Annotated in this window: 48 protein-coding genes and 1 pseudogene (1 of these 49 running past the window's edge); 16 read left to right on the top strand and 33 right to left on the bottom strand. The window is 61.9% G+C overall.

Annotated elements, in window-relative coordinates; all coding sequences use genetic code 11:
• Both lptG and lptF read right to left on the bottom strand, forming a co-directional pair.
• Positions 1–319, bottom strand: the 5' portion of a protein-coding gene (lptG, locus tag ACB028_RS12710; protein ID WP_371144446.1) for an LPS export ABC transporter permease LptG. The gene continues 752 nt to the left of window position 1, outside the view; 319 of the gene's 1,071 nt are visible here — the first part of the coding sequence; its start codon is at positions 317–319; its stop codon lies beyond the left edge, outside the window.
• Positions 320–460: 141 nt separating this feature from the next.
• A complete protein-coding gene (gene lptF / locus ACB028_RS12705; protein WP_042025011.1) occupies positions 461–1,573 on the bottom strand; it encodes an LPS export ABC transporter permease LptF in 1,113 nt (370 codons plus the stop codon).
• 172 nt (positions 1,574–1,745) lie between these two features.
• Between lptF and pepA the strand changes: the two genes are divergently transcribed.
• The 4 genes from pepA (at position 1,746) to ACB028_RS12685 (ending at position 7,519) form a co-directional block, all read left to right on the top strand.
• Complete coding sequence (gene pepA / locus ACB028_RS12700; protein ID WP_026455991.1) at positions 1,746–3,254, top strand: leucyl aminopeptidase; 1,509 nt, start codon at positions 1,746–1,748, stop codon at positions 3,252–3,254.
• Between the two features lie 174 nt (positions 3,255–3,428).
• Positions 3,429–3,884: a DNA polymerase III subunit chi gene (locus ACB028_RS12695; RefSeq protein WP_371144445.1), complete on the top strand. Its 456-nt coding sequence runs from the start codon at positions 3,429–3,431 to the stop codon at positions 3,882–3,884.
• 65 nt (positions 3,885–3,949) lie between these two features.
• Positions 3,950–6,814, top strand: coding sequence for a valine--tRNA ligase (locus ACB028_RS12690; RefSeq protein WP_371144444.1), 2,865 nt, complete (start codon positions 3,950–3,952; stop codon positions 6,812–6,814).
• Between the two features lie 117 nt (positions 6,815–6,931).
• Positions 6,932–7,519 (top strand): superinfection exclusion B family protein, encoded by a 588-nt coding sequence (locus ACB028_RS12685; protein ID WP_026455989.1) that lies wholly within the window; start codon positions 6,932–6,934, stop codon positions 7,517–7,519.
• Between the two features lie 74 nt (positions 7,520–7,593).
• Here ACB028_RS12685 and ACB028_RS12680 read toward each other — a convergent pair whose 3' ends face one another.
• Positions 7,594–8,457, bottom strand: a complete 864-nt coding sequence (locus tag ACB028_RS12680) for a GyrI-like domain-containing protein (protein WP_371144443.1) — start codon at positions 8,455–8,457, stop codon at positions 7,594–7,596.
• Complete coding sequence (locus tag ACB028_RS12675) at positions 8,458–8,949, bottom strand: GNAT family N-acetyltransferase (protein ID WP_026455987.1); 492 nt, start codon at positions 8,947–8,949, stop codon at positions 8,458–8,460.
• Positions 8,950–9,110: 161 nt separating this feature from the next.
• Here ACB028_RS12675 and ACB028_RS12670 point away from each other — a divergent pair, with 161 nt between their 5' ends.
• Entirely contained in the window at positions 9,111–10,556 is a 1,446-nt protein-coding gene (locus ACB028_RS12670; protein ID WP_223379471.1) for a catalase, read from the top strand.
• Between the two features lie 294 nt (positions 10,557–10,850).
• Here ACB028_RS12670 and ACB028_RS12665 read toward each other — a convergent pair whose 3' ends face one another.
• Positions 10,851–11,168 (bottom strand): DUF1496 domain-containing protein, encoded by a 318-nt coding sequence (locus ACB028_RS12665; RefSeq protein ID WP_201980670.1) that lies wholly within the window; start codon positions 11,166–11,168, stop codon positions 10,851–10,853.
• Positions 11,169–11,390: 222 nt separating this feature from the next.
• Between ACB028_RS12665 and ACB028_RS12660 the strand changes: the two genes are divergently transcribed.
• Both ACB028_RS12660 and ACB028_RS12655 read left to right on the top strand, forming a co-directional pair.
• Entirely contained in the window at positions 11,391–12,533 is a 1,143-nt protein-coding gene (locus ACB028_RS12660; RefSeq protein WP_371144442.1) for a hypothetical protein, read from the top strand.
• A gap of 149 nt (positions 12,534–12,682) precedes the next feature.
• Complete coding sequence (locus tag ACB028_RS12655) at positions 12,683–13,459, top strand: substrate-binding periplasmic protein (RefSeq protein ID WP_371144441.1); 777 nt, start codon at positions 12,683–12,685, stop codon at positions 13,457–13,459.
• A 9-nt stretch (positions 13,460–13,468) separates the two neighbouring features.
• Here ACB028_RS12655 and ACB028_RS12650 read toward each other — a convergent pair whose 3' ends face one another.
• Positions 13,469–14,302: a LuxR C-terminal-related transcriptional regulator gene (locus ACB028_RS12650; RefSeq protein WP_371144440.1), complete on the bottom strand. Its 834-nt coding sequence runs from the start codon at positions 14,300–14,302 to the stop codon at positions 13,469–13,471.
• Between the two features lie 150 nt (positions 14,303–14,452).
• On the opposite strand from ACB028_RS12650, the gene tyrS reads away from it, so the two are divergent.
• Positions 14,453–15,721: a tyrosine--tRNA ligase gene (gene tyrS, locus ACB028_RS12645; protein ID WP_342017481.1), complete on the top strand. Its 1,269-nt coding sequence runs from the start codon at positions 14,453–14,455 to the stop codon at positions 15,719–15,721.
• 51 nt (positions 15,722–15,772) lie between these two features.
• Here tyrS and ACB028_RS12640 read toward each other — a convergent pair whose 3' ends face one another.
• The 4 genes from ACB028_RS12640 to sgrR form a co-directional block, all read right to left on the bottom strand.
• Positions 15,773–16,486, bottom strand: coding sequence for a hypothetical protein (locus tag ACB028_RS12640; RefSeq protein WP_223379475.1), 714 nt, complete (start codon positions 16,484–16,486; stop codon positions 15,773–15,775).
• A gap of 32 nt (positions 16,487–16,518) precedes the next feature.
• Positions 16,519–16,914: a thioesterase family protein gene (locus ACB028_RS12635; RefSeq protein ID WP_026457237.1), complete on the bottom strand. Its 396-nt coding sequence runs from the start codon at positions 16,912–16,914 to the stop codon at positions 16,519–16,521.
• Between the two features lie 190 nt (positions 16,915–17,104).
• Positions 17,105–19,282 carry a catalase/peroxidase HPI gene (gene katG, locus ACB028_RS12630; protein ID WP_371144439.1) on the bottom strand — a complete coding sequence of 726 codons (2,178 nt, stop codon included), beginning with the start codon at positions 19,280–19,282 and terminating at the stop codon, positions 17,105–17,107.
• A 147-nt stretch (positions 19,283–19,429) separates the two neighbouring features.
• Positions 19,430–21,142: an HTH-type transcriptional regulator SgrR gene (gene sgrR / locus ACB028_RS12625; protein ID WP_371144438.1), complete on the bottom strand. Its 1,713-nt coding sequence runs from the start codon at positions 21,140–21,142 to the stop codon at positions 19,430–19,432.
• 100 nt (positions 21,143–21,242) lie between these two features.
• Between sgrR and ACB028_RS12620 the strand changes: the two genes are divergently transcribed.
• Positions 21,243–21,419: a hypothetical protein gene (locus tag ACB028_RS12620; protein ID WP_156130297.1), complete on the top strand. Its 177-nt coding sequence runs from the start codon at positions 21,243–21,245 to the stop codon at positions 21,417–21,419.
• Positions 21,420–21,526: 107 nt separating this feature from the next.
• Positions 21,527–22,795, top strand: a complete 1,269-nt coding sequence (locus ACB028_RS12615) for an O-acetylhomoserine aminocarboxypropyltransferase/cysteine synthase family protein (RefSeq protein ID WP_371144437.1) — start codon at positions 21,527–21,529, stop codon at positions 22,793–22,795.
• Between the two features lie 80 nt (positions 22,796–22,875).
• Here ACB028_RS12615 and ACB028_RS12610 read toward each other — a convergent pair whose 3' ends face one another.
• Together ACB028_RS12610 and ACB028_RS12605 are read right to left on the bottom strand one after the other, a co-directional pair.
• Complete coding sequence (locus ACB028_RS12610; RefSeq protein ID WP_371144436.1) at positions 22,876–23,778, bottom strand: DMT family transporter; 903 nt, start codon at positions 23,776–23,778, stop codon at positions 22,876–22,878.
• Between the two features lie 92 nt (positions 23,779–23,870).
• Positions 23,871–24,290 carry a DUF2214 family protein gene (locus ACB028_RS12605; RefSeq protein WP_371144435.1) on the bottom strand — a complete coding sequence of 140 codons (420 nt, stop codon included), beginning with the start codon at positions 24,288–24,290 and terminating at the stop codon, positions 23,871–23,873.
• Positions 24,291–24,373: 83 nt separating this feature from the next.
• On the opposite strand from ACB028_RS12605, the gene ACB028_RS12600 reads away from it, so the two are divergent.
• Positions 24,374–25,975: a diguanylate cyclase gene (locus ACB028_RS12600; RefSeq protein WP_371144434.1), complete on the top strand. Its 1,602-nt coding sequence runs from the start codon at positions 24,374–24,376 to the stop codon at positions 25,973–25,975.
• 120 nt (positions 25,976–26,095) lie between these two features.
• On the opposite strand, the gene ACB028_RS12595 is transcribed toward ACB028_RS12600, so the two are convergent.
• Genes ACB028_RS12595 through ACB028_RS12570 form a run of 6 tightly spaced genes read right to left on the bottom strand, consistent with a single transcriptional unit; the run spans position 26,096 to position 31,361 of the window.
• Positions 26,096–26,749, bottom strand: a complete 654-nt coding sequence (locus ACB028_RS12595; RefSeq protein ID WP_371144433.1) for an HAD family hydrolase — start codon at positions 26,747–26,749, stop codon at positions 26,096–26,098.
• 39 nt (positions 26,750–26,788) lie between these two features.
• Positions 26,789–27,796, bottom strand: a complete 1,008-nt coding sequence (locus tag ACB028_RS12590; RefSeq protein ID WP_371144432.1) for an ABC transporter ATP-binding protein — start codon at positions 27,794–27,796, stop codon at positions 26,789–26,791.
• Positions 27,797–27,802: 6 nt separating this feature from the next.
• Positions 27,803–28,579, bottom strand: a complete 777-nt coding sequence (locus ACB028_RS12585) for an ABC transporter permease (RefSeq protein ID WP_371144431.1) — start codon at positions 28,577–28,579, stop codon at positions 27,803–27,805.
• Positions 28,572–29,471: an ABC transporter permease gene (locus tag ACB028_RS12580; RefSeq protein ID WP_371144430.1), complete on the bottom strand. Its 900-nt coding sequence runs from the start codon at positions 29,469–29,471 to the stop codon at positions 28,572–28,574. The genes ACB028_RS12585 and ACB028_RS12580 overlap by 8 nt, the downstream gene beginning before the upstream one ends.
• On the bottom strand, positions 29,471–30,304 hold the full coding sequence (locus ACB028_RS12575) for an alkaline phosphatase family protein (protein ID WP_017787902.1): 834 nt from the start codon (positions 30,302–30,304) through the stop codon (positions 29,471–29,473). Before ACB028_RS12575 ends, ACB028_RS12580 begins: the two co-directional genes overlap by 1 nt.
• 10 nt (positions 30,305–30,314) lie before the next feature.
• Positions 30,315–31,361: an ABC transporter substrate-binding protein gene (locus ACB028_RS12570; RefSeq protein WP_005306158.1), complete on the bottom strand. Its 1,047-nt coding sequence runs from the start codon at positions 31,359–31,361 to the stop codon at positions 30,315–30,317.
• A gap of 197 nt (positions 31,362–31,558) precedes the next feature.
• Between ACB028_RS12570 and ACB028_RS12565 the strand changes: the two genes are divergently transcribed.
• Positions 31,559–32,371, top strand: a complete 813-nt coding sequence (locus ACB028_RS12565) for a UTRA domain-containing protein (protein WP_371144429.1) — start codon at positions 31,559–31,561, stop codon at positions 32,369–32,371.
• 226 nt (positions 32,372–32,597) lie between these two features.
• Here ACB028_RS12565 and ACB028_RS12560 read toward each other — a convergent pair whose 3' ends face one another.
• The 5 genes from ACB028_RS12560 to ACB028_RS12540 all read right to left on the bottom strand — a co-directional run bounded on the left by ACB028_RS12560 (position 32,598) and on the right by ACB028_RS12540 (position 38,086).
• Complete coding sequence (locus ACB028_RS12560; protein WP_026457035.1) at positions 32,598–33,362, bottom strand: helix-turn-helix transcriptional regulator; 765 nt, start codon at positions 33,360–33,362, stop codon at positions 32,598–32,600.
• A 238-nt stretch (positions 33,363–33,600) separates the two neighbouring features.
• Entirely contained in the window at positions 33,601–33,795 is a 195-nt protein-coding gene (locus ACB028_RS12555; protein ID WP_354688596.1) for a hypothetical protein, read from the bottom strand.
• A gap of 47 nt (positions 33,796–33,842) precedes the next feature.
• A complete protein-coding gene (dcuC, locus tag ACB028_RS12550; protein WP_026457034.1) occupies positions 33,843–35,213 on the bottom strand; it encodes a C4-dicarboxylate transporter DcuC in 1,371 nt (456 codons plus the stop codon).
• Positions 35,214–36,042: 829 nt separating this feature from the next.
• Positions 36,043–37,041, bottom strand: a complete 999-nt coding sequence (locus ACB028_RS12545) for a diguanylate cyclase domain-containing protein (RefSeq protein ID WP_042024979.1) — start codon at positions 37,039–37,041, stop codon at positions 36,043–36,045.
• Positions 37,042–37,219: 178 nt separating this feature from the next.
• Positions 37,220–38,086, bottom strand: a complete 867-nt coding sequence (locus ACB028_RS12540) for an AraC family transcriptional regulator (RefSeq protein ID WP_371144428.1) — start codon at positions 38,084–38,086, stop codon at positions 37,220–37,222.
• Positions 38,087–38,161: 75 nt separating this feature from the next.
• On the opposite strand from ACB028_RS12540, the pseudogene ACB028_RS12535 reads away from it, so the two are divergent.
• Positions 38,162–38,559 (top strand): annotated as a pseudogene (locus tag ACB028_RS12535) (VOC family protein).
• 652 nt (positions 38,560–39,211) lie between these two features.
• Here ACB028_RS12535 and ACB028_RS12530 read toward each other — a convergent pair.
• The 8 genes from ACB028_RS12530 to ACB028_RS12495 all read right to left on the bottom strand — a co-directional run bounded on the left by ACB028_RS12530 (position 39,212) and on the right by ACB028_RS12495 (position 51,234).
• On the bottom strand, positions 39,212–39,979 hold the full coding sequence (locus tag ACB028_RS12530) for a tetratricopeptide repeat protein (RefSeq protein ID WP_223379486.1): 768 nt from the start codon (positions 39,977–39,979) through the stop codon (positions 39,212–39,214).
• Between the two features lie 12 nt (positions 39,980–39,991).
• Entirely contained in the window at positions 39,992–40,330 is a 339-nt protein-coding gene (locus tag ACB028_RS12525) for a septation protein IspZ (RefSeq protein WP_371144514.1), read from the bottom strand.
• A 172-nt stretch (positions 40,331–40,502) separates the two neighbouring features.
• Positions 40,503–42,542 (bottom strand): exodeoxyribonuclease V subunit alpha, encoded by a 2,040-nt coding sequence (gene recD / locus ACB028_RS12520; protein ID WP_371144427.1) that lies wholly within the window; start codon positions 42,540–42,542, stop codon positions 40,503–40,505.
• The gene (recB, locus tag ACB028_RS12515) at positions 42,539–46,144 is read right to left on the bottom strand and encodes an exodeoxyribonuclease V subunit beta (protein WP_371144426.1); all 3,606 of its coding nucleotides are present in this window, start codon (positions 46,142–46,144) and stop codon (positions 42,539–42,541) included. Before recB ends, recD begins: the two co-directional genes overlap by 4 nt.
• Positions 46,145–46,146: 2 nt before the next feature.
• The gene (gene recC, locus ACB028_RS12510) at positions 46,147–49,521 is read right to left on the bottom strand and encodes an exodeoxyribonuclease V subunit gamma (protein ID WP_371144425.1); all 3,375 of its coding nucleotides are present in this window, start codon (positions 49,519–49,521) and stop codon (positions 46,147–46,149) included.
• A gap of 232 nt (positions 49,522–49,753) precedes the next feature.
• Positions 49,754–50,146: a DoxX family protein gene (locus tag ACB028_RS12505; protein ID WP_371144424.1), complete on the bottom strand. Its 393-nt coding sequence runs from the start codon at positions 50,144–50,146 to the stop codon at positions 49,754–49,756.
• A 39-nt stretch (positions 50,147–50,185) separates the two neighbouring features.
• A complete protein-coding gene (locus ACB028_RS12500) occupies positions 50,186–50,872 on the bottom strand; it encodes a pirin family protein (RefSeq protein WP_371144423.1) in 687 nt (228 codons plus the stop codon).
• Positions 50,873–50,901: 29 nt separating this feature from the next.
• A complete protein-coding gene (locus ACB028_RS12495; protein ID WP_371144422.1) occupies positions 50,902–51,234 on the bottom strand; it encodes a hypothetical protein in 333 nt (110 codons plus the stop codon).
• Between the two features lie 253 nt (positions 51,235–51,487).
• Between ACB028_RS12495 and ACB028_RS12490 the strand changes: the two genes are divergently transcribed.
• The gene (locus tag ACB028_RS12490) at positions 51,488–52,396 is read left to right on the top strand and encodes a LysR family transcriptional regulator (RefSeq protein WP_042070989.1); all 909 of its coding nucleotides are present in this window, start codon (positions 51,488–51,490) and stop codon (positions 52,394–52,396) included.
• A 76-nt stretch (positions 52,397–52,472) separates the two neighbouring features.
• Here ACB028_RS12490 and ACB028_RS12485 read toward each other — a convergent pair whose 3' ends face one another.
• Positions 52,473–52,823: a hypothetical protein gene (locus tag ACB028_RS12485; RefSeq protein ID WP_201980767.1), complete on the bottom strand. Its 351-nt coding sequence runs from the start codon at positions 52,821–52,823 to the stop codon at positions 52,473–52,475.
• A 199-nt stretch (positions 52,824–53,022) separates the two neighbouring features.
• Between ACB028_RS12485 and ACB028_RS12480 the strand changes: the two genes are divergently transcribed.
• Entirely contained in the window at positions 53,023–53,745 is a 723-nt protein-coding gene (locus tag ACB028_RS12480; RefSeq protein ID WP_223379491.1) for a response regulator, read from the top strand.
• Between the two features lie 4 nt (positions 53,746–53,749).
• On the top strand, positions 53,750–55,138 hold the full coding sequence (locus ACB028_RS12475; protein WP_042070991.1) for an ATP-binding protein: 1,389 nt from the start codon (positions 53,750–53,752) through the stop codon (positions 55,136–55,138).
• An 80-nt stretch (positions 55,139–55,218) separates the two neighbouring features.
• On the opposite strand, the gene ACB028_RS12470 is transcribed toward ACB028_RS12475, so the two are convergent.
• Positions 55,219–57,171, bottom strand: a complete 1,953-nt coding sequence (locus ACB028_RS12470; RefSeq protein ID WP_371144421.1) for a ligand-gated channel protein — start codon at positions 57,169–57,171, stop codon at positions 55,219–55,221.
• Between the last annotated feature and the right edge of the window lie 500 nt (positions 57,172–57,671).

The following is a 57,671-nucleotide window of genomic DNA, read 5'->3' as shown; positions in this document are numbered from 1 at the left end:
TCTTGAGCGCCGCCATAACGATGCTGATCTTGGAGCGACCCGCCGCCTGCATCACCACCAGCTCGGAGCTGGTAGCGAGCTGGCCCAGACCAATCAGACCGCCCAGCAGGGCCGCCAGCGGGAAGAAGAGCACGGCCTCTTTCGGCATGGAGAGCAGCACAAAATAGAGCGCATTGACCATGTCGTAGTTGCCGTCCCCAACCGACTTGAGCTGCTCCACATACTTGATGAGCGCAGCCAGGCCGACCAGGGTCACTTCGCACAGCAGGATCGACATGAAAATGATCCGGCCGATATATCTGTCGAGAATGCCAAACATCAGCAGAGACTCCCCTGTTGCAGCATCATGCTGATTTTTCCCTCAAATACAGGCGCATAGAGCGGGTGCGACATCAAAGTGATCCGGTCGCCATGTCTGTCGAGAATGCCAAACATCAGCAGAAGTTCCTATGTTGCAGCATCATGCTGATTTTCTTTTGAAATACTGCCCCTTCACCCGGTTCCACCAGCTGGTGCCCTGCAGGTTGAGAGGCAGACCGATGAACAGCAGGTAGGCGAGCGGCACCAGGAACATCCCGGGCCAGTGGGGCAGACGGCCGCTGTCGATGGCCGAACGGGCGGCACTGAGCAGCAGGAAATAGGAGAGATAGAGCAGGATGGCCGGCAACAGCTTGGCATAGCGTCCCTGACGCGGGTTGACCCTGGCCAGCGGCACCACCAGCAGGGTCAGCACCGGAATGGAGAGGGGCAGCGAGATGCGCCACTGCAACTCAGCCATCAGGCTGTTGTCCTGGGTCCCCAACAGCTCCACGGTCGCCTTGGCGGCCGCCTTGCGATTGGAGTGTTCCATCTCCTGCTGACGGACGACCAGCCCATACTCACGAAAATCGGAGATCTGGAACTGCTTGCCGGAGAAGTGCCCCTCGTAACGGGAACCATCCTTCAGAGTCAGCCACTGTAGCCCGTCATCATCAACGCTCACTACACCTTCGTCCGCAACGACCACTGAAGGAGGCTTGTTCCCCTCAGCCCGTTGCAACACGAAGACTTTCTGCAACTTGGAGCCGTTTTCGTTCAAATCCTGGATGTAGGCAACCAGCCGCCCCTTGTCGAGCTCCATGAAACGACCGGCCTGCAGGAAGGAAACCCCGGGATCGGCCTTGAATTCATCGATCACCTGGTACTCGCGCTCCTTGGCCAAGGGGGCTACCCAACCGGTATTGAAGGCGGCCACGGCGGCGGTCAGCAGCGCCAGCAACATGGCGCTGCGCATCACGAAACGGTGGCTGAAACCTACCGCATGCATCACTGTCATCTCGCTTTCTGCGTACAGACGACCGTGGGCAAACAAGATGGCTAAAAACAGGCTGATTGGCAGCATCAACAAGGCCATGTTCGGCAGGTTGAGCAGCAGCAGGGTGGAGACCAGGCGCGTCGGCACCTCACCATCGGCGGCATCGCCAATGATCTTGATGAATTGTTGGCTGACAAAGATAAGCAGCAATACGAATAACACTGCCAGCTGGGTTTTCAGGGTTTCCCTGAACAAATATCGGAAAACGATCACAGTCATTCCCAAGTAAACTTGTGTTTTTAGTCGAATGCCTGAAAAATAGGGCCGTATACTGGATTTTTACCAGTTTGAACTGCGGAGCCAGTGGCTGTTCGCTCCGCCTCTGATACCCCAACAAGCACCGCATTATTCAATAAAAGGTGCCTTTTGTCTTTAGGATGTAGGAGATTCCATGGAGTTCAGTGTAAAGAGTGGCAGTCCTGAGAAGCAACGCAGTGCCTGCGTCGTCGTCGGCGTCTTCGAACCCCGTCGTCTCTCTCCGGTTGCCGAACAACTGGACAAGATCAGCGATGGCTACATCAGCTCGCTGCTGCGCCGTGGTGACCTGGAAGGGAAACCGGGTCAAATGCTGCTGCTGCATCAAGTTCCGGGCGTGCTCAGCGAGCGTGTGCTGCTGGTGGGCTGTGGTAAAGAACGCGAGCTCGACGAGCGCCAGTACAAGCAGATCATCAACAAGACCATCACCACCCTGAACGAAACCGGCTCCATGGAAGCGGTCTGCTTCCTGACCGAGCTGCACGTCAAGGGTCGGGATACCTATTGGAAGGTGCGCCAGGCGGTGGAAACCACCAAGGCGGGCCTCTACAGCTTCGATCAGTTCAAGACCAACAAGGCCGAACCCCGTCGCCCGCTGCGCAAGCTGGTGTTCAACGTGCCGACCCGTCGCGAGCTGACCATAGGCGAAAAAGCCATCGCCCACGGTCTGGCCGTGGCAAAAGGGGTGCGGGTCTGCCGCGACGTGGCCAACATGCCGCCCAACGTCTGCAACCCGGCCTATCTGGCCTCCCAGGCCCGTCGTCTGGCCGATGCCTTCGACAACATCACCACCAAGGTGGTGGGCGAGCAGGAGATGGCCGAGCTCGGCATGAACTCCTACCTGGCGGTGGCCCGCGGCTCCGAGAACGAAGCCATGATGGCCATCATCGAATACAAGGGCCATCCGGACGCCAAGCCCATCGTGCTGGTGGGCAAGGGGCTGACCTTCGACTCCGGCGGCATCTCCATCAAGCCGGCGGACGGCATGGACGAGATGAAGTACGACATGGGCGGCGCCGCCTCCGTGCTCGGTACCATGCACGCCCTGGCCCAGCTGCAACTGCCCATCAACGTCATCGGCGTGCTGGCAGGCTGCGAGAACATGCCGGGTGGCAACGCCTATCGTCCGGGTGACATCCTCACCTCCATGTCCGGCCAGACCATCGAAGTGCTCAACACAGATGCGGAAGGCCGTCTGGTACTGTGCGATGCCCTTACCTATGTGGACCGCTTCGAGCCGGATACCGTGATCGACGTGGCGACCCTGACCGGTGCCTGCGTCATCGCTCTGGGTCACCACACCTCGGGTCTGCTGGCCAACCACAACCCGCTGGCCCACGAGCTGCTCAACGCCTCCGAACAGGCCGGTGACCGTGCCTGGCGCCTGCCCCTGTTCGACGAGTATCAGGAGCAGATCGACAGCCCGTTTGCCGACATGGCCAACATCGGCGGTCGTCCGGCTGGCACCATCACAGCCGCCGCCTTCCTGTCGCGCTTCACCAAGAAGTACAACTGGGCCCACCTGGATATCGCCGGGACCGCCTGGAAGAGTGGCAAGGAGAAGGGTTCCACCGGTCGTCCGGTGCCCCTGCTGACCCAGTTCCTGCTGAACCGGGCCGGCGTGGATATCGAAGAGAAAGAGTAACTCTCCTGCCCCATCTGATGCGTGCATCAATGGGGTTGGCGTTACCCCGAACCACAAGGAAGAGGCCCGCCTCTTCCTTGTTTCATTCTTGTGTCAGTGAGCCGCCGACAGGACAATGCCCTGTCAGCCTCGGCGACGGTCAATTTTCCGTCACCGCAAAACGGGATCCACCTGATGAGCCAAGTGACTTTTTACCTGATGAGCGAACAGGATGACGAGCGGGGCAGTGCCGTCGAGCGATTCGTCTGCCAACTGGCGGCCGACTCCTGGGGTGCGGGCCACCTCTACCTGTTCTGCGACGACGAGGCCCAGGCCCTGCGCCTGGACGAACTGCTGTGGCAACTGCCGCCGGATCGCTTCGTGCCGCACCAGTTGCAGGGCGAAAGCGGCCAGGCACCGGTGGAGATAGGCCACCAGCCACCGAAGCGGCGCTACGCCCGCCTCGTCAATCTGGCCAAGGAAACACCTTTGTTTGCAGGACACTTCGCTCAAGTGGTAGATTTTGTCCCCACTGACGAAACGCAAAAGCAGCAAGCCCGCGAGCGCTACAAGCACTATCGCCAGGCGGGCCACACCCTCGAGATGAGGGATCAGCCCGTCCTTGCCGCACCGGATCCGGCGCAGCCCTGACTGCGCCGCCTGTGATCCACGACGAATCAACACCAGAATCCATCCATCCAGAATACGGCGAGACCATGGAAAAGACTTTTAATCACAACGCCATCGAACAGGCGCTCTACCAGCACTGGGAATCTCAGGGCTACTTCAAGCCCCACGGCGATACCAGCAAAGACTCCTTCTGCATCATGATCCCGCCGCCGAACGTCACCGGCAGCCTGCACATGGGTCACGCCTTCCAGCAGACTCTGATGGACACCCTGATCCGCTACAACCGCATGCAGGGCAAGAACACCCTGTGGCAGGCGGGTACCGACCACGCCGGTATCGCCACCCAGATGGTGGTTGAGCGCAAGATCGCTGCAGAAGAGGGCAAAACCCGTCACGATTACGGCCGTGATGCCTTCATCGACAAGATCTGGCAGTGGAAGGAAGAGTCCGGTGGCACCATCACCCGCCAGATGCGCCGTCTCGGTGATTCCGTGGACTGGGAGCGCGAGCGCTTCACCATGGATGAGGGTCTCTCCGCCGCCGTGCAGGAAGTGTTCGTCCGTCTCTACGAAGATGGCCTGATGTACCGCGGCAAGCGCCTGGTGAACTGGGATCCCAAGCTCAACACCGCCATCTCCGATCTGGAAGTGGAAAACCGCGAGATCAAGGGCCACATGTGGCACCTGCGCTACCCGCTGGCCAACGGCGCCAAGACCGCCGAGGGCAAGGATTACCTGATCGTTGCCACTACCCGTCCGGAGACCATGCTGGGTGACACAGCGGTCGCCGTGAACCCGGAAGACCCGCGCTACAAAGCGCTGATCGGCCAGCACATCCTGCTGCCGCTGGTGAACCGCCTGATCCCCATCGTCGCCGATGAGCACGCCGACATGGAGAAGGGCACCGGTTGCGTGAAGATCACCCCGGCCCACGACTTCAACGATAACGAGGTCGGCAAGCGCCACAGCCTGCCGATGATCAACATCTTCACCCTGGACGCCCACGTGCGTGCCGAAGCCGAAGTGGTCGACACCAACGGCAACCCCTGCACTGCCTACGACGCCGCCCTGCCGGCCGAGTTCGCTGGTCTGGAGCGCTTCGCCGCCCGCAAGGCGATCCTGGCCAAGCTGGAAGAGCTGGGCCTGCTGGACGAGATCAAGGATCACGTGCTGCAGCAGCCTTATGGCGATCGCGGTGGCGTGCCCATCGAGCCGATGCTGACCGACCAGTGGTACGTACGCGTGGCGCCCATGGCCAAGACCGCCATCGAAGCCGTCGAAGATGGCCGCATCCAGTTCGTGCCCAAGCAATATGAAAACATGTACTTCTCCTGGATGCGCGACATTCAGGACTGGTGCGTCTCCCGTCAGCTGTGGTGGGGTCACCGCATCCCGGCATGGTATGACGACGCCGGCAACGTCTATGTGGGCCGCAGCGAAGAGGAAGTGCGTACCAAGCACAACATCCCGTCCGTGACCGTACTGCGTCAGGACGAAGACGTGCTCGATACCTGGTTCAGCTCCGCCCTGTGGACCTTCTCCACCCTGGGCTGGCCGAACAATACAGAAGCGCTCAAGACCTTCCACCCGACCGACGTGCTGATGAGCGGCTTTGACATCATCTTCTTCTGGATCGCCCGGATGATCATGATGACCATGCACTTCATCAAGGACGAAAACGGCCAGCCACAAGTACCGTTCAAGACCGTCTACATCACCGGCCTCATTCGTGACGAAGAAGGCCAGAAGATGTCCAAGTCCAAGGGCAACGTGCTGGACCCCCTCGACATGATCGACGGCATCAGCCTGGAAGATCTGCTGGAGAAGCGCACCGGCAACATGATGCAGCCGCAGATGGCCGAGAAGATCGCCAAGCGGACTGCCAAGCAGTTCCCGGAAGGGATCGGCGCCCACGGCACCGACGCCCTGCGCTTCACCCTGGCGGCGCTCGCCTCTACCGGTCGTGACATCAACTGGGACATGAAGCGCCTGGATGGCTACAACAACTTCTGCAACAAGCTGTGGAACGCCTCCCGCTATGTGCTGATGAACACCGAAGATCAGGATTGCGGCTTCTCTTCGCAAGGTAATGGCGGCGAGATGCAGTTCAGCCTGGCGGATCGCTGGATCCAGTCCCAGTTGCAAGTGGCCATCCGTGACTTCCGCACTGCGCTCGATACCTACCGCTTCGATATCGCGGCCGGCGTGCTGTACGAATTTATCTGGAACCAGTTCTGTGACTGGTATCTGGAGCTGACCAAGCCGGTACTGACCAAGGGTTCCGAGGCCGAGCAGCGCGCTGCCCGCCACACCCTGGTGACTGTTTTGGAAACCCTGCTGCGTCTGGCGCACCCGATCATTCCGTTCATCACCGAGACCATCTGGAAGTCGGTGGCCCCGCTGGCTGGCGTACACGCCGACACCATCATGATGCAGGCCTTCCCGGAGTTCGACGCCACCAAGGTGGACGCCGCCGCGATGGCGGATCAGGAGTGGGTGAAGGAGTTCATCGTCAGCATCCGCAACATCCGCGCCGAGATGAATGTGGCGCCGAGCGTGCCCCTCAACGTGCTGCTCAAGTGCGATGCCAAGGATGCTGAGCGCGCCGCAGAAAACGAGGCCTTCCTCAAGTCCCTGGCCCGTCTGGAATCCATCCGCGTGCTTGGCGAAGGTGAAGCAGCCCCGCTGTCGGTGAAGAAGCTGATCGGTGCCACCGAGCTGCTGATCCCGATGGCCGGTCTCATCGACAAGGATGCCGAACTGGCCCGTCTGGCCAAAGAAGTCGCCAAGCTGGTCGGTGAGTGCGGCCGCATCGAAGGCAAGCTCGGCAACGAGGCCTTCGTCGCCAAGGCGCCGGAAGCGGTCATCGCCAAGGAGCGCGAGAAGCTGGAAGATTACCGTCTCCAGCTGACCAAGCTGGAAGCCCAGCAGGCCGAAATCGCCGCCTTGTAAGCCGACCCGTCCGGTCCCGGAAGCCCCCTGCCAAGGGGGCTTTTTTATTTGTGCTGCGTTGGCACACCCTTTGCTGAGTGTTGCTCACTATCCACAACAGTTTGGGAAGGATGAGCGATGAAACGGTGGATCCAACATTTCTATCAACTGAACCGCCTTAACTGGCTGATGGTCTGGTTGCTGCTCTGCTGCAGCATCATATTGCTGTTTCCGGCCGCTCTGATGAACGGCGCCGTCAGCCAGTGGGCCACGGATCACGCGGCCTGGCTGGGAGTCGGCATGCTGATCGCCATCTCCTACTTCTGCAGCCAGGGATTCCTCATCGCCTGGGAGTGGGGCTGCGAGGAGTGGCAATCACGCCGCCAGCAGGATCAGCTGGCCCAGATGATCGGCTTTCTCGACTTCAACGAGAAGGCGGTGCTGCGGGAGTTCGTATTGCAGCGTAAAAGCGTCATAAACCTGCCGATCACCGAGCCAGCCGTCAAAAATCTGATGGATGCCGGCGTGCTCACCTACGCCTATGGCAGACCGCTGCGAGAGAAGGATGACGAAAACCAGATCCGTGCCCTGATGATCGCCCTGCCAGCCCGGCCGCTGCTCACCTACAAGGTGCTGGGCCTCTCCCGCGGCAAGATGAGCGAGGAGCAGGTGGAGCAGATCATGAACGCCCGTCCCAAGTTCGCCCAGAAGAGCTTCCAGCGCTAAACGCCGCTTCCCGAAAAGAACAGAGCCGGACAGGGTCCGGCTCTGTTTTATCCGTCTTATATCAGCCCTGTGGCTTACCCCTTGAGGCTGGAGCAGAAGCTCACGTCATCCTGCAGCGGATCGTTGCTCACGCTGTGGTAGAGCTCGAAGCAGGGGCCGTCGCCAAACTCCAGCCCGGCCGCGACTATGTCGCCGATATGTTCCTGCCAGCGCGGCCCGTACTGGCTGCGATCCGTGATGAGGTAGCGGGACTGGGCATAGCGTCCGGCGGGGATGAGCTGGGTCTCCACCTCCCCTTCGCCACGCACCTCGGCCGGTACCGTGATACCGATGTCGGTGCGGCACTGGGCCGGCGGCGTCACCTCCGGGTTGTCGTGGTAGATGAAGATCCACTCCCCGCCCTCCAGGCCACGCACGGCCGCCCACTGGTGCAGCCGGCCGCAGACGGCGTCATATCCTTCGCCATAGGGACCGGTTACCCGGATATAGGCCAGGGTACGGGCATCCATCTCGACAGTTTTCATGGTGTTGCTCCTTGCTGATGTATGGCCTTCAGCATAAGGGAGCAGGTCATCCCATGCGTGTCCCTCCTTGCTCTCCAGGTGTCCATTCTTGCGCTTGTCGCGGCGAAACTCCCCCGGAGTGCAGCCGTAGTGGCGACGAAACGCCTTGGCAAACGCCTGGGAGCTGGCAAGCCCCGCCCCGAGGGCAATGGCGGTAACGCTGGCGTCGGTGTAACAGAGCTGCCAGGCCGCCCGCTGCATGCGCAGGCGCCGGCACATCTCCCCTGGCGTCTCGCCAGCCACGGCGGTAAACACCCGGTGGAAGTGGTAGAAGGAGAGGCAGGCGCGGCTCGCCAACGCCTCGATGGAAAGGTCGGGATCCTGCTCCAGCGCCCGGATCACCGGCCGCAGTCTAGCCCGATAGTCGACAACCACTCAGCCCGCCTCCCTGATCCGTGCCATGTAGAGGGCATCCACATACTCGCCCTGGCGAAAGGCGTAACCACGGGCCAGCCCCTCTTCCACAAAACCGAACTTGCAATAGAGCGCTTGGGCCGCCTGATTGTCGGTATAGACGGTGAGCTCAATGCGGCGCAGGTTGAGCCAGTTGTCGGCCATCTCCAGCGCCGCCGCCAGCAGAGCCGAGCCCACCCCCTTGCCGGCCCAATCATCCCTTACCCCCATGCCGATAGAGGCAACATGCTTGCGCCTCGGGTTGGGCTCGATATGAAGTGAAATATTCCCTGCCAGCAGGCCATCGACCTCCGCTACCAGCGCCACCACGCTGCCGCTCTCCAGCCGCTTCTGCCAGACCCCCAGGGTCGGATAGGGCAGTTGCAGGGTGCCCGCCTGGGCATTGGGCATGGCGTAGAGATCCCGCAGGGCGGGGGCGTCGGCCGGTTCGGCATGGCGGATGGTGATATGCATCTGAGGCTCCTTCTCGAAAGCTTCATCATGCAGCATCACAAGGGTCCGGTCACCCCCTGCCACACCCATTTGCAATGCCTATCAAAAGGTGAGGAAAGGCCCATTGGCGCCTTTGTCTCGTGATCCGTAGGCTGGACCCCATATCAACGAGGAGAAGCATCATGACCGACAAGACCCTGCACAGCGCCAACGGCGCCCCCGTCGTCGACAACAACAACAGCCTCACCGCCGGCCCCCGCGGCCCCGTCCTGCTGCAGGATGTCTGGTTGCTGGAAAAACTCGCCCATTTCGATCGCGAGCGCATCCCGGAGCGGGTGGTGCACGCCAAGGGCTCGGGCGCCTACGGTACCTTCACCGTGACCCATGACATCAGCCAGTTCAGCAAGGCCGACCTGTTCAACACCATCGGCAAGCAGACGCCGGTATTCCTGCGCTTCTCCACCGTGGCGGGCGAGAAGGGTGCCGCTGACGCCGAGCGCGACGTGCGCGGCTTCGCCCTCAAGTTCTACACCGAGCAGGGCAACTGGGATCTGGTGGGTAACAACACTCCGGTCTTCTTCATCCGCGATCCGCTGAAGTTTCCAGACTTCATCCACACCCAGAAGCGCGACCCGCGCACCAACCTGCGCAGCGCCACCGCCGCCTGGGACTTCTGGTCCCGTCACCCGGAATCCCTGCACCAGGTCACCATCCTGTTCAGCGACCGCGGCATCCCCAAGAGCCTGCGCGAGATGAACGGCTACGGCAGCCACACCTTCAGCTTCATCAACGACGCGAACGAGCGCTTCTGGGTCAAGTTCCACTTCAAGACCGAGCAGGGCCACAGCTTCTACACCGATGAAGAGGCCGCCACCGCCGTCGGTCAGGATCGGGAAACCAGCCAGGCCGACCTTTACAACGCCATCGAGCGTGGCGACTTCCCGCGCTGGAAGGTCTATGTGCAGGTGATGCCGGAGGCCGAGGCCCACAGCAGCAAGGTACACCCGTTCGACCTCACCAAGGTGTGGCCCCACGGCGACTACCCGCTGATCCCGGTCGGCGTGCTGGAGCTCAACCAGAACCCGGACAACTACTTCGCCCACGTGGAGCAGGCCGCCTTCACCCCGGCCAATGTGGTGCCCGGCATCGGCTTCTCGCCGGATCGCATGCTGCAGGGGCGGCTGTTCTCCTACGGCGATACCCAGCGCTATCGCCTCGGAGTCAACCACGGCCTGCTGCCGGTCAACGCTCCGCGCTGCCCGTTCCACACCGCGCACCGTGATGGCGCCATGCGCGCCGATGGCAACGGTGGCGCCAGCCCCAACTACCAACCGAACCGCTTCGGCACCCAGACCCCGAGTGGCCAACACGAGCCGGCCCTGAGTCTGGAGGGAGCCGCGCTGCACTACGACTTCCGCGACTACGACGCTGACTACTACAGCCAGCCGGGGGCGCTGTTCCGCCTGATGGACGAGGGGCAGCGCGCACGTCTGGCCGCCAACCTGGCCCGCTCCCTGGTCAATGTGGAGGACGACGCCATCGTCGCGGCCCAGCTCAAGCACTTCGAGCAGGCCGACCCCGAATATGCCAAGCGGGTCGAGCTGGCCCTGGCTGCCCTGCAGCGCTAAGCGGTCTGCCAATAAAAACGGGGGCCCGAGGGTCCCCGTTTGTACAGTCGCCAGTTGTCATGCACAAAAAACGGAGCCGAGGCTCCGTTTTTCAATGCTGCATCAATCCCGGACGGAACGTGCTTCCCGTTCTTCCCGCTCTCTGGCCAACAGGCGTTTGTACCACCAGCTACTGCGACGACGTTGTGCATTGGAAGAGCGACGAGCCATTTCTTAGGTTCCAGCCATGAGATGAAAGGAGGTGCATTATGCGATATGGATCACGTCTGTGTCTTTAGCTGGATCAAGAAAAGCTCACTGGCCGACGGTAATTGTCTGACGGTTTTTGTCCCTCGCCGGCTCGGCACTAGCCTCCACCGGGGAGCGCCAGATCAGGGGGCCATTGCTCTCCAGCTCGTTTTGCGGCCCGCACTCCAGCCAGGTATCTCCCTGCCGGATGCGCGCCCCCTGGGAATATTTCTGATCCTGGTACCAGCAGATACGCTCCGACAAGGCATTCAGCGGCAACACCAGCTCGGTACCAGCCGAATCACCCACGACCGTCGTCTTCAACGAGGCCTGCGCAGGGGTCTGCCAGAGAAGCGCCAGCAGGCAGGGCAAGAGGTATCTCATAGGGGTCATCCTGTTTTCTGTGGAAGCTCTTTTCAGGAAGCGACCACTCCCCAGGTTTACTTGACCGATAAATAGACGACTGGCTGGTATTCCGGAACCAATATGGTAGCCTGCCAGCGCCCGCCGGCAGCATCTCGCGGCCAGCAGCACATTCCCGGTGAATTTGTCGTTTCAAGACAAAATATAACCTTATTTATCAAATCGTTATTGGATATTATCCCGATGCGTATCATGCCGTTGCTCAAGGCGGCCTGCCTGAGCCTGATGTTGTCTGCCTGCGTTGCCCCCCTGTTGATGATGAGCCCCACCAGCCAGCTGATGTGGGCCCTGCTCAAGCCACTGGTCGGCTTCGACCCCAATGAAGTCAATCTGTTCGAACAACCGCTGATCAAGGATCGGATGACCGCCATCCTCGGCCCCAACTACGACACCACCATGCAGCTGCTCAAGACCGCCAACGAGCTGCAGCAGGAAGGTCCCCTGTTCTACGTGATCTCCCGCTACGCCCCGGTACCGGACATCGCCAAGCAGGCCGGCATGGTGTGGAACTCGCAAACCAACCAGATGTCCGTGCTGCTGCAAAAAGGGGATGGCTCTACCCAGACCTTCGGTGAGAACCTGGCGGCCACGGCCCCCGTCTGGCCGAGCGCAATGCAAGACTGGCAGAACAATCCCATCACCCAGGCAGCCGCTACCCTGGGTGGTGCGGGCAGCAATGCCATCCTCGGCACCGTCGTGAATGGGACCCAAGGCAGCGTCACCGATGCCCTGAGCCAGCAGGCTGGCAAGACCATCGCCGATACCGCCAAGCAGAGCGTCAACAGCGTGGCGACCTCCACCAGCCAAGCGGCCACCAAGGCGGTCACGACTCAGGCCAAACAAGCCACCAGCAGCGCGGCAACCAGCGTCAGCCAGGAGGCCACCAAGGCGGTCACGACTCAGGCCAAGCAAGCTACCAGTAGCGCGGCAGCCACCGTCAGCCAGGAGGCCACCAAGGCGGTCACGACTCAGGCCAAGCAAGCAACCAGCAGCGCGGCAGCCACCGTCAGCCAGGAGGCCACCAAGGCGGTGACAACTCAGGCCAAACAGGCAACCAGCAGCGCGGCAGCCACCGTCAGCCAGGAGGCCACCAAGGCGGTGACAACTCAGGCCAAACAGGCAACCAGCAGCGCGGCAGCCAGCGTCAGCCAGGAGGCCACCAAGGCGGTGACAACTCAGGCCAAACAGGCAACCAGCAGCGCGGCAGCCACCGTCAGCCAGGAGGCGGCCAAAGCGGTCAGCAGCGCGACCGCCCCCCTGAGCGACGAGGCGCAAACCGAAGCCCGGACCCAGGCCGAAGCCGAACTGGAAGCTCTGTTCAAATGACAACAGGCCACCGCAAGGTGGCCTGTTTTTTTCCGCTCTATTGGATTGGCCCGGTGACGCAGGATATCCATCACCGGCTTGTGACGTTATGGCAAAGGCCACATAGACTGTTAGATAGTCTCAGGCACACTCGATGGAAGGAGTGCACCATGCGCCACCTGCTCGCGACTCTCGCCTTGCTCTCTCTGCTGATTGCCCTCCCGGCGCCGGCGCTTATCTACTATTCCGAGCAGAACATGCCGCTCAATGGCCAGGACAAGGACGGCAAATCCATCGGTATGGCCGTCGAGCTGCTGCGCCTGATGTGGCGCGAGATGGGTGAGCCGGAGCAGCCCATCCACTTTCTGCCCTGGGCTCGTGGCTGGTACCTGCTGACCCAGCAACCGGATGCCGTGTTGTTCAGTACGGCGCGCACCCGGGAGCGGGATCCCCACTTTCTCTGGGTCTGCCCCATCAGCAATTCACGGGTCTCCCTGATGGGCCGCAAACAGAATGCCCCCAAAGTCGCCAGCCGGGAGGATCTCGCCCCGCTGCGGATCGGCGTCATGCAAGCCGATGTGGGGGAGCAGCTGTTGCTGAACCGGGGGCTGGCCCCGGGCAACATGATGGCGGTAGAGCGGATGGATCAGGTGGTACGCCAGCTCATCATGGCACGCACCGATCTGGTGGCGGGCAACGAGGTGATGTTGCGCCATCAGGTCAGGGAGCTGGGCTTTCCCAACGAAGACTTCGTTACTGTCGCCATACTGGAAGAGCAGGACAACTGCTTTGCCTTCAATCCGCTGGCCGACAAACGACAGGTCGCCCGCCTGCAGCAGGCACTGGACAAGGTGCGCCAGAGCCGTGAGTTCCAGCAGTTGCTGGCCCGTTACCAGCAGGCCAGTACTCTGCCCAAATCCCAGTCCCCTCTGCTGCGCATAAAATAAACGCCGCCATTACTCTCCCGCTCCGGCAGGAGTCTGTGGCGCCGTGATCAGGTGATTCAGGAAGAAATGGAACAGCTCGGCGCGCGAACCGAGGCGCAACTTGCCATAAAGGTGCTTGCGGTGATTCTTCACCGTGCCGCTGCCGATCCCGAGCTCGGCAGCAATCGCGTCGGTATCCAGCCCCTGCAGCAATAACCCGGCCACCTGCCGCTCCCGGCGAGTGAGCAGATCCCCTCCCACGCTCGCCATCCCCTGCTCCACCGCCCTCTTGATAAGGGCGCTGTCCGGCAGGGCGGTCCCCTCCGCCAGCCGCGGTTGTGCCTGCTGCCAGTGCTGGCGGCAAAGTGAGTGCACCAGGGGGAACAGCTCCTCCAGCCTGGCCAGCTCTGCCGCCTCAAGGCTCTGGCGCTTGCCGAGGCGCCCCAGAAACAGCACCAGGGTCAGCTCCTCGCGCACCGGCAGGATCAGCCCCACCTCCTCCTGCCAGCCGGTAGCCTGGTAGAAGTGCTGACGATAGTCGGGATCCAGCCTGCCCTGTGACACCTGGGCCAGGGTCCAGACCCCGGCCCCCAGGCCCGCCTTCAACGCCTGCATAAAGGGATCCTGACTGAAGTGGCTGGTGAGGTAGCGATCAAACAACAGGGCCCGCTGATGGTTCAGGTTGTCATAGAGGTAAACCGGGCGCTGGCCGACTCCCAACAAGAGCGCGCAATCGAAGGCCACCTGCTGGCGAATGAGCCGCACCAGGGCCGCCGGAAAGGCACTGCCGTTCAGGGCCTCGACCACCTCGGTCAGGTGGGGAATAAGCGATGGGTTGGTGCTGGATGAGTGGCTGCCGGTCATGGTGTTGTCGCTCCCGCTGCGGGGAAGAAGGCACCCCGTCATACCCTGTGATGCTAGCACGCCAGTGGCAAAACTGTCCCCTGGGGGACATGGTAGCGAGGTCCCCCCAACGGTGAGGATAAGGGCTTTTCCCCTGTTGTTGGAGCACCCATGATCAACCCCCATCTGCTTGACGAGCTGACCCGGCGCGGGCTTATCGCCCAGAATTCCGACCCGGAGGCGCTGGCCTCCCACCTGGCCAAGCCGCGCACCGTCTATTGCGGGTTCGATCCCACCGCCGGTAGCCTGCATATCGGCCACCTGGTGCCGCTGTTGATGCTGCGTCGCTTCCAGCTGGCGGGTCACACCCCGGTGGCCCTGGTCGGCGGCGCCACCGGCCTTATCGGCGATCCCAGTTTCAAGGCAACCGAACGAACCCTCAACAGTGCCGACACCGTGCAGGGCTGGGTGGCCAGCCTGTCGGCCCAGATCAAGGCTTTGCTACCGGCCAGCGACGGACTGGCTGCCCCCGTGCTGGTCAACAATGCCGACTGGATGGGGCAGATGTCGGCCCTCGACTTCCTGCGCGACATCGGCAAGCACTTCTCGGTCAACGCCATGCTGGCGCGGGAATCGGTGCGCCAGCGGCTGGCCCGCCCGGATCAGGGCATCTCCTTCACCGAGTTCTCCTACGCCCTGCTGCAGTCCCAGGACTTTGCCGTGCTGCACCAGCGCCTCGGCTGCACCCTGCAGATTGGCGGCAACGATCAGTGGGGCAACATCACCAGCGGCATGGACCTCACCCGCCGCCTCCATCAGGCCCAGGTCTATGGCATGACCCTGCCCCTCATCACCAAGGCCGATGGTACCAAGTTCGGCAAGACCGAGGGCGGGGCAGTCTGGCTCGATCCGGCGCTCACCTCTCCCTACGCCTTCTACCAGTTCTGGCTTGGCACCGCGGACGAGGATGTCTACCGCTTCCTGCGCTACTACAGCTTCCTGCCCCTGGCGGCCATCGATGAGCTGGAGGCGGAGGATGCCACACGGCAGGGACGCAAGCAGGCGCAGCAGGTGCTGGCGGACGAGCTGACCGAACTGGTCCACGGCAAGGAGGCGCTGGCGGCGGCGCGGCGCATCAGCGAGCTGCTGTTTTGTGGCGACGTGGCCCGCCTCGGGGAGAGCGACCTGGCCCAGCTGGCGCAGGATGGTATGCCGAGCAGCCGTATCGAGGGGGAGACAGACCTGGTTAGCCTGCTGGTGAGCTGCGGCCTGGTCAGCTCGAAGCGCATCGCCCGCGAGCTGCTGGCTGCGGGGGCCATCAGCCTCAACGGCGAAATCCGGCAGGATGAACAGCTGGGCCGGGACGATCGCCTGTTTGGCCGCTACCTGCTGCTGCGCCGGGGCAAGAAGCAGTACCATCTGGTGGAGTGGCTGGATTGAGCCAGCTGACTGATACGACAAGGGGGCCGACATGGCCCCCTTGCGGTTTTCTCATTGCGGCTTGTTGGCCCCAGGCAGCGGCCGCCAGGTGAGGCGAGTCACCTGGGTGCCCTGTACCTCGCACTGGAGGCCAAGATCCTGCCACCCCTTCTCCTGACGCAGGGAGACCTCCCCCGCGATCCCCTGCTCGCCGACCTTGAGCTTATCCTGCTCGAAGATCACCTTGTCGCCCCCGGCCAGCGCCATCAGCTTGCCACTGCAGAGCCAGTGGGCAAGATCGGCCCCCTTGAGCTTGACACCACTGCTGGCCGCCTTGCGCTCCGCCGGGCTGGGGGCGAACAGCCCGGCCAGCTCGGCAGCCCGTTTGGTGAGCCAGCTCTCGCGCTGCTGCATGCTCATCTTGCTGACAAACTCGGCGGGCTGACCCTTCTCGTCCAGCCACTGGACCAGCTTGCCCCCGTCATCGAAACCGAACCGGGCGGCAGGCTCCTTCACGCCGAACAGCTTACCCCCCTTGAAGTAGTAACGGCTCTCCCCCTCCTGCTTGCCCTGCTCGTTCATGATGGGCACGGCGATGATGACGGGGACGCCGTCGATCCAGGCCTGGATGTCGACGCCGTCGTAACTCAGTAGCCGGGTATCGAGGGCACTATCGGCCCCCTTCTCCATCAGGGTGAACTGCTCTTCAAGGGGGCTTGCCACGGTAGAAAGGGAACAGAGTCCCAGCCCCAGGCCGAGGCTCAGGGCGATCACGGTATTGCGCATAAGTGTCCTGTCATTGGCCATCAAGGCCAGGGTTAACTCTCTATCAGCCAGGCGCGCAGCCCCTCGCGATGGGTCTCGCTCAGGGGCAGGGACTGGCGGGTTTGGTAATCGAAATGGATCAGGGTCGTCTCGGCGGTGACGGCCAGCTCGCCTCCCTGCCAGGCTTCCTGCCAGAGCGTGAAGGAGCTTGAACCGATGCGGCGCACCCCGGTTTTGATCAGAACCGGCTGACCGTAGAACAGCTCCCGTTTGAACTGCACCGTGTAGCCCGCGATGATCAAGTGCCAGTTGTGCACGTCCAGCTCGGGGGAGAAGATCCGGAACAGGGGATCCCGCGCCGATTCGAACCAGACCGCCGGCACCGTATTGTTGATGTGTCCGAGGGCATCTGTCTCCTGAAAACGGGGGTGGATCTGCATTTCCAGCATGGGGTGACTCCTTGTCAGCAGGGATTGGCGACTCGCCATCATTGATGGATCAAGATGTTACCCGATGAGAGACCCAAAAGGACAGGTACATGCCGCGGTGCTCGTCACCGCCATGGTGTGTCGCAACCTGGCCGGCCGGGCACCAAAAAGCCCCGCACGGCAGGCCATGCGGGGCTTGGTTTCAGGGGGGTCAGTCCAGCAGATCGAAGCGATCCGCGTTCATCACCTTGTTCCAGGCCCTGACGAAGTCACAGACGAACTTCTCCTTGCTGTCGTCCTGAGCGTAGACCTCGGCGTAGGCCCGCAACACCGAGTTGGAGCCAAACACCAGATCCACCCGGGTGGCCGTCCACTTCAGCTGGCCGCTGCTGCGCTCCCGCAGCTCGTAGAGGTTGTTGCCGGTCGGCACCCACTGGTAGGCCATGTCGGTCAGGTTGACGAAGAAGTCGGTGGTCAGGGCGCCCGCCCTGTGGGTGAAGACCCCGTGCTGGGTGCCGCCATGGTTGGTGCCCAGCACTCGCATCCCGCCCACCAGCACCGTCATCTCGTGGGCCGTCAGCCCCATCAACTGGGCGCGATCCAGCAACAGCTCTTCCGGCGTGACCACATAGTCCTGCTTCAGCCAGTTACGGAAACCGTCGGCCAGGGGCTCCAGCACGGCGAAGGAATCCACGTCAGTCTGATCCTGGCTGGCATCGCCCCGGCCCGGCGAGAAGGGTACGTTCACCGTCACCCCCGCCGCCTGGGCAGCCTGCTCTATGCCCAGATTGCCCCCGAGCACGATCAGATCGGCGACGCTCACCCCGCATTCTGCGGCCAGCTTGTCATAGACGCCCAGCACCCTGGCCAGCCGCTCCGGTTCGTTGCCCGGCCAATCCTTCTGCGGTGCCAGCCGGATGCGGGCGCCATTGGCCCCACCCCGCTTGTCGGAACCGCGGAAGGTGCGGGCACTGTCCCAGGCTGTGGTCACCAGCTCGCCGATAGTGAGACCACTGGCGGCGATCCTGGCCTTGACCGCGGCCACGTCATAGTCGCTGCGACCGGCTGGTACCGGATCCTGCCAAATCAGATCCTCGGCTGGCACATAGGGCCCCACATAACGGCTCTTCGGCCCCATGTCCCTGTGGGTCAGCTTGAACCAGGCGCGGGCGAAGGCGTCGGAGAAGGCGGCCGGATCGGCGCGAAAACGCTCGGCTATCTTGCGATATTCGGGATCGAACTTCAGCGCCATGTCGGCATCCGTCATCATCGGCTTGCAGCGGATCGAGGGGTCCTCCACATCCACCGGCATGTCCTCTTCGGCGATGTTGATGGGTTCCCACTGATGGGCGCCGGCCGGGGATTTTTGCAGCCACCAGTCGTACTTGAACAGGAGTTCGAAGTAGCCGTTGTCCCACTTGGTCGGGTGGGTGGTCCAGGCCCCTTCGATGCCGCTGGTCACCGTATCGCGACCGATACCGCGACTGCTGTGGTTCATCCAGCCCAGTCCCTGCTCCTCAAGGGCGGCCCCTTCAGGCTCGGGGCCGAGGCGTTTGGTATCCCCGTTGCCATGGGCCTTGCCAACGGTGTGGCCACCGGCGGTCAGGGCCACTGTCTCCTCGTCGTTCATGGCCATGCGGGCGAAGGTGACCCGCATATCCTGTGCAGTTTTCAGCGGATCAGGCTGACCATCCACCCCTTCGGGGTTAACGTAGATGAGCCCCATCATCACCGCCGCCAGCGGGTTTTCCAGATCCCGCTCGCCGGAGTAGCGACCGCCCGGCTTGCTGCTCGGCGCCAGCCACTCCCGCTCGGAGCCCCAGTAGATGTCTTTTTCCGGATGCCAGATATCCTCGCGGCCGAAGGCGAAACCGAAGGTCTTGAGCCCCATGGACTCATAGGCCACGGTGCCCGCCAGGATCATCAGATCGGCCCAGCTGATCTTGTTGCCGTATTTTTTCTTGATGGGCCACAGCAGGCGCCGGGCCTTGTCGAGGTTGGCGTTGTCAGGCCAGGAGTTGAGCGGGGCAAAGCGCTGGTTGCCGGTGCCGCCACCGCCACGACCGTCTGCGATGCGATAGGTACCGGCTGAGTGCCAGGCCATACGGATCATCAGGCCGCCATAATGGCCCCAGTCGGCGGGCCACCAATCCTGGCTGTCGGTCATCAGGGTCGTCACGTCCCGTTTGAGCTCGGCCATGTCGAGCTGCTTCAGGGCCTCCCGATAGTTGAAACCGGCCCCGAGGGGATTGGTCTTGCTGTCATGTTGATGGAGGATGTCGAGGTTAAGACTCTTCGGCCACCATGCCATGCCGGAGGTCTCGGCCGAGGTGGAGCCACCGTGCATGACCGGGCATTTTCCGGGGGCACTTGCTGGATGTTTGCTCATCGCTGTCCTCATTTACTTTATGGTCAATAACCTGAAACAGCATGGCACAGGGCTATTGCATATTCTGTGCGCCTACAGCCGATTTTCTCCATTTCGGGGCAGACAGAGCGATAGTGCGACTCCGTCTGTCAGCAGCCAACGGGCTGGCTACTGACGAGGATTTTCCTCCTCCGGCGGCCCTGCCAGCTCGGGCCGCAGCCAGGCGCTGCGAAAATCGAACCAGCCGAGCGCCGTCATCCGAACCCCGTGCACCCCGACCCGGCTCTCCAGCTCCAGCCAGTGATGAAACAGCGGCACAAACCAGCCCTGGCGTTGCACCTCGGCCAGCAGGGCGCGCGGGCCTGGCTCCTCGCCGCGGGTACGCCACTGGGTCAGCCCCTGCCACAAGCCCTGCTGGCCGGCCCATACCCTGCGCAGCAGCGGCGTGCCCTGCAGCCAGGCGTAGGGGGCGAAGGCATGTTCATGCTCCAGGTTGAGGGTACCGAGCCAGAGATCCACGTCTTCATCTGCCCCGCTCACCCAGCGGCCGTAATCCAGGGTACGCACCTCGAGTTCGATGTCCTGCTCTGCCAGCAGGCTGGCCATGGCCCCGGCGCACTCGTTGAACTCCAGATGCTGGTTGAAACAGGCCAGCACCAGCCGCGTCGGTCGTCGCGACGGTGCGGGCAGAGGCGAGGGCTGTGCCTCGCGCCAGTGAGGCAGAAGCCCCAGCGCGCTGGTCCAGCCCCGTTGCAGTTCGGGGGCGACCCGGGCCATCAGGGCGATGGGGTTGAGCAGCTGTGCCAGCCACTGGCGCAGGGCAGGATCCTGCAGGGATCCGGATCTGTCGTCCTGCAGCAGGAAGTAGCAGCCGGACTCGAGCTCGGACTCACCGCGCATGGTGCCCAGCTCCGGGCTGTCACGCCCCAGCTGCAGGTGGCTCTCCAGCCGCTCCGCCAGCTCGGGCAGCATCCAGATGTCGATTTCGTCGAGCAGGGCACGCAACCCGAAGTAGTCGTCGAACGCCTCCAGACACAGGTGCAGGGGATCGTTGGCGGCTACCTTGTAAGGACCCGTGCCCACCGGCTGCAGGGCAAACCCCGCCTCCCCCTTGAGCTCGCGCGGCAATATGACGGCCACCGGCTCGGCCAGCAGGTGGGGCAGCAGGGGATCCGGGCTGTCGAGGTGCAGATCCAGGGTGCGCGGCCAGGGGCTCTCCAGCCGCGCCAGATGGGCGAACAGCGGGCGATCCCGCAAGGCGAGCAGGCTCTCCATCACGTCCTCCACCGCCAGCTCGCGGCCGTGGTGAAAACGCACCGCCGGCCTCAGGTAGAAGCGCCAGTGGCAGGGGCCGAGGCACTCCCAGTGGTGGGCCAGATCCCCCTCGATTTCCCCATTTTCCTCATTTCGCCGGGTGAGGCCGTTGAAGATCTGGCGACTGAGGTGCACCTCGGAGCGGCGCATGGGGCCGGTGGGCAGCAGCTGGGGCAGCGGCCGGTAGTAGGGCACCCGCAGGATCTGGCGCCCCTCCCGGGTGGCCTGACCGAGCTGTTCGATGAGCAGCGGGGTGAGCAGATCCAGCCGATCCTCGGCCAGCCGCACCGCCTGGGCGAGTTGGCCCTGACTGAGCAGATCCCGCAGCCGGCGGCGAGTCAGGCTCTCCTGACTGTCGAGCAGGGTGAGCCTGGAACGCCGTCCCCTGCCCGCCTCCGCCGACCAGCTGAGCCAGCCCTGCTCCTGCATGCGGCGCAGCAGCAGGCGGGCATTGCGCGGAGTGCAGCAGAGCAGATCCGCCACCTCGGCGAGGCTGATCTCCCGCTCATCGCAGCCAAGCTGCTGGGCGAGTCGTTGAAATTGCTGATAGAGGCGACCGGTCGGCATAAAAGAGGAAATCCTGTTGCAATAAGTCATCAGTTTTTACTTCCGCATTTTAGCTCAATACTGCCGGTGAACATGAGAGAGAACCCACAGGAGCCCCATCATGAACCAGGTCATCCCCCCCAAACCGAACCGGATCCAGCAGTACCTGCGCCGTTACTTCAAGCGGATCCTGCCCCGTCCGCTGCCGTTTATCGAGGATCCCATGAGCCAGCTCAATCGCCTGATGCAGTGGGACATGAACCAGATCGACGACAGGGAATATCGCCGCCGCCTCTGACATGGCAGGGAATAGATACGGGAGATCTGCCTGTTTACATCGGCCACGGGACTGATAGATTGGACGTCTATCCATCCATAATGGTGACATCCAACAAGGAGTGTGTGATGAAAGATGCGACCCTGGCCCTGCACCACGGCTTTGCCAACGACCCTACCACCAAGGCGGTGGCCGTGCCCATCTACCAGACGGTGGCCTACGAATTCGAGAGCGCCCAGCACGGGGCGGATCTGTTCAACCTGGCGGTGCCGGGCAACATCTACACCCGCATCATGAACCCCACCAACGATGTGCTGGAGCAGCGGATGGCTGCGCTGGAAGGGGGCATAGCCGCGCTGGTGGTTTCGGCCGGTTCCGCCGCCATCACCTACGCCATCCAGGCGCTGACCGCCGCCGGCGACAACATCGTCTCCACGCCCCAGCTCTACGGCGGCACCTACACATTGTTCGCCCACATGCTGCCGAAATTCGGGGTCGAGGTGCGCTTTGCCAGGGATGACAGCGCCGAGGCCATCGCCGCCCTCATCGACGACAAAACCAAGGCGGTCTACTGCGAGAGCATCGGCAACCCGGCGGGCAACATAGTGGACATAGCAGAGCTGGCCAGGGTGGCCCACGCCCGCGGCGTGCCCCTCATCGTCGACAACACGGTCGCCACCCCTGTGCTGTGCAAACCCATCGAGCACGGTGCCGACATCGTCGTCCACAGCCTCACCAAATACGTCGGCGGTCACGGCAACTCGCTGGGCGGTGTGGTGGTCGACTCGGGCAAGTTCCCCTGGGCGGATCACGCCGACCGCTTCCCCCAGCTCACCCAACCCGAGCCCTCCTACCACGGGGTGGTCTACACCGAGGCCTTTGGCCCGGCGGCCTTCATCGGCCGGGTACGCACAGTGCCACTGCGCAATACCGGCGCGGCGCTCGCCCCCATGAACGCCTTCCTGCTGCTGCAGGGGCTGGAGACCCTGAGCCTGCGCATGGAGCGCCACGTGGACAACGCCCTGCAGGTCGCCCACCACCTCAAGCATCACCCCAAGGTGGCCTGGGTCAGCTACGCCGGTCTGCCGGGTCACCCTCACTACCTGCTGGCGGAGAAGTACATGGCCGGCCGCCCCTCGGCCATCCTCTCGTTTGGCCTGAAAGAGGGCTACGAGGCGGGGGTACGCTTCTACGATGCGCTGAAGATCTTCAAGCGGCTGGTCAATATCGGCGACGCCAAGTCCCTGGCCTGCCACCCCGCCTCCACCACCCATCGTCAGCTGAGCGAAGAGGAACAGGCCAAGGCTGGGGTCAAGCCGGAGATGATCCGGCTGTCGGTGGGGATCGAGGCAATCGAGGACATATTGGCAGATCTGGATCAGGCGCTGGAGGCCTGATCGCCCCCCGTAGCCCCCTCAACCGACAGCAAAGAGAAGGCCCCGCCAAGCGGGGCCTTCGTCTCTCTGGCCGAGCCGTATCAGCGACTATCGGCCGGCACCTTGTCGCGGCGGGATTTCCACCACCAGCGCAGCCGGATCTGGGAGACCAGCATGCCCGCCAGCATCAGGGAACAACCGGCGACGGCGCGCTCGTCCAGGGTCTCGCCAAGCAGCAGCACGCCCCCCACGGCGGCGAAGACGGTCTCCAGACTGAGGATGATGGCGGCGTGGGCCGGGTGGGCGCCACGCTGCCCCAGCACCTGCAAGGTGTACCCCACACCGACCGACACCACGCCGGCATAGAGCAGCGCCTGCCAACCGGCCAGGGCTCCGCCCAGAGTCGGTGTCTCGATGACGAAGGCGGTCGCAAGACTGAGCAGGCCGCAGACCACGAACTGCACCCCGGCCAGCCGGATAGGGGCGACGCGTCTGGCGTAGTGATCCAGCACCAGCAGATGAATGGCCCAGAACAGGGCGCCGATCACCTGCAGCAGATCGCCAAAGCCGATGGTGAAGTCATCGGTCACGCTCAGCACATAGAGGCCGACCACCGCGATCAGGGCCCCTACCCAGGTGTTGGCCCCCGTCTTGTGATGTAGCAGCAGGCCCAGCACGGGGACCAGTATGATGTAGAGCCCTGTGATGAAGCCCGCCTTGGCAGCCGTGGTATAGAGCAGTCCCACCTGCTGCAGGGAAGCGGCACAGAACAGTACCAGCCCGGCCAGCATGCCGCCCACCAGCAGTTGCCGGTGCGAGCCCTGAGTGACGGTCGGCTGCCTGGCCTTGAGCCACCACAGCAGGGGTAACAGGGAGAGGGCGCCGAGCAGGAAACGCAGGCCATTGAAGGTATATGGCCCCATATGGTCCATCCCCAGGCGCTGGGCGACGAAGCCCATGCCCCAGATGGTGGCGGCCATCAGCAACATCAGATTGGAACGCATGACGATTCATCCTTAAATCGGCGTTTTACGGAATATCCTGTCCAAGATACCTGCCTCCCCCGTCCCTTGTCTGCAAGGAACGCGGGTTTTATTCACAGGGCCAGCAGGGCCACCAGCAACAGGTTGCTTCTGAGGATCCAGATCACCCGGAAGTGCTGCTGGGTGGAGATCATCGGCGCCTTGCCACTGCGCAGGGAGCGGCGCCAGCGATAGAAGAGGCGGCTGGGGTAGTCGAGGGTGGCGACGATCAGCAGAAACAGCGCTGCCTTGGCGAGATATTCGGGGTGGGCAAGAAGCTGTTCCATGGTGCGGGCCTGCGCCAACACCAGCAGACAGCCGGTAACGAAGAGGCTGAACAGCGCCAGGGCGGCGATCCCGTCCACCAGCAGCAACCGGCGCACACGCACCATGGTCAGACCCCGGCGAAAGATCAGGTATTCGATGGCCAGGGCCAGGATCAGGGTTCCGATGGAACCATCATGGATGACCGGGATCAGGGGGTGTGTCAGCATTGCAAGTTTCTCATTTTCCGCCTTTAGACGTGCGCTGCGCCATCATATATGCTGGAGTCACCCGAGACGAAAAGGATAGCGTCATGTCCCCAGCCAAGCCCAGGAGCACCTGGTCTTTGATTGCCCGAATGCGGCTTGGCCTGCTGCTGCTTTTCATTCCCGTCCTGTTGCTCGGCAGCATCTACTACCTGCACATGGAGCGCACCCTGCGCCAGGAGCAGGAGAACAACCTGATGGCCCGCAACACCCAGTACCTGCATACCCTGATCGAACCCTATCTCGAAGAACTTGAACGCCAGTTTACGCTGATTTATCAGCAGGTAAATTATCAGGATTTCAGCGAGCCGCAGATCCACAACCGCGCACGCTACCTGCAGTCATGGGGTGCCTATCAGGCAGTAATGGAGCTGGATTACATCTATGTGGGCACGGAGCTGCGCCAGATGCTGATCTACCCGTCCTGGCAGGCGGATGACCAGTTCGATCCCAGAACCCGTCCCTGGTACCAGCTGGCCTCCCGCCATCCCGATCAGCTGGTCTGGACTGATCCCTACTACGACTACACCATGGGCACCCTGACTATGGCGCTGGCCAGAACCATCCAGGATCCGGCGGGCAAGCGGGTCGGCGTCCTCTCCCTCGATACCCAACTCACCCCCCTCGCCAACTGGCTAAACAAACGGGATCGGTTGGATCATCAGGAAGAGGGCTACCAGATCCTGCTCAACCAGGACGGCGTTGTGCTGGCGCACCCGGACCGCAACCTGGTGTTCAAACCCCTGCCCCAGATCGGCTGGCAGGTTCGCATGTCGGCCCCGCAGGGCTTCTTCCTCGATGAAACGAGCGACCTCATGGTGGCCTACCACCATATCCCCAGGCTGAACTGGATCCTGCTCAGCGTGGCGCCGACCGCCCATATGCAACAGGTCACCAACAGCGTCTCCATCAACGTACAGCTGATGATCGGATTCGCCTTCGTGCTCTATCTGCTGCTGGCTCTGCTCTGGTCACGTTACTTTCGCCGCATGCTGGGGGAGATCACCCTGCTGATCAGGGCCAGCCGCATCGGCAATATCAGCCCCCAGAGCAACAGCAGGATGCTGGAGCTCGCCAACGTCTACGAGGAGATGGCAGCCGCCAGCCAGGACTTTGCCCAGATCCGCCGCCAAGCCAATCAGGACAAGCTGACCACCCTCTACAACCGGCGCTTCTTCGACGAATGCCTGCAGCAGCAGCTCGATGCCGGCAAGCGAATCGGACTGGTAATGTTCGATCTGGACGACTTCAAGCGGGTCAACGACACCTATGGCCACCAGACCGGTGACGTGGTGCTCCGGCGGGTCAGCAAGCTGGGCTTGAGCCTGTTCCATGAATGGGGCTGGTTCTGCCGCTATGGCGGCGAAGAGCTGGTGCTTATCTTCCGCCTCGATGAACACACTGACGTGTTTGCCTCCCTGCTGGAAGCCTTTCGCCACGGGGTGGAGCTGCTGGAGTGGCGCGAGCCCGAGCTGCGCATCACCCTCAGCGGCGGGGTGGCCATCAGCCACACCGGCGTATCGGCCAGGACCCTGGTCGAACAGGCCGACAACGAGGTCTACCGCGCCAAGCGGGAGGGGAAAAATCGGGTCTGCTTTCCTCTGGCGTCAGCCGACCATTCCGCCCCCTCACCGACCGGCGACGGCTGATCCCCGCACTGGTTTTTCAGCATCTGGCTGCCAAGCACACCAGCCCACAGTGGCAGCCAAAACGTCCGTAAAAAAACGAGAGGCCCGCAGGCCTCTCGTGTTGCATTCGGGGGGCCAGCGTCACCGCTGCCACGCCAGCGTCGGCCAGCCCAGCTCATCTGCCAGCTGGCGCAGGGCCGGCGCCGGGTTGACCGCATGGGGGTGGGTCACCGCCTGCAGCAGCGGCAGGTCGTTGTGGGAGTCGCTGTAGCCGTGGCTCTCCCGCCAAGGGTCGGCGCTTGCGGCAAACAGCTGGTTGATGCGGGCCACCTTGCCCTCACGAAAACTGAGGGTGCCGCGGGTCTGGCCGGTCAGCATGCCGGCCTCTTCATCCAGCAGGATGGCCACGTAGTGATCCATCCCCAGCATCTGCGCCATGGGGGCCACCAGGTGCTCGCCGGAGGCGGAGATGAGCACCAGCTCGTCGCCCCGCTTGCGGTGCCACTCGATGCGCTCCACCCCCTCAGGGTAGATGCGCTCGCGCAGCACCTGCTCGGCAAAGCGGGCACAGAGCGGGTCGAGCCACTGGCGCGACTTGCCCGCCAACGGCTGCAGGGTGAAGGCCATGTACTGGTGCATGTCCATCTTGCCCTGATGGTAGAGGGACATCATGGCCTGCTCCTCGGCAATCATGCTGGCTGGCGCCAGCTCCTCGGTCACCATGTACTCCAGCCAGAGGCTGGCGGAATCCCCCGCAATCAGGGTCTCGTCCAGATCAAACAGTGCCAGTGCCATGGGCGCTCCTCGCAGTGAAAATGGAAATGTAATGCAGCGTCATGCTACCTCACAGAGTTGATCCCGGGCCACCGCCAGGGTCACGGCGCTGCCCACCGGCAGCAGATCCCGGGCCGAGCGGTTGAGGCAGTCCACCGTCAGCAGGCCCGCCGCGCAGCTCACCTGATAGCGGATCACGTTGCCTAGCAGCTGCTGCCCGCTGATAACCCCCGGCAGGTGCGGCTCGTCGCTGCGGACGCCGGCCGGCAGCAGGGAGAGGGATTCAGGTCGCAGCGCCAGCTTGCCACTGCAGTGCTGGCCGAACAGGACCTTGGCCTGCTCGCCATCGAGCAGGTTGTAGTTGCCGATAAAGCCTGCCACGAAGGCGTCGGCGGGGCGGGTGTAGATCTCCTCCGGCGTGCCGCTCTGGACGATGGATCCCTTGTTCATCAGGAAGATCCGGTCCGACATGGTGAGCGCCTCCTCCTGATCGTGGGTGACGAAGATGGTGGTGAGCTCGAGGCGCTGCTGGATCTCGCGGATCTGCTGGCGCAGGCTGCGGCGGATGCGGGCATCCAGCGCCGAGAGTGGCTCGTCCAGCAGCAGGATCCGCGGTTGTACCACCAGGGCCCGGGCCAGGGCCACCCGCTGGCGCTGGCCACCGGAAAGTTCGGCCGGATAGCGGCGCTCGAAGCCGGTCAGCTCCACCAGCGCCAGCGCCTCCTGCACGCTGGCGGCCAGATCCCGCCCCGGCTGGGGCTTCATCTTGAGGCCGAAGGCGACGTTGTCCCGCACCGTCATGTTGGGGAACAGGGCATAGCTCTGGAACACCATGCCGATGCCCCGCTTCTGGGGTTCCTGCCAGGTGATCTCTTCACCGGCCACCCGCACCTGGCCGCCATCCACCGGGGTGAGCCCGGCCAGCGCCCGCAGCAGGGTGGACTTGCCGCAGCCGGAGGGGCCGAGCAGGGTCACCAGCTCCCCCTTGCGGATGCCGAATTCAATCCCCTCGAACACTCTGGTGTCGCCGTAAGATTTGTGCAGTTGATTCACTTCTAGATGGAACATCTTGATTCACCTATGAAATCTGTTCGCCGCCCAGGTGAGCAGCAGGGTCAGCAGGAAGTAGCTCATCACCAGGGCGCTGGTGAAGTGGCCCGAGGTGGCGCGCATGTTGTAGAGGTAGACCTGCAGGGTCTCGTAACGGGTGCCCACCAGCATGTTGGCGAACACGAACTCGCCGAGCAGGAAGGAGAGCGACAAAAACAGCGCCGCCAGCAGCCCCTTGCGCAGGCAGGGGATCACCACCAGCAGAAAAGCGCGACCGCTGCTCGCCCCCAGCAGGTGGGCGGCATCCATCAGATCCCTGAGCGGCACCCCCTGCAGGCTGTTGGCCAGCGCCCGGTACATGAAGGGGAGCACCACGGTGAACCAGGTGCCGATCAGGATCCACGGCGTGCCGATAATGGGCAGAACGCCGTCGGCGTAGATCTGCAGCAACCCCACCGACGACACCACGGGCGGTACCGCGAAGGGGAGCAGGATCAACAGGTTCATCCAGGGATCCAGCTTTGGGAAGTAGTAGGCCACCACCAGCACGGTCGGCACCAGCACTAGCGTGCCGAGCAGGAGGGTGGCGAAGCAGACCAGCAGGCTTCGGCCAAACGCCGCCAGAAAGCGCGGATCGCCCCAGAGTTTGAGATACCAGTCGAGGGTGAAGCCGTCCGGCAGCAGGGTCGCCCCCCAGCGGGTAGAGATGGAGTAGATGAAGGTGGCCAGCAGTGGCAACAGCAGGGTGGCGACCAGCCCACCCAGCACCCAGCGCGGCCAACCCGGTTTCAAATCATGCATGGGATTGCCCCCTGTTCACGTAGCTCTTTTTCAGCAGCCACTGGTTGGCGGCCGTCACCACCCCCAGCAGCACCATCAGGATCACCGCCAGCGCCGCCGCCATATTGGGCTCGAGGAAGATGTCGCCGGAGACCAGGCTGGCCACCCGGATGGTTACCAGGTTGAAGTTGCCGGTGGTGAGGGCATAGGCGGAGGCATAGGCCCCCACCGCGTTGGCAAACAGGATGATCAGGGTGCCGAGCAGCGCGGGAGTGAGCACAGGCAGCGCCACGTGCCAGACATATTGGCTCTTGCTCGCGCCCAGCAGGGCGGCGGCCTGCGGCCACTCATCCTGCAACGCATCGAAGGCCGGGTAGAGCAGCAGCAGGGCGAGCGGGATCTGGAAGTAGGTGTAGATGAGGATAAGGCCGCTGCCCGAGTAGAGATTGAAGCCGTCGATGAGGCCCCAGGATTTCAGCAGCAGGGTCACGGCGCCATTGATGCCGAGAATGATGATGAAGGCGAAGGCCAGCGGTACGCCGCTGAAGTTGCCGGTCATGGTGACGAAGGCCAGCAGTACCCGCTTGACCCGCTCACCGCTGTGGCGCAGCGCGGCCGCTCCCAGGGTGCCGATGGCGAGCCCCGCCAGACTGGCGATGCCGGCGATGCGCAAGGAGTTGCCGAACGATTGCAGATAGAAGGGGGAGCTCAAAATCTCCCGGTAGTAGTCGAGGCCCCAGCCGTCTGGGGTCTGAAAGCTGCCCACCAGCACCCACACCATGGGGGCGAGCTGGAACAGGATCATCAGGAGAACGAACGGCAGCAGCACCAGGGCGGGCAGCCAGTGGCGGCGCAGCCGGCGCCGGGTGACGGTCGGTTGATCCGCGAGGATCTCGGTGGTGGCGGGCATCATCAGTGTACCTCCGGCAGGTTGCCGGCTTTGAGCAGCGGCGGGCAGCCAGGCTTGTCGTGGGAAACTCCCAGCAGGTCGGCCATCAGGGCGCAGAGCTGGGTCTGCTGCATGGCGGGACCGGCCGGCCACTGGGCCACGAACGCATCGCCAAACAGCCAGAGCGGTACCCGGCGCTCTTCGGTCAGGGTGCCGCCGTGGCTGAGATCGTTGTTCATGCCGTGATCCGAGGTGATCACCACCTGATACCCCTCCGCCAGCCACTGGGGCAGCAGGTCGGCCAAGAGGCTGTCCATGCGGCGCGCCTGATTGCGGTACTGACGGGAGTCGAGGCCGAACTGGTGGCCCGCGTCATCCACCCCCATCGGGTGGATCAAGAGAAAATCGGGGTCGTACTGGCTGCGCAGCCACTCGCCATCCATCAGCAGGTGGCTGTCTGGGTAGCCGTCATCCCAGTAGAAACAGCCGTGCTGGATGGGCAGTCGCTCGTCATGGGTGAAGCGATCCCGCGCCGCTTGCCAGGGGCTCTGGTTGTAGAGCTCGCTTATCCAGTGGTAGGCCGCCGCCGCGGTGCGTTTGCCGCCCGCCCGGGCCAGATGGAAGATGGACTCCTGCCGACTGAGACGGCTCACCCCGTTGTGGGTGATGCCGCTCTCCACCGGCGTCGTTCCGGTCAGGATGCACTCGTAGAGGGGCCGGGAGAGGGAGGGCAGGGCGCAGCTCAGGGTGGCCTGCAACCCCTGTCCCGCCTCCACCATGCCCGCGAGGTAGCCCATGCAATGGGCTACCTCGGCAGAGAGGCCATCCACAAGTACCACTATCACCTTGTGTTGCACTGGCCACTCCTTACTGCATGTTGATCATGACGGTTTCCTGCCACTGGCGCGGCAGGGCCTTGGAGCTCTGCTCCCAGGCGGCGTGATCCTGGACCGGCTTGGCATTGGCGTACTGCTCGGCCGGCAGCAGCTTGGCCTTGACGTCATCCGGCAGGGTCACGTTGCTGCGGATGGGGCGGGCATAGCCGCGCGCCAGGTTGATCTGGCCGGCATCGGAGAGGATGTACTCCCGCGCCAGCTTGGCGGCGTTGGGGTTCTTGGCCCACTTGTTGATGATGGTGGTGTAGCCGGCGATGACGGAACCGTCGCTCGGGATCACCACATCAAACTTCTTGGGGTCGATCTGGTCGCGGTAGTTCAGGGCGTTGAAGTCCCACAGCACCCCCACTTCCACCTCGCCCTTCTCGATGTTGGCGATGGTGGGGTCGTTCAGCGACAGACGGCCCTGCTGGGCCAGCTTGCCGAACAGCTCCAGCGCAGGCTTGAGGTTCTTCTCGCTGCCGCCGGTGGCATAGGCTGCCGCCAGCACGCCGTTGTTGGCCTGGGAGGCGACACCCACGTCACCCAGGGTCACCTTGTAGTCGCCGCCCAGCAGGGATTGCCAGCTGGTGGGGGCCGCCTTGACCAGATCCTTGTTGATCAGGAAGGCGATGGTGCCGGTATAGGCCAGCATCCAGTGACCGTCCGCATCCTTGGCCCAGTTCGGAATGTCGGCCCAGGTGGAGGGTTTGTAGGGCTGGGTGACCCCCTGCTTGACCGCGACCGGGCCGAAGGCACCGCCCACGTCGCCGATGTCGGCGGTGGCGTTGCCCTTCTCGGCGGCAAACTTGGCGATCTCCTGGGCCGAGCTCATGTCGGTGTCCTGATGCTTGATGCCGTAGATGCTGCCGAGCTGCTGCCAGGTATCCTTCCAGTTGGCCCAGCTGTCCGGCATGCCGACGCTGCTGAGCTGGCCTTCACCGCGGGCGGCCTTCTCGAGATCCGCGATGTTCTCGGCGGCAAACAGTGGCTGACTGATGGCCACCAGGGCCAGTGCACTTGCGATCACGCTTTTCATCATTCCATCCCTCTGGACTAGGTCAGTTAAGGTTCGAGAGGGATGCTAGAGGGGAAATATGACGGTGGTGGGGCGCTTTGATGGCAGTTTGATGACAATCGCCCTGTCATGGCGCTGTCATCCTGCACGGTTACAACTCTCACTCCGAGTGAGGCTGGACTACTCCAGCGAGAGTTGAGTCAGCCACGGCAGCCAGGATGATCGACAGGAAGATGAGCGTGATCGAACCGAGATTGAGCGAGCGGGCAGTGGCCGATGGCCGCGCCTCCAAGTGTGAACAGATTTGCCAGACCCTGCGCCGCTATATCGGCAGCGGCCAGCTGGGGGCGGGGCAGCAGCTGCCGGCCGAGCGGGCCCTGAGCGAGCGATTCGCTACCACCCGCATCACCATCAAGGAGGCGCTCTCCAGCCTCGAGGCTGACGGCCTCATCTACCGGGCCGAGCGGCGCGGCTGGTTCGTGGCACCGCCCCGCCTCACCTACGACCCCGCCATCCACACCCACTTTCACCAGTGGATCGGCGAGCAGCAGCGCACCGCCGAGACTCGGGTGCTGGCCCACGGCGGCGAGCTGGCCAGCAGCGAGCTCTGCCGCTGGATGGGGCTGGAGCCTTTCACCCCGCTCTATGAAATCCGCCGCCTGCGTCTCATCGACGGGCGCCCCGTGCTGCACGTCAGCCACCATCTGCTGGCCAGCCGCTTTCCCGATATCGCCAGCGCGCCGCTGGCCAGCTCCCTCACCGAGCTCTATCGGGAGCACTATGGCATAGGCCAGGGCGGGGCGAGCCTCGAGATCACCCCCTCGGCGGCGCGCGGCGCCATTGCCCGCGCCCTCAATCTGGCGGAGGGGAGTGCCGTGCTGCGGCTGGTGCGGGTCAACTACGACCAGCGGGGAGCGCTGGTGGATTGCGACATCGAACACTGGCGACCGGATGCCATCCGCATCTGTCTCGATACGCGAGCATTGCAGCCGCTCGCAGGCAAGCTGCCGCAAACCCGGCTCGTCGATTAGGGAATATCCAGAGCACTGCCGGGCACAGTGGCGATCCGCATCCATCTCGATACTCACACCCTGCCGCCTGCATTCGAGGGGCCATTACAGACCCTGGTCGCGGATCGGGGATGAGCCGGCGAACACAGACGGGCAGCGCGGGCGCGCATGAGGTCATGGGTATCGCCTGAACAGGCGGACAACTCCGGGAGATAAAGAGACGCGGATCCCACGGGATCCGCCGGGATCAGTTGTCGATATTGGGGATCAGGTCGTCGAAGCTCTGGTAGCCGCAGTCCGCCAGTTGCAGCGACATGGTGTAGGTCTTGCTGTGTTCCTGATGGCCGATGGCGGGGCGATTGAGCTTGAGTTCCTGATGCCAGTACTCCTTCATCCGCTCGATCAGCGCCATCGCCTCGCTCTCGTTGAGATGGAGCTGACACAGGGCCATGTAGTTGTTGGGCTTGTGCATGTTCTCCACCAGATAATCCCCCAGCACCGACATCGCCTGGCGGGCCTGCTGGCGAGCGAAGCGGCTGTGCTGCTCGAAGCTGATCCGCTCGCTGATGAGGAAGTGATAGCTGTTGTCGAGGCCAAGCTGCAGTATGCCGAGCTTCTCCAGCTTGCGCAGGTAGAGGTAGCAAGAAGCGTCGGTCAGGCCATACTCCCGCTTGAGATCGATCAGGGTCTTGTCGCGCCAGAAGATATTGGCGAGAAAAGCGTAGAGGCCGGGCTCATTGTGAAACGCCTCGTCCTGCTCCTGAGTGAAGACGGCGCGCCGACTCTGGGCATCCTGAGTGCGATCCAGCAGCTCTTCAAATGACAATCCCACCAGATGGCAGATCTCCAGCAGGGTGTCGAATGGCAGGGAGGGCTTGTTCATCATCCGTTTGACGGTAGCGATGGAAACCCCCATGGCCTCCGCCAGGGTCTGATAGCGGATCCCTTTATCGGTCAGGCTCTTTTTCAGGGTATCGAGGATCTGGTTGGCCAAGGTCTGGCTGTAGGTCATGCCACTCTTCCTTGTTGTTGCAGCTTGATTGCATGGTTATGCCGAGTCAGCTTATGAGCCACATTAAGGCATAAGGCTCAAATATTGACACCGAAAAATTGTCATCGAGAAAAAATGCCCCTGCGAAGGGCGAAGGCCAGACCAGTTACGGAAGCAAGTATCAAAAATTGATACTTGGCAGCGCATATCTTTCAACTCGTAAACATTTTACTAGTGCTGCATATAACAAGGCGCATAATCAAAACGTATCGAATTCAAGACCTTCCTGGTTGAGAAATCGATTGTTTGCTTCCAAATTTTTTGATTTTAAACCGCAAGGTTTTTTCTCTTTCCTGGCATTGAGCGGCGCTTGCAAGAGCCCCGCTCTTTTCTTTTGCCCGCATCCGGTGAAAAAGGCAATCCCTCCCCCACCAACCAAGCAGATTGGGTGCATAAAAAAGCGCCTGCCAATGACAAGCGCTTGCCTCCTTGTTGTAGCGATCAGATATAACGGATCGCGGTCAGCACCATCACCACCGCCATGCTCGCCATCATGGGCACGAAGGTACGTTTCACCACATCCACCGGGCTCAGATTGGCAATGCCAGCTACCGTGATGATCACCCCGGCCACCGGAGAGATGGTGCGGCCAATCCCGGCGGCAAACAGGATGGGAACCAGCAGCAGCAAGGGGTTGATGTCGAACTGGCCCGACACCAGCGGCACGATGGGAATAAAGGCCATCACGGGCGCATTGCCGGAACCTGTGATAAAGGCAGTCAGCAGGATGAAGAGCGAGAAGACCAGCGACAACCCGATAGGATTGAGATCGAACGACTTGGCCAAATCAATCAGCTGGGTGATGGCGCCAATATTGGTGAGACCGGCTGAGAAAAACTCGGCCGCCAGCATCAGGGTCAGCACGCTGCCGAAGATCATGCCGGTACCGGTCAGCCAGGCTTCGAAGTTGGCAAACGCCTTGTTGATGGAACGGTAGCGCAGTGCCTCGATAATGATGCAGAGGGTCATGGTCGACATCATGGCCACCGGAATGGTCATCTTGATGGCGCTGACAAACAGCTCGGAGAAGCCGAACAGAAAGACAAAGGGGATCACCGGCAGCAGGGCGTAATAACCCGGGGTGTCATGGTGTTTCTCCTCCAACTCGTGCAAATACTTGCCCCGCTCGGCGGCGGTGTCGTAACCCTCTTTGCGGTCGCAATATCGCTGCCATGCGATGTTGACGAAGGGAATACACACCAGCAGGGCGATCTGGAACAGCAGCTGATGATTCACCACAAACGGCATCACCTCGATATTGATCGCCTTGGCTCCGATCACCGCATTGATCTGACCGGGGCCAAACTCCCAGGCGGTGGGGATCACGATAGTGGCCACCGCCGTCTTGGCACTGATCCCGGCATTACGCAACAAGGGATAGAGGGTGCCCATCAACAGCAGGGAGAGCGAGGTCGCCCCTGTGATAAAGACATAGAGGATGGAAACCAGCAGCAGGATGATCCCCAGCAGAACATAGGGGTTCTCCAGCGCCATGATAGGACGGGAAGTGGCCTTGACCAGGGCCGCCGAGGCGCCGATCTGGTTGAGGTAGGTCGCCACCCCTGCAATCGCCACCAGGGTCAAACCGGTAGAGGCAAGACGGGAATTGGTCACCATGGCGAACTTCTCCCACAGATCGAAGAACCAGAAACCCTGACTCTCTTCGGCAGGCAGAATGGGAGTGATCCCCATCCATTGGGCATAAGCCAGCAGCACCAGACCCGCCGTCAGCAAGGTCGCCTGTGGATTGAACCGTTTGAGCATGGCGTAGGCCACCAGCCCCACCACCACCAGAATCAATATTGTCGACATTTCTCCCCCTGTTGCGGCACGGATCAGGCCTGGCCACATCTGATTGCTATTGCTGAAAATAGGCATTTTGGCGGGGAAACGATAGCCTGAAAATATAATGAGGGATTGTGATTACTCTCCCAATAACCAATATTGAGTCAACTATCAAACATCAAAGATATATCGTCTTTACAATAATATGCCCCGTAGTTCGGGGATAGCCGCACTTATTAGGATATAGCCCTATACAACGGGTGCAGCCTGAATTCAGGCATACTGTCCCGATCATCGAACCTTCAGTTCCCTACTTGAGCGAGATACACACACCCGGTCAAAAAGGTCGTTATAACAAAAACCAGCAACACTTTATGCTGGTTATAAGGTTTAAATTCAGGTATAAACTTCATCTCACCACAAACAGTCCAGCTGGTACTCCAGGGTTAATCAGGGTAAAAAGAATCTACTTACTCCATGATTGATAGACAATCAGCCAACAAACGATGAGTAACCTGTCGCCGCGTAAACAGGCCGCAAAATAGCAAGTCAGTTCAAGCAAAGAGTCCGTTTAATATATAATCCGCAGTGAAGGAATCTATTATTGAGCCTTAACACCAATACTTATTAATTTATCATCATGACAATATTCGCTATCACTTAAAATATATGAGCAAGAGCGACTCATTATTATCAACTCATCCATACGACAAGCCCTCCCCTCATAGAGAGCCAACAAGATATCCATGTCGGTTATGGAGGAGAGCTGCACAACCTAGGTCAGGTCGAGCCACACACCGTGACAAAGGGCCGGAGGCATCTCCATCCGGCCCTTTGTCATATGCCATTACCTCCTTCAACAGACCCGGTTCTTGCCCCGCTGCTTGGCTTGATAGAGGGAGCGATCGGCCCGCACCATCAGACTTTCCGGCGGCTCGCCCTGCTGGTACTCCGCCAGTCCGAAACTGATGGAGATGGACATATGAGGACAGATGGAGGCTACCGCCATCAAGGCCTGCAGCTTGTTAGCCACCTTCCTGGCATCCTCCAGGCCCGTGTTGGGCAGCACTACCATAAACTCGTCGCCACCCCAGCGGGCCAGCAAATCGATCTCGCGGATATGGTTGCGCACCAGCGCCACTATGTTGATCAGGGTCTGATCCCCGGCGGCGTGGCCATGGCTGTCGTTGATCCGCTTGAAGTCATCCACATCCATGGCGATCACGGTAAACACCTGATGGAAACGGCGGGCCCGCTCGCACTCCAGTTGCAACACCCGCTCCAGCCGGTAGCGGCTGGCGGCGCCGGTCAGGGAGTCGGTCTCGGCCAGCTGGCGATTCTCATCCACCTTCTGCAGCAAGGCGGCGTTGAGCTGTTCCAGCTCGGCGGTGCGCTCGGCCACCAGCTGTTCCAGCGACTGGTTGCGCCGCTCCAGCTGATCCAGCAGCAGCTTCTGGGCATTGATATCGCGATGAGCGCCTATCATCCGGGCCACGGAACCATCCTCGTTGCGAGCGATGATCCGGCCGTAGTCCTCGATCCAGACGAAGGATCCATCCTGGCAACGGCAGCGGTACTCGACCCTGTATTCGGGAGAGGTGCCGTTCAGACAGGCATCGAAGTGGGCCATCACCCGCTCCATGTCATCGGGGTGGATCACCGTCTCCCAGGTGAAGACGTTGTTGCCCAGCGAATGGGGCTCGTAACCCAGCATCCGGTACCAGCCGGGGTTGCGATAGACGAACCCGCTATTGGCGTTCCAGTCCCAGATCCCGTCGCTGATCACCTCAAGGATGCCGTGAACTACCGCCTCGCTGACATCCGATATCCGGATCGTCGTGCTCTCCTGCACCATAGTTATCATCCTGATTTCTGCCCCATGACCCTACGGGGAACAAGTCTATTCAACCCATCGAATTATCTTGGCACAGGATCCGGGATCTCTCCGCTTTCTGGCTCACCCGGCAGATCGGCCACCACAAGCAGATCCCTCTGGCCAAGCGTCATCATAAGTGTGGCGAAGGGTTTCACTCTTATCCTTTTTTGAAGGCGGGATGATGCCGGTGGCGATAGTGGCTGGGTGCCAGGCCGTGCTGGCGCTTGAAGGCGGTGGAGAAGTGGTACTCGTTGCGAAAGCCGCACTGCTCGGCCAGCAGCTTGACCGAATCGGCCCGGCTGGCCAGCAACAGCGCCGCCCGCTGCAAACGCAGCCGTTGCAGCAGCGCCATGGGCGCCAGCGCGAAGTGCTGCTGGCAGAGCCGGTAGAGCTGGCGCTCGGAGAGATGCAGGGCGCCGGCCATGCGCGCTACATCCCAGCACTCGGCCAGTGCATCCTTGAGCATCAGCTCGAGGCGCAGCGCCAGCCGCTCGCCGCGGCTCTGCCCCTCCCCCTTTTGCAGCAGGCGACGCAGGTAAAAGCCGAGCTGCTCCACCAAGAGGGCACTGAGCAGCGGATCCTGATGGCGTTCCTGCTCCGCATAGAGGTTCTCGACGGTGCGCAGCAGGGTGGCCTGCTGGGAGGTGCAACCCAGCCAGGATTGGCTGGCGAAGGCATCCCAGGGGGAGTCCTTGTGCAGCAGCAACCACACCAGCTCCCACTCGCCCGTCTCACCCAAGTGATAGCAAAGTGGCTGGCCCGCCGGGATCAGGGCCCACTCCCCGACCTGGAGTCGCTCAAGACTATCCCCGACCAGCACCTCCCCCTCGCCGCCCAGAGTCAACAGAAAGCAGTGCATATCGGTAAAGCGGCGGGCGATGCGGTAGCGGGTCTTGAGGCGGGAATACCCCGCCAGCCACACCTGCTCCTGCGTGAGGGCCGACAGCAGGCTGTCACAGCAGATCTGCTCGCGGCAGTCAGGGGAGACATCGATAAGATCGCTATTGGCAGTTTCAGACATCATCAGGACGGCATCAGCCATGTCGGCAAGGATGGCGCGAGCATAGCATGGAGCCATCAACCCAAGGAGTGACACATCATGCACATTCATCACGTCGCCATCTGGGCGCAGGATCTGGAGGCCCTCAAAACCTTCTATTGCAAGCTGTTTGGCGGTCAGGCGAATGAGCGCTACCACAATCAAGCCAAGCAGTTCAGCTCCTACTTCGTGCGCTTCGAGGGGGGCGCCAGCCTGGAGCTGATGCATACCCCCATCTTGTTTCCGGCGGATCTGCACCTGCCTCACCCGCTACAGGGGCTGGCCCATCTCGCCTTCTCCCTCGGCAGTGTGGAGGCGGTGGACAAGATGACCGCCCGCCTCAAGCTGCTCAAGGGGCCGAGGTCAAACACCTGGACGGCCCCCGCTGGACCGGTGACGGCTATTACGAGAGTACCTTCCTCGACCCGGAAGGCAACCGGCTGGAGTTGACCATTTAGCCGCCCTCACCCTGCCCTCTCCCAAAGGGAGAGGGGATAAAGCAGCATCGAGGGATGATCGCCAGCCATGTCGACTCGGTTGACGGCAAAATAGTCAGCCATGCAGGTTCGATTAGCGAAGCGTAATCGGACGGCGGTGACGGCATTGCTCCCTTCTCCCGCTTATTTATAAAAAAGGAGAAGGGGCCGGAAAAAAGAGATTTCTCGGTAAACGTTGGGCTTCGCTACGCTCAGCCACAACCTACGCAACTTGTAGGTTGGTGCTGAGCCTGCGAAGCCCAACATACGAGATATTACGAAAGCACCTTTCTAGACCCGGAAGGCAACCGGCTGGAGTTGACCATCTAATACCTGAATGATCCCCTCACCCTGCCCTCTCCCAACGGGAGAGGGGATAAAGCAACATCGAAGATATGATCGCCAGCCACGCGAATTAAATTAACGAAGCTTAAACGTAAGCAGAGGTGGTAAAGGCGATCTTTACCCCCTTCTCCCCTTGTGGGAGAAGGGTTGGGGATGAGGGGACGGGAAAAAGAAAATATATAGGGAATGTTGAGCGCTTCCATCCAAATCACAATTCCTTCAACTAATAATGTCTTTGTCGTTTAAATGAACAACGTGAAAACTCAACAAAAAACACTTTCGCTCTTACTCAGTAACCTATGTCAAATGGTGTAGGTCTGTTCGATACTCTAATAAAATCACCGTGCGCATATACATTGTGGCCAAAACCACACTCTTTTCTATCAGGATTTGTATCAATCTTCAGGATACCATTATCTATAAATTTTATTGAAATCTCACAATTACCTTCTTCACCGGTAAGTTTTATCAATCCCTCATCATCCTTCATAGTCACGACCTGAGAAATGTCCCCAATGTTAGGACCATAAGCCATCCCCATTAACCCAAAATAGAGCAGATTCAAGGATATCAAGTAGTCATTACCATGCTTTTCTACAGAGGCCACATTCCAACTTCCGAAACCAGCATATTTCCAATAGGTTCCCACCATATCAGGCCCAACGGAGGCAGGCATACTTTTAAGCAGACTGTAGTTGAATTTAGATTTTTTATCATTCGGGGCTAATGACAACCAGGCCAGAGCCTTAAGCTTCTCCCCTTGTTTTATATAAGAAAGTGCAACATTGTTATATGCCGTAATAGTCGCCGCTTGATCTGGCTTACCATAAATATATCCACACCCCTCACTTAGTGAGACTTGCTCCGTAAAATAATCACTTGCTTTGGCATATTCCCCGGCCTTGTATAATTCATTACCTTTTTTGATAACCACAGGCAGTTTTGCACACATCTCTTTGGCTATATCATCACCAGATTCTGCTGCATTAGCAAAGAGATTAGCGCTAAGATATAGCGTCAACACCATTAAAACAAACTTCACACTTGTAAATTTCATATCATTGACGCCTTAAATTTTCCTTCTGTTTTTATGTATAACCATCACACCTACCAGAATAGATAAAACAAAATTCACAAATAGGCTGCCATATACTTTTGTATATACCCAGTAGGTTAGTGGCAATGTTTCACTGACAACATATAATATCGCTGCGTATAGAATATAAGATGTCCCCATGACCTTTCGATAAGAACACCAGACTATATCACATAGGTCTAAGCGATTACCCCAGAGAGAAAACAATAGACCTTTGCGATGATTAAAAGGCACGAATAACAAAGCACCTACAACCATATAAAAAATCGAAGGCTTCAATACTATCCATGATTCAGAAACAAAAAAATGCATCTCGAAAAACGATAAGGGTAACGCTGCAAAGAGAAATAATAAGCATGTCCGCCAATACAACCCCCATACACTTTTAATCACCTGAACCTCCTATTATTTTCTGCAATTAAATATTTTCGAACATCTATGCACAACAGACCGCGGTAAATTTCGTTTACCGCCATCCAGTCGCTCACTCCCCCAATCTCTCCGCAAGACCCGAATACCGCTCGGTCTTTTTCCGCACTGCCTGTGCCAGCAGGGCGCGATCGCCGTAGAGATCGAGGCGGGCCTTGGCGCGGGTGATGCCGGTATAGACCAGCTCGCGGGTCAACAGCGGGCTGGAGCTGTCCGGCAGCACCAGCACGGTATGGGCAAACTCCGAGCCCTGGGATTTGTGGATGGTCATGGCGTAGACGGTCTCATGGGGCGGCAATCGGCTGGGCAAGAGGGCGCGCAGGGTGCCGTCCGGCTGCTCGAACCAGACCTTGAGCCGCCCGCTTTCATCGGGCAGGCAGAGCCCCATATCGCCGTTGTAGAGGCCGACCCCATGGTCGTTGCGCACCACCATCACCGGGCGACCGGCATACCAGTCACCATCGCGGGCAATCAGCCCCGCCCGTGACAGGGCCAATTCGAGGCGCTCGTTGAGCCCTTCAACCCCGAACGGACCATCGCGCAGGGCGCAGAGGATCTGAAAGCCGTTGAATGCCTTGAACACGGAGGCGGGAGCTTCCCCCGCGCGGGCCGCCTTCAGATAGCTGCCGTAACCGGCCACCCCCTGGGCAATCAACTCGTCGTAGGCTTCCCCCGCCCAGGGGTGCAGGCTGATATCGGCAAAGCCCATGCCCCAGACCGCCTCCACCGCCGCCGCATCGCCGCCGTTGCAGGCGCGCGCCAGCTGGCCTATGCCGGAGTGCTGATCGAAGCGCCAGCTCTTGGAGAGTAAACAGAGGCTGTCGCGCACCGGGGCCCCGGCAGGCGTGCCCTGCAGGCGGTAGCCGGTCTGGCGGGAGAGCCAGTCCGCCTGCGCAGGGCTGATGCCCTGTTCGATAAAGCTGCAGATATCGCCGAGCACGGCCCCCGCCTCCACCGAGGCGAGCTGATCCTTGTCGCCGAGCAGGATCAGGCGAGCATGGCTCGGCAGCGCATCGAGCAGGCGCGCCATCATGGGCAGGTCGACCATGGAGGCCTCATCCACCACCAGCAAGTCGAGGTGCAGCGGGTTGCCTTTGTGGTGGCGGAACTGGCTGCGCCCCGGGATCACCCCGAGCAGCCGGTGCAAGGTGCCCGCCTCGGTGGGGATGGCTTCCACCCACTCGGGGGGCAAGTCCAGCGCCTGCAGGGCAGAGCCGATACTCTCGGTCAGACGCGCCGCCGCCTTGCCGGTGGGGGCCACCAGCCGAATCGCCGGTGCCTTACCCGATTGCAGACCGGTCTCCACCAGAATGGCCAAGAGCTTGGCGACCGTGGTGGTCTTGCCGGTGCCGGGGCCGCCGGAAATGACCGCAAAGGGGCGCGCCGCGGCGGTGGCCGCCGCCAGCTTCTGGCCGTTGCAGCAGAGCGACTCGGGCACCAGCGCATCCAGCTTGTTCAGGTCGTTTGCGGCCTGGGCGCTGGCCAGCAGCGTCTCGATGGCCGGCCACTCCACCTCGTTCGGGAACACCAGATCCAGATACTTCTCGATAAAGTGGCGGGCCGAGAAGTCGGGGGCGAGACGGGCCTTGAGCAGGGCCGCGAACACCAGGCCGTAGTCGCGGGCAAAGAGGCGCGACAGGGCCGGGGCAATCTCCGGCCATTCGGCGCGTTCACTCAAGGCACGCAGATGGCGGGCCACCCCTTGCTCATGATCGTGGTAGCGGGTGAGATAGAGGCGCCCGTGCCAGAGCCGCAGCGGCCAGCGCGGGGCTTCCCCTTCATCTTGCTCGCCGCCAACCAGCGGGCTGGCCGCAAACAGGGCGGGCCAGCTCGCAGGATCCGCCAGATCGGCCAGCAGATCCCGGCTCTGATCCGGATCCAGCCCGAACGGGCGCAAGGATCCGGCAGATAGCATTTCAAGCGGCAGACAGACATGGCCGCGCCCCAGCTCGAAGCAGGCGAGCGCCGCCCCCAGCACCAGCTCGGGGCCGCCACCGAGATCGGCCACCAGCTTGGCAAATTGCAGATCCAGCTGGCGGATGCGCCCCGCCAACGCCAGGGCCTTGAGCCGTTCAATCATCATTGCGCTCTTCATGCTTCTACCCCGTTATCCGAAACTTGTGCGAGGGCGGGCGCCGCCCCCTCGCTAAACAGCCGATCCAGCCCCTGCACCAGCTCGCGGCTGGGGCGGGTATGGAAGATCCCCCCCTGTGGCATGCCGCGCAGGAACAGATAGAAGACCCCGCCAAAGTGCTGGTCGAAGTCGTAACCCGGCAGACGCAGGGAAAGCAGCCGGTGCAGCGCCAGCGAATAGAGCTGGTATTGCAGGTCGTAGCGATGCTCCACCATGGCCTGCTCCAGCGCCGGCCGGCTGTAGTCGGCCGGGCTCATGCCGAGGTGGTTGGATTTGTAGTCGAGCAGATACCAGCGCCCCTGCCACTCGAACACCAGGTCGATAAAGCCCTTGAGCATCCCCTGCACGGTGGCAAAGCTCAGCGGCTTGTTGCCCCGCGACAGCAGGTCGTGCTGCTGGCAGAGCGCAGTCAGCGCAGGTGCCGTCACCCGCCCCATGGGCAGGAAGAACTCCAGCTCCACCTGCTTGCGCTCGGGGGCCAGATCCCGCAGCCGTACTGGCTCGCCAAAGCCCGTTTCAAGCGGGGTATCCAGCACCGCCTCCACCTGCTGTTGCAGCACTTGGGCCCAGCTCTCGTCGAAGCCATCCTGCGCCAGCAGGGTGGCAATATTCTGTGCCAGCGGCTCGCCTGCGGCACTTTGAAAGTCGATGGTCTCGAACAGGCTGTGCAGCAGGGTGCCGGGGCGCGCCCCCTTCGGGAAGGTGAAGATGGAGGGCTGGGGTGCTTCTTCCGGTTGTTCAGTCGCCAACGCGGCCGCCTCGGTGACCACCTCGTCATCGAAGCCGGGGTTGGCCAACACGCCTTTGCTGTGACCGTGGCCCTGGGCCGCGAGACCGGAGTAGGAGCTGATCCACCAGTCCCGCTCAAGGGTGCCGCCAAAGCGACGCACCTGGGGCTCGCCCAGTTGCTCCTCTTCTGGCGGCAGCGGGGCCGGGCGGGTGAGCGAGGGCTCACCGACGGCCACCCCAGGCAGATCCTGGGCAAGCGCACTGAGGGCGGTGGCCAGAGTCGCGGCGTCCCCCTCCTCGCCCTTTTGCAGCAGGTAGCCGATGGCGGTCTGGTGCAGGTCGGTCTTCTCAGACTTGCCGCTGCCGGAGCGCACCGGCGCCAGCCCCAGCCAGGTGGCGTAGACGCCCCGGGTCAGCGCCACGTAGAGCAGGCGCAGATCCTCGGCGAGACGCTCCTTGTCGGCCTCTGCCAGGGACTCCTCGGCGCCGGTGAGATCGAGAATGGTGCGATTGCCCGCCTCATCGCCCTCGTGATAGAGCGGCGTGTCGGCGCTGCGGTGGCTGCAGATAAAGGGGAGGAACACCAGCGGGTACTCCAGCCCCTTGGATTTGTGGATGGTGACGATCTGCACCAGCTTTCGCTCGGACTCCAGGCGAAGTATCTGCTCCGCATCCTGGCCGCTCTGGCGGTTCACCGCCTCCCCCAGCCAACGCAGCAGGGCGTATTCGCCGTCCAGCTCGCTGCTCACCTGCTGCAAGAGCTCCCCCAGATGGAGGAAGTTGGTCAGCCGTCGCTCCCCGTAGGGGCTCGCCAAAAGCGATGCGGCGAGATTGCGCCGGTGCAGCAGGGCCCGCAGCATGGCCAGCACGCCGCGCTTGTGCCAGACCTTGCGGTACTCCATAAACTCCTGCACCGCGCTCTCCCAGGCCCGCTCGTCCGAGGCAAGCTCGTCGAGGGCCTTGGCGTCGAGATCGAACAGGCCGGTGGCAAGCGCCGCCCGCAAACTTCTCTCCTCACTCGGGTTCTGGCAGGCGTGCAGGATCAGCAAGATCTCCCGCGCCTCCACCTGTTCCAGCACGCTCTCGCGATTCGACAGATAAACCGAGGCGATGGCGAGCCGTGCCAGCTCCTGCTGCACCAGCTTGCCCTCGGCGCCGGTACGCACCAGCACGGCGATATCCCCGGCTTTCACCGGCTCACTGCCGATCAGCGCCTTGCCCTCGCGGGCCAGGGTCAGCAGGCGGTGGATCTCCGCCGCCGTGGCGCGGGCCATCTTGCTCTGGTAATCCCCCCGGTTGAAGGTGGGCTGGCCGGTGAGCTGCCAGCAGTGCAGCACGGGGGCTGTTTCACCGTCGAGGCGCAGCGCCTTGCTCTTGCCCTGCGCCTCCACCGGCAGGAAGGGGATATCCGCCTCGTAGATAAAGGGATCCTTGGCCCGCTCGAACAGGCCGTTGACCGCGGCCACCAGGGCGCCGCTGGAGCGCCAGTTGCGCCCCAGGGTGTAGTGGGCGCTCACATTTCGCCGCGCCTGAATGTAGGTGAAGATGTCGGCGCCGCGAAAGCCGTAGATGGCCTGCTTGGGGTCACCGATCATCAACAGCGCCGTATCCTGGTGGCCGCCGTACAGCCGATGGAAGATACGGTACTGCTGGGGGTCGGTATCCTGGAATTCATCGATCATGGCGACCCGGTAGGTGGCGCGAATACGCTCACAGAGCCGCTCGCCAAGGGGGGAGTCGAGCGCCCCGTCGAGGTCTTTGAGCAGATCGTCGAACGAGAGCTGATGGGCCTGGCGCTTGCTGGCCTGCATCCGGCTGCGCACCACCACGGCGGCCCGCTGCAGGATAAGATCGCGGATGCCGGGGCGGCTCGCCAGCAGCGCGTCGATCTCGCTGAACAGCGGCAGGGTTGGCAGCTCGCCCCCCTTCTTGAGGTTCGCCTCCAGCACCGTCTGGCCGAAGCGATCCAGCTCCTTGGGAATGGCATAGCCGCTGCTCCCGTCCTGCGCCCAGTCGGCTATCTTGGCAAGCCACCCCTCGTAGTTCTTGCCGGTGTAGCGGCTGATGTGGCCGTCGGTCTGGCGGCGGATCTCGTCCACCTGCGCCAGCCACTCGTGCTTCACCGCAGCGATGCGACTCATGGCCCCTTGATGGCGGGCGGCCAGCGTTTCGTCCCCCGCCGGCGGGCGCATCTCCAGCTCGCTGTTGTCGAGCCAGCCGTTCATCTCCCGCAGCAGGGCCGCCGGGCTTGGCCAGAGCGCGCGCACCGCGCTCGCCAGGGTTTTATCCACCGGATAGAACTCGGCGCGCCAGTAGTCGCTCACCGCCTGCAGCCTGAGCTGACTGTCGTCGGTGAGAAATTCGGTTTCGAAGAGGGCGCCCGACTCGAAGGCATTTTGCTTGAGCATCCGCTGGCAGAAGCCGTGGATGGTGAAGACGGCCGCCTCGTCCATCTGCCGCTCGGCGGCCAGCAGGCGGCGGGCCGCCAGTTCGTGATCCTCCACCTCCGTCAGCAACTGGGCCAGCAGGGCATCCGTGCTTTGCCCGCGCATAAAGGCGAGGCGCGCCTCGTGGATGCGGGCGCGGATCCGCCCGCGCAGTTCGGCGGTGGCCGCCTCGGTAAAGGTCACCACCAGGATCTCGGTCACCGACAGGGGCCGCTCGTGAGCGCTGGGCTGACCGGCGTCTTCGCCTTCTTCAATGAGCGGGCCATGGCCCAGCAAGAGGCGCAGATAGAGGCCGGCGATGGTGTAGGTCTTGCCGGTGCCGGCGGAGGCCTCGATCAGCCGCTCGCCATGGAGGGGAAAACGCAGCGTATTGAGCGGGTTAGCCATGATTACATCATCTCCAAGGTGGTCAGCAGCGGGGTCAGGTGTTCCCGGGCCAGCGCCTGCAGCTGGGCCAGCACCTCGTCATCGAGTTCCGGGAAGCAGCGGGCAACGTAGACGTCCTGCCCCTCCCCCGTCACCATGTAGCCGCCGTTGAAGCGAGCGAGGGCCGCCTTGTCGGCCGCCTCCGGTTTCTCCGGATCCTTCTCGATCCCCTTGATCCACTCCCAGGCAGTGCTCGGGAAAAACGGCAGCGGCCGCTTCATCCCCTGCATCCAGAGGGCCACCAGCGCCGCCAGTTTTGGCCGAGCCTCGTCGGCCACAAGCCTGGGCAGGCGCAGGCTCTGCTTGGCGTCAAACAGCAGGGTGTCGCCGGGGGCATCGCTCAAGGAGAGGCAAAGGTGCTGGATCCAGCCCAGCAGCAGATCCTTGCCGTTGAAGCTGCCGGGTTTGATCACCAGCAAGCGCCCCTGCTGGGTGTCGATCCACCCCTGCAGCTGGCCCTGGCTCAGGGAGATATCGATCTCCACCGCCTGTTTGTCCGCCTCATCGGCCGCCACCCAGGGGCGCAGGCGCGCCGCCAGCTTGCCCATCTCGGCATCCAGATCATCCAGCAGCAGGCTGCCAAACCAGCCCTGGGGCAGCAGGCCGGAGAGCTGCAGGCGCTGGCGACGCTCCTCACTCTCCCCCTCCTCGAGGTGGGCATCGAGCAGCAGCGCCTTGAGCTGGTAGTGCTGCAAGCCGTCCAGCTCGAACGGTTCGCTGTCCTCGATCTCGGCCTCGTCCAGCTCGAACCACACCTTGAGGCGGCGGTTGAGGAAATACTTGGCGGGCTGGCGATAGAAGCGCAGCAGCTCCGCCAGCTCCAGCCCCTGCTCCTTGCCCCCCCCTTTGTTCCAATCTGGCGGCAACGGCAGCTCGCCGCTCTGGAAGTTGGCGGCCCCGCGCTGCGGGCTCAGGGCCGGCAGCCAGTCGGCGGCATAGGTGAAGAGGCCGGAATCCGCCTCTGGATAGAAGTAGCTACGGCTGTAGGGGGTGAGCGGGTGTGCCACGATCAGGTGTTCGAGCAGCCGCTTGCCGGACGTCTCGTCGTCGAGCGCCTCATCCCCCGCCAGCACGAAGCCCTGACGCACATAGTCGATCAGTTCCGCCAGCAGCACGGAGGGCACCTTCTCGCTGTTGTCCTGGGCACTGAAGCCCTGATAGCTGATATAGAGCCCCTGCTGGGCGCTGAGCAGCGCCTCGAGGAAGAGGTAGCGGTCGTCGTCGCGACGGGAGCGATCCCCGCGCCGGCCCGCCACCGCCATCAGGTCAAACCCCATGGGGGGCAGGGTGCGCGGGTAGACGCCGTCGTTCATGCCGAGCAGGCAGACCTGCCGGAAGGGGATCGAGCGCATCGGCATCAGGGTGCAGAAGTTGACCTGACCGGCGAGGAAGCGCTGGCTGGAGCGGGACTCCCCCAGCACGCTGCCGAGGTAATCCTGCAGCAGGTCTGCGCTGATGGGTTGCTCGAAACGGGCTTCGCCGAGCTGGGCGAGCCAGTCAGCCAGCTGGCTGCGAATAAGCTGCAGCTGGCGCTCCTCATCCTCGTCGGCCAGATAGAAGCGCTCCAGCAGTTCGTTGAGGCAGGCGATCCACTCGGGCAGCGGCTGCGCCTGTTGCAGGCGGGGCAGAAATTCCGCCAGGGAGTCGACGAACCAGGCGAGCTTGCCGAGGGCCAGCCCCTGCTGCCCCTCGATATCGGCATAGGGCAAAATGCCGGCCACCGGTTCGCCATCCCCCATGGCAAAACCGAGCAGCATGCGGCGCAGGCCGAACAGCCAGCTGTTGCCAGAGAGGCGCGGCAGATTGAAGCGCTCCGGGTAACCGTCATCCAGCCCCCAGCGAATGCCGGTCTCCTGCACCCAGCGCCGCAACTGGTTGAACTCGTCGTCATCGAGCTCGAAGCGGCGCAGCACGGCGGGCACCTCGAGGATGGCGAGCAGCTCGCCAGCCCCCAGCCGAGCGTTGGGGAGTCTCAGCAGGGCGAGGAAGCTCTGCAGCAGCGGGCTCTCCTGACTCGCCGCCCGATCCGACACCGCGAAGGGGATCTGGCCTCTCGCCCCGAACACCGCCTGGATGTAGGGGCCATAGCTGTTCACATCCGGCATCATCACCACCACGTCTTTCGGGGTGAGGGTGGGGTCTTGCTCGAACAGCGCCAGCAGCCGGTCGTGCAGCACCTCGAGCTCGCGCATCGGGCCGTGGCAGGCGTGGATCTGCAGGGACCCATCGGCAGGATCGATCGGGCTCTTGTGATGGCTGGCATCGAGACTGAATTCGCCAGCCCCCCGTTCGGCCAGCTCCAGCACATCCTTCTGGATAGCGCGCAGCAGCCTGGCCTGGCCCTGTTCATCCTGATCGTCGATATCGACGAAGGCCTCGATTTGCGGCACCTCCAATTCCATCAGCTGGTGCAGGTAGTCGCGCCCCAGCTTGCCCATGGAGGCAAGCAAGGGGTTGGCGGGGCCCTGCAGGGTGTCGAGATCGGTACCGGGCTTGAGCTTGTTTTCGAGGCGCGCCAGGGTCTTGCGATCGAGCAAGTCCCCCCAGTAGTAGCGACAGGGGTTGGTGACGAAGAGGTGCACCTCCACCTCATCCCTGCTGCCGAGGGCCAGCAGTGCCTCCACGTAGCGCGGCGGCAGCGCCGAGATGCCGAACACGAAGACCCTCCGGGGCAGCGTGCCCGGCAGATCCGGGGTGCGCTCCAGCTCGTGGATAAACTCCTCGTAGAGGTTGGCGCGATGGTAGCCGCTGGGGGCGAGCGCCAGGGTGCGGGCCACCAGCTCGCGCCACAGCTCCGGCTGCCAATCCTGACCGCTTACCCCGGCCAGCTCCTGACTCAATCCCTCCCCCTGTTCCCAGCGGGCGATCCAGTCCGGCCGGTAGACCAGATACTGGTCGAACAGATCCGCCACCTTCTGGCAGAGCTGCCAGAGGCGTACCTGCTCCGGCGCCTTGGCGGGATCAGGGGCAGGATCCGCGTCATCCCCACTCCCCAGATAGGCGGCCAGCGGCGCAAAGGCGGGGCGGTCAAGCAGGGCGGGCAAGATGGTCATCAGCTGCCAGCTCATGGATCCCTTGTTGTAGGGGCTCTGACGAGGTACGTCCGCCAGCACCCGGGTGAACATTTCCCAGATAAAGCTGGCGGGCAGCGGAAAGTCGATGTTGGCGGCGATGCCGAAGGCTTTGGCCAGCTCCAGCTTGAGCCACTGGGCCATACCCGGGCTCTGCACCAGGATCTGCTCCCGTTCGAAGGGGTGAGAGAGGGGCGCCTGCCGGATGCGGCTCACCAGCAACTCTTTGAGCAGATCCAGCTGATTGGAGTGGTAGAGGGTAAACATGAGCAATTCCCGCCAATGCAAAAGAGGTGTGATCGCGGGAAAACCTCAAGGATCCCCGCCACTTCAACAAGAATTGGGATTGTCGGGGATCGGGGAGGAAGATGCAAAAGGCACTTGTTGCCGCCGATCACGTCGTCATCACGAATGGCAAAAAGGCGTAGGTGGCAGGCATAAAAAAGCCGGTGCTGTTGCACCGGCCAAAAAGCATTGGAAAACTCGAACTGTCAGGGCATTACCAACTCTTGCCGAGGCGGGCATCCAGGCTGAAAGCGCCTGCACCTGCCGCCGCCAGGGCCAGGAAACCACCGGCGACCGAGATGTTCTTCATGAACATCAGCATCTGCATCTGATCAGCCGACTGATAGTGGAAGATGAAGGCGGCCATCAGGGTAAAACCGGCCATCAGCACCGAGAGGCTGCGGGTGAACAGGCCCAGCATGATGGCGAGGCCACCACCCAGCTCCAGCAGGATCACCAGCGGCAACAGGAAACCGGGCACGCCCATGGCCTCCATATAGCCCTGGGTACCGGCGTAACCACCGATCTTGCTCCAGCCCGCCATCACAAACATCAGCGCCAGCAGTACGCGACCCACCAGCAGTGCCACATCTTTCATCTTGTCCATCTCAATCTCCTCGTTCACGCCGCATCAGAGCTGGCAACTTCAGGGTAGGTCAAATAACAGGGCCTGAGTGGCACTTGTTGCCACCAGCTCCCAACTTGATTCATCACGACTGAGCACCCCGTCGCCGGGTCGGGCAGCCAGACCGTTGGCGGTCAACTCCCCTGAAATCATCTGCAGGTAACCGTGCCGACCGGCCAGCTCCCAGGTGAGGGATTCACCGGGCTCAAGCTGCACGCGCCAGACCCGGGCCTGCTGGCGGATCCTGAAAGATCCATCCTCGCCATCCGGTGACGCCACCAGCGTCATGCCGGGCCTGGCCTCTATCTTCTTCTGCTGATAGCCGGGGGGCGTATCGTATTCGTTCGGCTCGATCCAGATCTGCAACAGGGAGAGCGGCTCGCTCTGCGAGGGGTTGTACTCGCTGTGACGGATCCCGCTGCCTGCGCTCATCAACTGGAAATCCCCGGCCGGGATCTGCTCGGCATGGCCGAGGCTGTCCTTGTGCTCTATGGTGCCGGTCAGCACGCAAGTCAGGATCTCCATGTTGGAGTGAGGATGGGTGGCGAAACCGCCACCCGGCGACACCAGATCCTGATTGATGACCCGCAGGACCGAGTGGCCCATCCACTCCGGGTCATAGTAGTGCCCGAACGAAAAACTGTGGCGCGCATCCAGCCAGCCAAAGTTGGCCTTGCCCCGCGCCTCTGCGGCTCTCAATTGCATCATGATGTGCTCCTCATCTCTGAAGGTTCGCCTTAGCGGGGGTTGCCACCGCCGATGCCGAACGGAATACGGTACTCGCTGCTGTCACCGGCCAGGCTGACGGTCAGGTTGCCCTGGGTGCGGCTCGGGATCGTCACCTGCTGGGTGCCGACCAGACTGGCGTGGACGGAAGCCAGCAGATCACCGGACTGATCGCGCACCTCCAGCATGGGGTTGGCCTTGCCATCCATCGCCGCACTCGCATGCCAGTTTACAAACAGCACGCCCGGTGCGGCGTTGAAGTCAGCCGGCACGGAAGCCTGGGCAAAACCTGCGGTCATCAGGCCTGCAACGGCCAGCATCTTGATTACGTTTTTCATGTTCACTCTCTTGTTTTATATGTCATTGCCAAGGCCGCTTTGGCCCGAATCAATGCATCCATGCAAGAGGTCATTCAAATAGTATGTTGTTCTTTCACCGACGTCTGACGTGCCCTTTGGGGCTGTCACAGCACTGAACTACCTTTTATTTGGCCACTTGGCGTTCCTGCCTAAGCGTTGATTGAATATTAAAGTTGCGTGGCCTAACTTGTTAGCGAGATAAACTGGCAAACATATTCAAAAAAATTGAAGGCAAGCTATGGCCAAGGAACTGAATAAGGAACGGGCGCTGACCCTGGAGGCGATCCGGGTGCTGGACGCCATCGATCGCCGCGGCAGCTTTGCGGCGGCGGCCGACGAGCTGGGCAAGGTGCCCTCGGCGCTGAGCTACACGGTACAGAAGCTGGAAGACGAGCTGGACGCCATGCTGTTCGACCGCAGCGGTCACAGAACCAAATTCACCCCGGCCGGTCGCATGCTGCTGGAACGGGGCCGGGTGCTCTTGGAAGCAGCCGAGCATCTGGTGGGCGAGACCCGGGCCTTGGCCCGTGGCTGGGAGACCGACATCACCATCGCCGTCGATGCGCTGGTGCCGGTGCAGGCGCTCTACCCACTGGTGGAACGGCTGGCCGAGCTGACCGATACCCGGCTGCGACTGCGGGCCGAGGTGCTGGCGGGCAGCTGGGAGTGTCTGGAGGATAGCCGCGCCGATCTGCTCATCTCCTCCCTCAATCCCGACATCATGATGACCGGCATCAAGCACCAGCTGCTCAGGGAGGAGGTGATGCTCTACGTCGCCCACCCGGATCATCCGCTCCACCTGGAAGCCGAGCCCCTGGCGGACGAGACTCTGCGCCGTTACCGTGCCATCGCGGTGGCCGATACGGCGCTGCGCAAGCCGGTGCTTACCTACCGTCTACTCGACAAGCAGCCGCGCCTCACCGTCAGCTCCATGAGCGAGAAGCGGGATGCCCTGCTGGCGGGGATTGGGGTCGGCACCATGCCGCAAAGCTGGATCGAGGAGGACATCAAGGCGGGACGGCTCAAGGTGATCTGTCCCGAGTATCGCCATCAGCTGCAGGTGGTGCTGGCCTGGCGCCGCGATACCATGGGTAAAGCCAAGAGCTGGCTGGTGCGGGAGATCCCCAAACTGTTCCAGACGCAATAGGGGCAGGAGCGCTGGCAGAGACGAGAAAGGGGAGCCTCAGGCTCCCCTCTTTACGACTGGCTGTCGGCGATGGCGCTTACTGGTTCGCCTCGGCGAACTGTTTCATCGCTTCGGCATGTTTTGCCATGCCGTTGGCTCGCTCGCCGAGGTTCTTGATAAACTCGGCCTTCTTGGCCGGATCCTCAATGCGATCATAACGTTGCTGCAGGTTGGCCTGGATCTGCTCCGGGGTCATGTTCTGCATGCGGGCCATGCGGTCGTGACGACCACCGTGGTGCTTGCCACCCATCATGCCGCTGCCATCCATCGGGCAGTCCACCATGGGGCCCGGTTGAACGGTCGGAGTCGCTTCACTGGCAGCATAGGCACCCAGCGGCAGGCCGAGGATCAGGGTAGCGGTCAGCAGGGTTTTGGTCAGCTTTTTCATGGTCTATCTCCTCTCGGGATGAATCGGGTTCGGCACTCTTGCCTTGCCCTCAAGTAAACACCCCTCTGGTGTCTGAACTTTGCCAGTATCACCCTTTTTTGTAGCAGAGTGTGGCATCTTGCTGATCTGGCACACTTTGACACAAACCCAGCAAGGGATTTCCGTATACTCGAGCCAACCCCAAGCAAGAGAGGCAGTCATGAATCAAGGCAGCACCCACATTCTGGTCGTCGACGATCACAGCGAGATCCGCGATCTCCTCAAGCGTTTTCTGGAACAGCATGGCCTGCGGGTCAGCTGCGCCCGGGACGGCAAGGAGATGAAGCGGCTGCTGGAGGAGCGCGAGTTCGATCTGCTGGTGCTGGATCTGATGATGCCGGGTGAGGATGGCCTGACCCTCTGCCGCGAACTGAGGGTGAAATCCAGCATACCCATCATCATGCTCACCGCCATGGGCGAAGAGACTGACCGCATCATAGGGCTGGAGATGGGGGCCGATGACTATCTGGCCAAGCCATTCAACCCGCGCGAGTTGCTGGCCAGGATCAAGGCGGTGATGCGCCGCACCCAGGCCGACACCCAACCCTCGCCCGAGACCCTGACCCGGGATCTGCGCTTCGATCGCTGGCTGCTCGACATCAACCGTCGGGAGCTGGTCGACGAGGATGGCGTGGGGCTGAGTCTCTCCACCGCCGAGTTCGACCTGCTCAAGGTGTTTCTGGAGCGACCGCAACGGGTACTGAGCCGGGATCAACTGCTGGATCTCGCCCGCGGACGCGAGGCGGTGGCGTTTGATCGCGCCATCGACACCCTGGTGAGCCGGCTGCGCCGCAAGCTGGAGCGGGATCCCAAGAATCCCGAACTCATCAAGACCATCTGGGGCGGAGGCTATATGTTCTCCGCCGATGTGACGCAGGTATAAGCTGATGGCCGCCTTCAAGCGACTTGGCTCTGGTTTGTGGCCCAAGGGGCTGACCGGCCAGATCATCCTGGTGGCGCTGGCCGGGCTGATCCTGATCCAGCTGCTCAGCATCCAGATCTATCGCACGGATCGGGAGGAGGCGCTCGGCTTCGTCAACAGCCGCAACGCCATGCAGCGGATCATCTCTGTGGTGCGCCTGCTCTCCCTCTCCCCCCCTTCGCTCTATGACGAGATCCTCAAGGCGAGCCGCAGCGAAACCCTGTTACTGCGTCTCTCGAATGAGCCCTTGCGGCCGGACAATCGCAGCCCCCGCTTCGAGCAGCTGGTTCGCTCCCGCCTCAGCTATCCGGCCGGGCTCGATGTCGAGATCAGCGCCGAGCTGAAGCAGGATTCCCAGCGCAGCAAGGCGTGGGAGCACCACGCCCGCATGATGCGGGATCGCAAGGGGCCGCCGCCACGGGACATGCGGCTCTATGGCTCCATCGAGTTGCCACAGGGAGGTTGGCTGCAGTTCAGCTCCCTGGTGGACAAGGAAGCGGGCAGCTGGTCCTGGCAGACCACCCTCAACCTGATGCTGGTCGCCAGCCTGGTAATTGGCCTGATGGTGCTGCTGTTTCGCCGTGCCACCCGCCCCCTCAAACAGCTGGCGGCCAATGCCGATCGCCTCGGTCGCGGTGAGGACATCGATCCCCTGAAAGAAGAGGGGCCCATTGAGGTACGGGAATCGATCCAGGCCTTCAACCGGATGCACACCCGGCTCGCTCGCTTCGTGCAAGACAGAACCCGGATGCTGGCGGCCATCTCCCACGACCTGCGCACCCCCATCACCAGCCTGCGACTGCGTACCGAATTTCTGGCCGACGGAGAAGACAAGGAGCGGATCCAGCAGACCCTGCAACAGATGGAACAGATGCTGGCTGCAACCCTGAGCTTTGCCCGGGAAGAGGGGCAGCAGGAGGCGACCCGGGAGCTGGATCTGGTCAGCCTGCTGGAGAGCCTGTGCGACGACTATGCCGATACCGGTCAGCCGGTCACCTGTCTGGCCGAAGGCAAGCAGGTCTACGCCTGTAGGGCCAACACCTTGCGCCGGGTGCTGCAGAACCTCATTGGCAACGCCATCAAATATGCCGGCAGCGCCGAGGTGTCGCTGGAACGCACTCGGGACGAGCTGCTGATCCGGGTCTGCGACAACGGGCCCGGGATCGATGAGGAGCATCTGGAAGACGTGTTCAAGCCCTTCGTGCGCCTCGACGAGGCGCGCAACACCGAATCGGGCAGTGTGGGGCTCGGCCTCTCCATCGCCCGCACCTTGGTGCATCAGCACGGCGGTGAGCTGACGTTGCAAAATCGGCCGCAAGGGGGGCTGGAGGCCAGGATCAGCCTGCCGCTCTAACATTTGCCCATCATTGAGAAAACAGAGATAAAAAACGGGGTCGCCCCTCACAGGGCGACCCCGTTGCGTTGCACTCGGGATCAGAAGTTATAGGTCACGCCGAGGTTGTAACGACGGCCATCCAGCACAGTGCCATAGCTGCCGTAATCCACTGTCTTGTCGAACAGGTTGTAGATGCCAGCGGTCACATTCAGGTGCTTGTTTGCCTTGTAGACCAGACCCATGTCGAAGAAGGTGTAGGAGGGCGTGCCTTCCGCCATCTTGACCCGGCTCAGGTATTCAGAGGTTTCGCCACGGAAGTTGACTCTGGACCAGAGGCCAAGATCCTCTGTGGTCTGCCAATCGACACTGCCGTTGAACATGTGGCGGGGCATCTGGTTCAGCGCATGACCGGCCAGCGGGCCGCTCTTCTGTTCTGACTGGGTGAAGGTGTAGCTGGAGCTGACCGACCAATCCTCATTGATCGCCCACTCCATCATGCTCTCGACGCCGCGCATGTTCGCCTTGTCGACGTTGATGCGATCGCTGATGAAGTCGTAGCTGTGACCATTGAGGGTGCAGGCGGGATCATTCTTGCTGGAGCAGCGACGCACCTCGGAGATCTTGTTCTTGAAGTCGGTATTGAACAGGGTCACACCTGCGTTGAGGCCCTGGCCGCCATCCCACAGCAGGCCGATCTCTTCACTCACGCTGGTCTCCGGCTTCAGGTCCGGATTACCGACCAGCATACCGTCCAGAGTGCCGCCACCCGTGACTTGACCCCAGTTGGCCGCAGACATGCGCAGATCCGGCGAGCGATAGCCGGTAGAGACGCCCCCCTTCAGGGTCCAGGCATCATCCAGGTGCCATACCCCATAGAGACGCGGGCTCCAGTGAGTACCGTAGTTTTGGTCCCGATCCATCCGGACACCGCCGGTCAGGGCAAACGTCTCGGTCAGCGACCACTCGTCCTCGACAAACAGTGCCCAGCTCCAGCGGGTCAGCTCACTGGCCGGGTTCGCCACCTTCAGGGTATTGCCCTGATCCTGCAGATCTTCATAGCGATACTGACCACCGACGCTCAGATAATGATCCCCCAGAATGAACTGGGTATGGGTGTCCAGTATGGTGTTGGTCAACTCCATCTGGCGACCCGGGTTGGTGTTGACCTCCTGCTGCAGGTAGCTGCTGGAAGAACCGAAGTCATACTGGCCGGTATGCGTCAGTGCATAGTTGGTACGCTCATAGCGGTTGAGGCTGGGCTTGGCATTGTCAGCGACGGAGTTGCCCGGAGTGCGATCCCGATCCTGCAGGCTGCGACTGGCCTCCAGATCGAAACGGTTCTGCTCGTTGGGGTTGAAACTCAGCACGGCGGTGCCGCTACGGGTTTCCTGCTCGGCAAAGCCCTGGGCGAATTTGTCTTCACCACGATGGGCCAGCTGGCCGTTGAAGCGCAGCCCAAGCACGTTATCGATCAAGGCACCGGCGGCGTAGGCATCGGTCTGGAAGCTGTTGCCCGCATCCTTGTTCTCCTGGAAGGTGGAATCAGCATGGACCGAGCCCTGCCACGCTATACCCGTGGTCTTGCGGGTGATGACGTTGATGACACCGCCCATGGCATCCGAACCATAACGGGAAGACATGGGTCCGCGCACCACTTCGATCCGCTCGATGGCCTGCAACGGCGGCAACCAGCCCTGCTCGATACCGGGACCGTCGCTGTTGGGACGCGTGCCGCAGCTGTCCACCTTCTTGCCATCGACCAGCATCAGGGTGTATTTCGAGCCCATGCCGCGAATGCTGATATCGCTGCTGCTGCCACCGCCGGTGATCACTACCCCGGGCACATCCTTAAGCGCATCGGTAACATCGCGATAGGCGCGTTTTTCCAGCTGTTCACGGGTAATAACGGAGATGGATGCCGCAGAGTCCTCAATTTTCTGCTGGAATCCGGAAGCCGTCACCACCATCACTTCGGACTCGGCGGCAAGGGCCTGCATGGAGAGCGTGGAGCAGATCAGCAAGGCAAGCTTGTTCGGTTTCACTGTTATCATCTTCTGGCCTGAACGTTTAAGTAGGAAAGAGGCGTATTCCCTTACTTCAGTCGTTGCACCATCCTGGCCTCCTGCCAGGAAGGGGATAAATAAGGTCCATATGAAGAACAACTTATCAATCAGGCCGAATTGTAACTATCATTGCCACGAAGATCGAACAATAATCATTATCATTTAATGCTTTGTTAGCTCAATACGTAGCTAAACATAATATTATGTTTTATATGGATTATTTACGTTCTGGAGGGAACTGGGGAATCACAGCCGGAAGCGGCACAGGGTATCTGGTGAGCCAAGAATGGGCCAGTAAACCGGCCAAGGCTGCCATGGTGAGCGCAGCAGAGACGATGTATAAGCGCTAAATAGCAGGCAATAAAAAACCCCGCTCGAGTGAGCGGGGTTTTCATGTTGGGTGCCTGGCAGTGTCCTACTCTCGCATGGCGAATGCCACACTACCATCGGCGCTACCGCGTTTCACTTCTGAGTTCGGCATGGGTTCA

This window comes from Aeromonas sp. S9(2024) (assembly GCF_041403185.1).
GTDB classification, from domain to species: Bacteria; Pseudomonadota; Gammaproteobacteria; order Enterobacterales; family Aeromonadaceae; genus Aeromonas; species Aeromonas enteropelogenes.
Note: the sequence above shows the minus strand (reverse complement) of the source record. Positions and strands in the feature narration are given on the sequence as shown.

Bases quoted from the DNA above. Each gene is read 5' to 3' on its own strand.
- lptF (WP_042025011.1), bottom strand. From the start codon at position 1,573: ATGACTGTGATCGTTTTCCGATATTTGTTCAGGGAAACCCTGAAAACC.
- ACB028_RS12600 (WP_371144434.1), top strand. From the start codon at position 24,374: ATGTCCCCAGCCAAGCCCAGGAGCACCTGGTCTTTGATTGCCCGAATG.
- ACB028_RS12685 (WP_026455989.1), top strand. From the start codon at position 6,932: ATGAAACGGTGGATCCAACATTTCTATCAACTGAACCGCCTTAACTGG.
- recC (WP_371144425.1), bottom strand. From the start codon at position 49,521: ATGTTTACCCTCTACCACTCCAATCAGCTGGATCTGCTCAAAGAGTTG.
- ACB028_RS12570 (WP_005306158.1), bottom strand. From the start codon at position 31,361: ATGAAAAGCGTGATCGCAAGTGCACTGGCCCTGGTGGCCATCAGTCAG.
- ACB028_RS12635 (WP_026457237.1), bottom strand. From the start codon at position 16,914: ATGCTGGAAATGCAGATCCACCCCCGTTTTCAGGAGACAGATGCCCTC.
- ACB028_RS12525 (WP_371144514.1), bottom strand. From the start codon at position 40,330: ATGCATTTTTTTGTTTCTGAATCATGGATAGTATTGAAGCCTTCGATT.
- recB (WP_371144426.1), bottom strand. From the start codon at position 46,144: ATGGCTAACCCGCTCAATACGCTGCGTTTTCCCCTCCATGGCGAGCGG.
- ACB028_RS12530 (WP_223379486.1), bottom strand. From the start codon at position 39,979: ATGAAATTTACAAGTGTGAAGTTTGTTTTAATGGTGTTGACGCTATAT.
- recD (WP_371144427.1), bottom strand. From the start codon at position 42,542: ATGAAGAGCGCAATGATGATTGAACGGCTCAAGGCCCTGGCGTTGGCG.
- pepA (WP_026455991.1), top strand. From the start codon at position 1,746: ATGGAGTTCAGTGTAAAGAGTGGCAGTCCTGAGAAGCAACGCAGTGCC.
- ACB028_RS12660 (WP_371144442.1), top strand. From the start codon at position 11,391: ATGCGTATCATGCCGTTGCTCAAGGCGGCCTGCCTGAGCCTGATGTTG.
- ACB028_RS12605 (WP_371144435.1), bottom strand. From the start codon at position 24,290: ATGCTGACACACCCCCTGATCCCGGTCATCCATGATGGTTCCATCGGA.
- ACB028_RS12565 (WP_371144429.1), top strand. From the start codon at position 31,559: ATGATCGACAGGAAGATGAGCGTGATCGAACCGAGATTGAGCGAGCGG.
- dcuC (WP_026457034.1), bottom strand. From the start codon at position 35,213: ATGTCGACAATATTGATTCTGGTGGTGGTGGGGCTGGTGGCCTACGCC.
- ACB028_RS12555 (WP_354688596.1), bottom strand. From the start codon at position 33,795: ATGCACCCAATCTGCTTGGTTGGTGGGGGAGGGATTGCCTTTTTCACC.
- ACB028_RS12580 (WP_371144430.1), bottom strand. From the start codon at position 29,471: ATGATGCCCGCCACCACCGAGATCCTCGCGGATCAACCGACCGTCACC.
- ACB028_RS12670 (WP_223379471.1), top strand. From the start codon at position 9,111: ATGACCGACAAGACCCTGCACAGCGCCAACGGCGCCCCCGTCGTCGAC.
- ACB028_RS12665 (WP_201980670.1), bottom strand. From the start codon at position 11,168: ATGAGATACCTCTTGCCCTGCCTGCTGGCGCTTCTCTGGCAGACCCCT.
- ACB028_RS12485 (WP_201980767.1), bottom strand. From the start codon at position 52,823: ATGAAAAAGCTGACCAAAACCCTGCTGACCGCTACCCTGATCCTCGGC.
- tyrS (WP_342017481.1), top strand. From the start codon at position 14,453: ATGATCAACCCCCATCTGCTTGACGAGCTGACCCGGCGCGGGCTTATC.
- ACB028_RS12560 (WP_026457035.1), bottom strand. From the start codon at position 33,362: ATGACCTACAGCCAGACCTTGGCCAACCAGATCCTCGATACCCTGAAA.
- ACB028_RS12640 (WP_223379475.1), bottom strand. From the start codon at position 16,486: ATGCGCAATACCGTGATCGCCCTGAGCCTCGGCCTGGGGCTGGGACTC.
- ACB028_RS12480 (WP_223379491.1), top strand. From the start codon at position 53,023: ATGAATCAAGGCAGCACCCACATTCTGGTCGTCGACGATCACAGCGAG.
- ACB028_RS12690 (WP_371144444.1), top strand. From the start codon at position 3,950: ATGGAAAAGACTTTTAATCACAACGCCATCGAACAGGCGCTCTACCAG.
- ACB028_RS12545 (WP_042024979.1), bottom strand. From the start codon at position 37,041: ATGGTGCAGGAGAGCACGACGATCCGGATATCGGATGTCAGCGAGGCG.
- ACB028_RS12585 (WP_371144431.1), bottom strand. From the start codon at position 28,579: ATGCATGATTTGAAACCGGGTTGGCCGCGCTGGGTGCTGGGTGGGCTG.
- ACB028_RS12695 (WP_371144445.1), top strand. From the start codon at position 3,429: ATGAGCCAAGTGACTTTTTACCTGATGAGCGAACAGGATGACGAGCGG.
- katG (WP_371144439.1), bottom strand. From the start codon at position 19,282: ATGAGCAAACATCCAGCAAGTGCCCCCGGAAAATGCCCGGTCATGCAC.
- ACB028_RS12650 (WP_371144440.1), bottom strand. From the start codon at position 14,302: ATGACCGGCAGCCACTCATCCAGCACCAACCCATCGCTTATTCCCCAC.
- ACB028_RS12470 (WP_371144421.1), bottom strand. From the start codon at position 57,171: ATGATAACAGTGAAACCGAACAAGCTTGCCTTGCTGATCTGCTCCACG.
- ACB028_RS12595 (WP_371144433.1), bottom strand. From the start codon at position 26,749: ATGGCACTGGCACTGTTTGATCTGGACGAGACCCTGATTGCGGGGGAT.
- ACB028_RS12505 (WP_371144424.1), bottom strand. From the start codon at position 50,146: ATGGACAAGATGAAAGATGTGGCACTGCTGGTGGGTCGCGTACTGCTG.
- sgrR (WP_371144438.1), bottom strand. From the start codon at position 21,142: ATGCCGACCGGTCGCCTCTATCAGCAATTTCAACGACTCGCCCAGCAG.
- ACB028_RS12620 (WP_156130297.1), top strand. From the start codon at position 21,243: ATGAACCAGGTCATCCCCCCCAAACCGAACCGGATCCAGCAGTACCTG.
- ACB028_RS12655 (WP_371144441.1), top strand. From the start codon at position 12,683: ATGCGCCACCTGCTCGCGACTCTCGCCTTGCTCTCTCTGCTGATTGCC.
- ACB028_RS12475 (WP_042070991.1), top strand. From the start codon at position 53,750: ATGGCCGCCTTCAAGCGACTTGGCTCTGGTTTGTGGCCCAAGGGGCTG.
- ACB028_RS12610 (WP_371144436.1), bottom strand. From the start codon at position 23,778: ATGCGTTCCAATCTGATGTTGCTGATGGCCGCCACCATCTGGGGCATG.
- ACB028_RS12615 (WP_371144437.1), top strand. From the start codon at position 21,527: ATGAAAGATGCGACCCTGGCCCTGCACCACGGCTTTGCCAACGACCCT.
- ACB028_RS12590 (WP_371144432.1), bottom strand. From the start codon at position 27,796: ATGTTCCATCTAGAAGTGAATCAACTGCACAAATCTTACGGCGACACC.
- ACB028_RS12540 (WP_371144428.1), bottom strand. From the start codon at position 38,086: ATGATGTCTGAAACTGCCAATAGCGATCTTATCGATGTCTCCCCTGAC.
- ACB028_RS12500 (WP_371144423.1), bottom strand. From the start codon at position 50,872: ATGATGCAATTGAGAGCCGCAGAGGCGCGGGGCAAGGCCAACTTTGGC.
- ACB028_RS12675 (WP_026455987.1), bottom strand. From the start codon at position 8,949: ATGCATATCACCATCCGCCATGCCGAACCGGCCGACGCCCCCGCCCTG.
- ACB028_RS12490 (WP_042070989.1), top strand. From the start codon at position 51,488: ATGGCCAAGGAACTGAATAAGGAACGGGCGCTGACCCTGGAGGCGATC.